Annotated in this window: 33 protein-coding genes, 1 tRNA gene, 13 pseudogenes and 1 CRISPR repeat array; of the genes and pseudogenes, 19 read left to right on the plus strand and 28 right to left on the minus strand. The window is 41.6% G+C overall.

Annotated elements, in window-relative coordinates:
* Nucleotide 1: 1 nt before the first annotated feature.
* A CRISPR array of direct repeats spans nucleotides 2-427; the repeat unit is 31 nt; unit sequence TCTACTAATCGCACCATTGTGGAATTGAAGC.
* A 383-nt stretch (nucleotides 428-810) separates the two neighbouring features.
* The 11 genes and pseudogenes from JCM15907_RS00005 to JCM15907_RS00050 form a co-directional block, all read right to left on the minus strand.
* Entirely contained in the window at nucleotides 811-2838 is a 2028-nt protein-coding gene (locus JCM15907_RS00005; protein ID WP_025842210.1) for a leucine-rich repeat domain-containing protein, read from the minus strand.
* Nucleotides 2839-3239: 401 nt separating this feature from the next.
* Nucleotides 3240-5293 (minus strand): annotated as a pseudogene (locus tag JCM15907_RS09760) (M13 family metallopeptidase).
* Nucleotides 5294-5323: 30 nt separating this feature from the next.
* Nucleotides 5324-6231 (minus strand): annotated as a pseudogene (locus JCM15907_RS09765) (nucleotidyltransferase family protein).
* A gap of 172 nt (nucleotides 6232-6403) precedes the next feature.
* Entirely contained in the window at nucleotides 6404-7144 is a 741-nt protein-coding gene (gene lptB / locus JCM15907_RS00020; RefSeq protein WP_025842211.1) for an LPS export ABC transporter ATP-binding protein, read from the minus strand.
* A 206-nt stretch (nucleotides 7145-7350) separates the two neighbouring features.
* On the minus strand, nucleotides 7351-7653 hold the full coding sequence (locus JCM15907_RS00025; RefSeq protein ID WP_025842212.1) for a Dabb family protein: 303 nt from the start codon (nucleotides 7651-7653) through the stop codon (nucleotides 7351-7353).
* Complete coding sequence (gene serB, locus JCM15907_RS00030; RefSeq protein WP_025842213.1) at nucleotides 7650-8912, minus strand: phosphoserine phosphatase SerB; 1263 nt, start codon at nucleotides 8910-8912, stop codon at nucleotides 7650-7652. The genes JCM15907_RS00025 and serB overlap by 4 nt, the downstream gene beginning before the upstream one ends.
* A gap of 178 nt (nucleotides 8913-9090) precedes the next feature.
* Nucleotides 9091-9906, minus strand: coding sequence for an ABC transporter ATP-binding protein (locus tag JCM15907_RS09770; RefSeq protein WP_148297405.1), 816 nt, complete (start codon nucleotides 9904-9906; stop codon nucleotides 9091-9093).
* Between the two features lie 5 nt (nucleotides 9907-9911).
* Nucleotides 9912-9980: pseudogene (locus JCM15907_RS13895) on the minus strand (hypothetical protein); the annotation flags it as partial.
* Nucleotides 9977-10102 carry a hypothetical protein gene (locus JCM15907_RS13535; RefSeq protein ID WP_277906727.1) on the minus strand — a complete coding sequence of 42 codons (126 nt, stop codon included), beginning with the start codon at nucleotides 10100-10102 and terminating at the stop codon, nucleotides 9977-9979. The pseudogene JCM15907_RS13895 and the gene JCM15907_RS13535, both read right to left, overlap by 4 nt.
* Nucleotides 10099-11118 carry a FecCD family ABC transporter permease gene (locus tag JCM15907_RS00045; protein ID WP_025842215.1) on the minus strand — a complete coding sequence of 340 codons (1020 nt, stop codon included), beginning with the start codon at nucleotides 11116-11118 and terminating at the stop codon, nucleotides 10099-10101. Before JCM15907_RS00045 ends, JCM15907_RS13535 begins: the two co-directional genes overlap by 4 nt.
* Before the next feature lie 59 nt (nucleotides 11119-11177).
* Entirely contained in the window at nucleotides 11178-12347 is a 1170-nt protein-coding gene (locus JCM15907_RS00050; protein WP_025842216.1) for an ABC transporter substrate-binding protein, read from the minus strand.
* Nucleotides 12348-12793: 446 nt separating this feature from the next.
* On the opposite strand from JCM15907_RS00050, the gene JCM15907_RS00055 reads away from it, so the two are divergent.
* From JCM15907_RS00055 to JCM15907_RS11875, 6 genes and pseudogenes are all read left to right on the plus strand, one after another.
* A tRNA-Asn gene (locus JCM15907_RS00055) sits at nucleotides 12794-12867 on the plus strand.
* A gap of 233 nt (nucleotides 12868-13100) precedes the next feature.
* Entirely contained in the window at nucleotides 13101-14783 is a 1683-nt protein-coding gene (locus JCM15907_RS09775) for an LptF/LptG family permease (protein WP_159099876.1), read from the plus strand.
* A 274-nt stretch (nucleotides 14784-15057) separates the two neighbouring features.
* A pseudogene (locus JCM15907_RS09780) lies at nucleotides 15058-16274 on the plus strand (bifunctional 3,4-dihydroxy-2-butanone-4-phosphate synthase/GTP cyclohydrolase II).
* Between the two features lie 33 nt (nucleotides 16275-16307).
* Nucleotides 16308-17096, plus strand: a complete 789-nt coding sequence (locus JCM15907_RS00070; RefSeq protein ID WP_025842217.1) for a hypothetical protein — start codon at nucleotides 16308-16310, stop codon at nucleotides 17094-17096.
* Nucleotides 17097-17289: 193 nt separating this feature from the next.
* A pseudogene (locus JCM15907_RS09785) lies at nucleotides 17290-18964 on the plus strand (AMP-binding protein).
* A 2031-nt stretch (nucleotides 18965-20995) separates the two neighbouring features.
* Nucleotides 20996-21651, plus strand: a pseudogene (locus tag JCM15907_RS11875) (alpha/beta hydrolase family protein).
* Between the two features lie 120 nt (nucleotides 21652-21771).
* On the opposite strand, the gene ppdK reads toward JCM15907_RS11875, so the two are convergent.
* From ppdK to JCM15907_RS00155, 13 genes and pseudogenes are all read right to left on the minus strand, one after another.
* A complete protein-coding gene (ppdK, locus tag JCM15907_RS00090) occupies nucleotides 21772-24498 on the minus strand; it encodes a pyruvate, phosphate dikinase (protein WP_025842218.1) in 2727 nt (908 codons plus the stop codon).
* Nucleotides 24499-24555: 57 nt separating this feature from the next.
* Nucleotides 24556-26938 (minus strand): annotated as a pseudogene (locus JCM15907_RS09795) (transglycosylase domain-containing protein).
* A gap of 34 nt (nucleotides 26939-26972) precedes the next feature.
* Nucleotides 26973-28997, minus strand: a complete 2025-nt coding sequence (locus JCM15907_RS00100) for a fructose-1,6-bisphosphatase (protein WP_025842219.1) — start codon at nucleotides 28995-28997, stop codon at nucleotides 26973-26975.
* A 469-nt stretch (nucleotides 28998-29466) separates the two neighbouring features.
* A pseudogene (locus JCM15907_RS09800) lies at nucleotides 29467-30038 on the minus strand (chromate transporter).
* A pseudogene (locus JCM15907_RS09805) lies at nucleotides 30035-30588 on the minus strand (chromate transporter). Before JCM15907_RS09805 ends, JCM15907_RS09800 begins: the two co-directional pseudogenes overlap by 4 nt.
* A gap of 301 nt (nucleotides 30589-30889) precedes the next feature.
* Nucleotides 30890-32011 (minus strand): type IX secretion system ring subunit PorN/GldN, encoded by a 1122-nt coding sequence (gene porN / locus JCM15907_RS00115; protein ID WP_051522294.1) that lies wholly within the window; start codon nucleotides 32009-32011, stop codon nucleotides 30890-30892.
* A 16-nt stretch (nucleotides 32012-32027) separates the two neighbouring features.
* Nucleotides 32028-33575 carry a type IX secretion system motor protein PorM/GldM gene (porM, locus tag JCM15907_RS00120; protein ID WP_036885279.1) on the minus strand — a complete coding sequence of 516 codons (1548 nt, stop codon included), beginning with the start codon at nucleotides 33573-33575 and terminating at the stop codon, nucleotides 32028-32030.
* A 5-nt stretch (nucleotides 33576-33580) separates the two neighbouring features.
* Complete coding sequence (gene porL / locus JCM15907_RS00125; RefSeq protein WP_025842222.1) at nucleotides 33581-34555, minus strand: type IX secretion system motor protein PorL/GldL; 975 nt, start codon at nucleotides 34553-34555, stop codon at nucleotides 33581-33583.
* Nucleotides 34556-34587: 32 nt separating this feature from the next.
* Nucleotides 34588-36054: a T9SS ring complex lipoprotein PorK/GldK gene (porK, locus tag JCM15907_RS00130; RefSeq protein WP_025842223.1), complete on the minus strand. Its 1467-nt coding sequence runs from the start codon at nucleotides 36052-36054 to the stop codon at nucleotides 34588-34590.
* 135 nt (nucleotides 36055-36189) lie between these two features.
* Entirely contained in the window at nucleotides 36190-37158 is a 969-nt protein-coding gene (locus JCM15907_RS00135) for a PorP/SprF family type IX secretion system membrane protein (protein WP_081773755.1), read from the minus strand.
* Between the two features lie 106 nt (nucleotides 37159-37264).
* Entirely contained in the window at nucleotides 37265-37777 is a 513-nt protein-coding gene (locus JCM15907_RS00140) for an RNA methyltransferase (RefSeq protein WP_025842225.1), read from the minus strand.
* A 177-nt stretch (nucleotides 37778-37954) separates the two neighbouring features.
* Nucleotides 37955-39145, minus strand: coding sequence for a glycine C-acetyltransferase (gene kbl / locus JCM15907_RS00150; RefSeq protein ID WP_025842226.1), 1191 nt, complete (start codon nucleotides 39143-39145; stop codon nucleotides 37955-37957).
* Nucleotides 39146-39178: 33 nt separating this feature from the next.
* Nucleotides 39179-39619: a DUF5606 family protein gene (locus tag JCM15907_RS00155; protein ID WP_025842227.1), complete on the minus strand. Its 441-nt coding sequence runs from the start codon at nucleotides 39617-39619 to the stop codon at nucleotides 39179-39181.
* A gap of 114 nt (nucleotides 39620-39733) precedes the next feature.
* On the opposite strand from JCM15907_RS00155, the gene JCM15907_RS00160 reads away from it, so the two are divergent.
* Nucleotides 39734-39958 carry a hypothetical protein gene (locus JCM15907_RS00160; RefSeq protein WP_025842228.1) on the plus strand — a complete coding sequence of 75 codons (225 nt, stop codon included), beginning with the start codon at nucleotides 39734-39736 and terminating at the stop codon, nucleotides 39956-39958.
* Nucleotides 39959-40294: 336 nt separating this feature from the next.
* On the plus strand, nucleotides 40295-40903 hold the full coding sequence (locus tag JCM15907_RS00165) for an HU family DNA-binding protein (protein ID WP_025842229.1): 609 nt from the start codon (nucleotides 40295-40297) through the stop codon (nucleotides 40901-40903).
* Nucleotides 40904-41103: 200 nt separating this feature from the next.
* On the opposite strand, the gene JCM15907_RS00170 is transcribed toward JCM15907_RS00165, so the two are convergent.
* The 3 genes and pseudogenes from JCM15907_RS00170 to pflB all read right to left on the minus strand — a co-directional run bounded on the left by JCM15907_RS00170 (nucleotide 41104) and on the right by pflB (nucleotide 44824).
* A complete protein-coding gene (locus JCM15907_RS00170; protein WP_025842230.1) occupies nucleotides 41104-41688 on the minus strand; it encodes a hypothetical protein in 585 nt (194 codons plus the stop codon).
* A 164-nt stretch (nucleotides 41689-41852) separates the two neighbouring features.
* Nucleotides 41853-42595, minus strand: a pseudogene (gene pflA, locus JCM15907_RS09810) (pyruvate formate-lyase-activating protein).
* 2 nt (nucleotides 42596-42597) lie between these two features.
* Nucleotides 42598-44824, minus strand: a pseudogene (pflB, locus tag JCM15907_RS09815) (formate C-acetyltransferase).
* A gap of 599 nt (nucleotides 44825-45423) precedes the next feature.
* Here pflB and JCM15907_RS09820 point away from each other — a divergent pair.
* The 11 genes and pseudogenes from JCM15907_RS09820 to JCM15907_RS00240 all read left to right on the plus strand — a co-directional run.
* A pseudogene (locus JCM15907_RS09820) lies at nucleotides 45424-46671 on the plus strand (nucleotide sugar dehydrogenase); the annotation flags it as partial.
* Nucleotides 46672-48292: 1621 nt separating this feature from the next.
* Nucleotides 48293-49234: a glycosyltransferase family 2 protein gene (locus tag JCM15907_RS09830; protein WP_025842231.1), complete on the plus strand. Its 942-nt coding sequence runs from the start codon at nucleotides 48293-48295 to the stop codon at nucleotides 49232-49234.
* Between the two features lie 174 nt (nucleotides 49235-49408).
* A pseudogene (locus tag JCM15907_RS00200) lies at nucleotides 49409-50355 on the plus strand (EpsG family protein).
* Nucleotides 50356-50371: 16 nt separating this feature from the next.
* Nucleotides 50372-51247 (plus strand): glycosyltransferase family 2 protein, encoded by an 876-nt coding sequence (locus JCM15907_RS00205; RefSeq protein ID WP_025842233.1) that lies wholly within the window; start codon nucleotides 50372-50374, stop codon nucleotides 51245-51247.
* Nucleotides 51244-52269, plus strand: coding sequence for a glycosyltransferase (locus tag JCM15907_RS09835; RefSeq protein ID WP_051522295.1), 1026 nt, complete (start codon nucleotides 51244-51246; stop codon nucleotides 52267-52269). The genes JCM15907_RS00205 and JCM15907_RS09835 overlap by 4 nt, the downstream gene beginning before the upstream one ends.
* Nucleotides 52270-52362: 93 nt before the next feature.
* Entirely contained in the window at nucleotides 52363-53511 is a 1149-nt protein-coding gene (locus JCM15907_RS00215) for a glycosyltransferase family 4 protein (RefSeq protein ID WP_025842234.1), read from the plus strand.
* 7 nt (nucleotides 53512-53518) lie between these two features.
* A complete protein-coding gene (locus JCM15907_RS00220) occupies nucleotides 53519-54133 on the plus strand; it encodes a sugar transferase (RefSeq protein WP_025842235.1) in 615 nt (204 codons plus the stop codon).
* Nucleotides 54130-54327, plus strand: a complete 198-nt coding sequence (locus JCM15907_RS00225; protein WP_025842236.1) for a GNAT family N-acetyltransferase — start codon at nucleotides 54130-54132, stop codon at nucleotides 54325-54327. The genes JCM15907_RS00220 and JCM15907_RS00225 overlap by 4 nt, the downstream gene beginning before the upstream one ends.
* Complete coding sequence (locus tag JCM15907_RS00230) at nucleotides 54324-54683, plus strand: GNAT family N-acetyltransferase (RefSeq protein ID WP_025842237.1); 360 nt, start codon at nucleotides 54324-54326, stop codon at nucleotides 54681-54683. The genes JCM15907_RS00225 and JCM15907_RS00230 overlap by 4 nt, the downstream gene beginning before the upstream one ends.
* Nucleotides 54683-55699 (plus strand): ATP-grasp domain-containing protein, encoded by a 1017-nt coding sequence (locus tag JCM15907_RS00235; RefSeq protein WP_025842238.1) that lies wholly within the window; start codon nucleotides 54683-54685, stop codon nucleotides 55697-55699. The genes JCM15907_RS00230 and JCM15907_RS00235 overlap by 1 nt, the downstream gene beginning before the upstream one ends.
* 11 nt (nucleotides 55700-55710) lie before the next feature.
* A complete protein-coding gene (locus JCM15907_RS00240) occupies nucleotides 55711-56856 on the plus strand; it encodes a DegT/DnrJ/EryC1/StrS family aminotransferase (RefSeq protein ID WP_025842239.1) in 1146 nt (381 codons plus the stop codon).
* Nucleotides 56857-56970: 114 nt separating this feature from the next.
* On the opposite strand, the gene JCM15907_RS11880 is transcribed toward JCM15907_RS00240, so the two are convergent.
* Nucleotides 56971-57540 carry a hypothetical protein gene (locus JCM15907_RS11880; RefSeq protein WP_025842240.1) on the minus strand — a complete coding sequence of 190 codons (570 nt, stop codon included), beginning with the start codon at nucleotides 57538-57540 and terminating at the stop codon, nucleotides 56971-56973.
* Between the last annotated feature and the right edge of the window lie 131 nt (nucleotides 57541-57671).

Genomic DNA, 57671 nt, shown 5'->3' on the forward strand with positions numbered 1-57671 from the left:
AACTACTAATCGCACCATTGTGGAATTGAAGCAACAGATTGATTGCCACAAAGCCCTTGAAAGGTATGTCTACTAATCGCACCATTGTGGAATTGAAGCCTGTAAAGAAAGACGATTACAGTAGCCCCGACCAGTCTACTAATCGCACCATTGTGGAATTGAAGCCTCTTCTGGTTTTTCATCTCCCGAAGATGTTAAACTCTACTAATCGCACCATTGTGGAATTGAAGCGCGCTAACGCATACTGTTCCGTGCGCCTTGCAACTTCTACTAATCGCACCATTGTGGAATTGAAGCACCGTTCCTGTGATCGCAGAAAGGTCAGCCATCGATCTACTAATCGCACCATTGTGGAATTGAAGCCTTTTACGGGCGTTTGGTATAAGTACAACTGAAACTACTAATCGCACCATTGTGGAATTGAAGCTTTTCATCTCGAAATCTTTGCAAAACTTCTCCTACTATTAATCGTACCATTATGGATAGAAATCGTGTAATGTGCTTGCTAAAACAGATGGAAAGGCTGTGTGTTTTAAAGCATAAAAAAAGGCGTTACCATTTGGCAACGCCCTTTTTCATAATATCACAAGAAAGAAACTAAACAATCTCTTCCTTTTTAAAAGTCAATGTGAAAGAAAGATGTCATAATTGATAAATTATCATGTTATTACTAACACTCGGCTTCAACTATGCGTTTTAGGACACTTTTTCTACTTCAATTTTAGTATTTTGTTTTTAACGCATCTTGAAACAGATCAATGTGCTCAAAGTAATCTTTAATACTCTTTCCGTACAATCAGTCTTTTCGATTTAACGAGAAATAGTAAGTCTTAATGCTTTACCATCTATCAAGATCACGTAGATACCTTCACTTAACGAACGAGTATCAATTCTCAATGTTCCAGCTTCGCTCACCACTTCTTCAAATAGAAGAAGTCCCTCTATACTGTAAATAGAAATTGTAGCGAAAGGCTTGGCTTTTAGCTCTACATAATCCACTGCGGGGTTGGGATAGAGTATAATATCTGACTCTTGCACCTCTTCAATAGATGTGATTTCTCCGAACTTAGCAACTACCTCTGTATTGGATTGTACTCGGAATGTCATCGTCTTAGTAATGTCTTCTCCTCCAGCTAAAAGTTGCTTTAATTCATGCTTATCATCTTTTGGGGTGGCGAGTACTGTCAATAAACTTCCTTCTTCTACCGTAGAAAGCTCTACCCAATCATCTTCGATAGCTATTGTTCCCAGATTATCGCTCTTTAAGGTCACGGTATAGGTAGGTAGAGGTTCTGCTCCATCGTATTGAAGCGCTTCATCTTTAATTTCCTTGATACTATTCCAATCGAATACTTGCCAATTCTTTTCTGTAAGAGTCGCTACATGCGCCTTTAAGCAGCGATTTGCCTCTTTTGAGTCCTTACCATTAATAATGTATAGAGCCCCTTTTTGTCCAAACTCTGTAGGATAGTTGCGTATCCCCTCTACCATCTTAGCCACAGCCGTATGTTTCATACGGTTAGAATAACAAATTAGCTCAGATAGAGCTTGCTGAGATGTCAAATCGAGCGAAGAGAGTAAATTACGACTACAATTAAGGTTGGCAAGTCGTTTATTCCCAGAAAGATCTAATCGTTTTATGTTATTGCCTGCACAAGAAAGCCCTCTTAAAGACTTATTTTTTTGAACATCCAACGATGTAAGTTCATTGTCGGAACAAACTAAATCTTCCAATTTGGTGTTGGCACTTACGTCCAATACTTTGAGTCTATTTTTTGAACAATCAAGAAACTGAAGTTCAATAATCGAAGAAATGTCCAAATCTTCCAAGAGATTTTGTCGACATTCAAGTAGCGTTGCACCTGTTATTGTTTTAAGGTCAAGTGCCTTTATCTTATTATTGTTACATCTAATTTCGTTAATGGCAGTAACGTTGTTCAAAATTAAATCCTCGATTTGATTGTCAGAACAATTCAATGAGGAGAGTACAATATTATTAGAGAGATCTAACTTTTGAAAGTTATTCTTGGAACAACTGAATGTAGCTAAGACCTTATTTTTACTCAAATCAATTGTTTCCATCTGATTGTCAGAACAACTAAGATCTTTTAGTTGGGGACAAGAAGTCAAAACTAACTCGGTAATTTTATTATTTGAACAGCGGAGTTCCTTTATTCCTTTGTTGCTCGTCAAGTCTAAACGAGAAAGTTGGTTGTTGGTACATATTAACTCCCTCAAAGCTGTTGCTTGAGAAAGATCTAAAGTCTCTAATTTATTGTCAGAACAGGTTAATACTTCAAGAGCAGAACATCCCTGCAAGTCAAGTTTCTTTAAGGCATTTTGGGGAGCATAGATACGAACCAATTCACTACAGCCAGACACGTTTATCTCTTCCAATACCTTTGTCTCAAGGCTTCCTCCACAGTAAATTTCTTCCAAGTTGGGGCAATTGCGAAAGTCTAATGTTTTGAAAAAATTGTCTCCACAATCAAACTCCTGCAGATTGGTACAATTATCAAACGTTACAGCAGAGAAGGCCTGCGCCAAACACTTTATCTTTTTTATAGTTCCTTTGATGACAATGGTAGGCTCTGCTACTGTATACCAAATGAAGCGAGAGTTTTCCCACTGCACATCAGCTCCAACGCCCGATATAGTAACATCTTCTTTGAGAGCTGTTATCTGCAACATTATCTTCTCTCCCACAGACTTAGTGGTTGTTAGTGTTACAGTAGCTTGCTGATTATCGGCATAGGAGGGGAGGGTGGATCCACCCAATAATACTACTAAACTCAGTAGCCAAGTGCTCCAAACACTCTTACATAATCTACTTTTCATAACTATTCAATATTACAACATTACTATTCTTATTACATCTCTTACTGCTTATCGCAGAAAAGTATAGAACAAAACTGTACAAATGAAGATGGGTAAGAGCTTTTTGCTACAGAGTCAAAAGCAACGACCTACACCTAAGACAAAGATATAAACTAATATTATAGGAGACAAGTTAATTCGCTAAAAAAGAGAATATATACCTAATTATTAGGAGTGGTATCTTGCTACGAAAAGAAAAATATTAGAATTAATCTTAGCCTGTTTTTATAGTCCAAAAAAGTACTAATCATGCTTGACTGGGGATTCCAATTTACTTATTTTCAATTATTCTCCATAAAAAAAGAGCTGGAGACCATAAGCAAGTCTCCAGCCCTTTTATCTGTTATAACCCAGGTTATATATTACCAAACAAGAACTCTCTCCTCTGGAGCTAACCACATCTTGTTAGATTCTGTAATGTTAAATGCCTTGAAGAATGCATCAAGGTTACGTAACGTTTGGTTTACACGATACTCGCCAAGACTATGAGGGTCTATATTGGTAAGTCGAATCATCTCTTGTTCTGTGATATTTTGTCCCCAAACACGAGCATAAGCAATAAAGAAACGTTGCTCTGGAGTAAAGCCATCAATCAAATCAACCTTCTTTCCTTCGAGAGCTTTTTGCATAGCAAGGAATGATACAAGAAGACCTCCTTGGTCTGCAATATTTTCTCCAAGAGTCAACTTACCATTGCCCTTAACATTACCAACAATCGTAAGAGCATCAAATTGCTGCACTAATTTCTGAGCAGCAGCCTCGAACTTTTTACTGTCTTCTGCTGTCCACCAGTCAATCATGTTACCATTTTTGTCATAGTTACGACCTTGGTCATCAAAACCATGGGTCATTTCATGACCGATAACAACTCCGATAGCTCCATAGTTTACAGCATCATCTGCATTTACGTTGAAGAAAGGAGGTTGCAAGATACCTGCGGGGAAACAGATCTCATTGGTTGTTGGCAAGTAATAAGCATTAACATCTTGAGGATTCATAAGCCAACGAGTACGATCAACAGGCTTGTTTAAATCACTCATATTATACTCATGCTCGAAAAGTGTTACAGCTTTGAGGTTTTCGTAGTAAGACTTCTCCTCACTAATTTCCAGCTTTGAGTAATCTCTCCATTTGTCGGGATAACCAATCTTTACGGTAAATCCATTCAATTTCTCATGAGCTCTTTTCTTAGTCTCATCAGACATCCACTCCAAAGTAGATATACGTTCGCCCAAAGCAACTTGGAGGTTTTTTACCAAAGTTTGCATCTTTTCTTTTGCTTCTGGGGTAAAGTATTTCTTTACATATACTTCGCCCAAAGCCTCGCCTAATACACTATTTACCAAGTTTACAGAACGACGCCAACGAGGGTGTTGCTCCTGACGGCCGCTAAGCGTTTTGCCGTAGAACTCGAAGGAGGCTTCACTAAAGTCGTCGCTCAAATAGTTAGCAGCTCCGTCTATAAGGCTAACTACCAAGTAGTCCTTAAGTTCTTGTAAATCTACAGCAGGGAACCACTTGTCGAACTTCTCAAAAAATCGGAGTTGTTTAACATCCCATTGCTTAAGATCGTTAAGTTTGCGACCTGCGAGGTAAGTATTCCAGTCGAAGCCACTGTGATCTTTGGCAAACTGATCTACTGTAAGCATATGATAGTTAGCACGGCTATCACGCAATTCTACTTGGGAGAAAGACATTTCAGCAAACTCTTTTGAAATTTTCATGTTGTTTGCTGTCATACGAGTAGCCTCTTCTTCGCTATATCCCGTAAGCAAAAGAACTTTATGGATATAGGCATTGTAAGCTTCCAAAAGTTTCTTTCCTTCTTCGTCTGTAGCTAAGTAGTAATCTCGATTGCCCAAAGCAAGACTTTTCTGAGCGACGTGCATGATGTTCATATCACTGTTCATCTCATCTGCCCATACATAAGAACCGAACAGCGTGCTATTACCTTCACTATCCCATTCAGCCACTTTCTGTACTAACTCGGTCTTATCTTGATAGCTTCGATTTCTTTAATATCTTCCAATATAGGTTTTGCTCCTAATTCATTACGAGTGATGCTATCCATAGCTTGTTTGTACAAAACAGCCACACGATACTCATTGGTGCCTTTTTGTTGAGACTTTTCAGAAAGGTCTACAACAATCTCATGAATTTGTTCAAGAGAACGGTCGCGTAACAAGTCGAAAGCTCCGTAACGGCTATAAGCTGGTTTCAAAGGATTGGCCTTAATCCAGCCCCCATTAGAATAACGATAGAAGTCGTCTCCTGGGGTTACAGTAGTGTCAAGAGCGGCAAGATCAATACCTGGTTCTACAGGCATACTCTCTGAAGTTGTACCATTTTGGTTATTACAACTCGTAAAAAAGACTCCTAAGAGAGATGGAATCATGAGTAATGTTTTTACTTTCATTGTATTTTATATTAGCTAAAAATCAGACCATTAGGCTTGGGTAAAAAGAGGCGATGGATATTTACCCTCTTCTACAAAGTTTTTAAGACGAGCTACCACAGCAGCTTTATCTGCTGGATAGGTAACACCAAACCATTGAGCATCGCTTGCTAAGAGATGTATCTTGGCTTTCTGCTCCCGTATTAAAGTATCCACATAAAGGGGATATAGAACTCTTTCTTAGGTTCATTTATATTTTCCTTTAGAAATTCCTTGAAAGCCTCTTCTGAATAGATAAAATAATCGGGAGTAAAGCCCCAAAAATTCATTGATACAGGAGTTTGTAAGGGAAAAGTCTTTCCGCTCTTTTCATCACGGCAAAGTGTGTCATCGTGTCGAGACAAGGCTGTTTGTTCCTCTATTTTCTTTAGGCAACCCTCTTCGTCTACTGAACAAACACCTCTGGAAACCGTACCGCTTTCGCTCAAAGTGTTACCCAAAGCATAGGCTACCATGAAGTAATCTCCCTTAGTTGCAGGAGTTATCTTTCGCAGTGCCTCACTCATCGCAATAAAGGCTTCACGTCCATAAAAGTCATCGGCATTGATAACACAGAAAGGTTCATGTACCACTTCTTTTGCCATCAAAACGGCATGATTGGTACCCCAAGGTTTTTCACGTTCGGGAGGACAAGTATAAGGAGCTGGCAACTTCGTCAGCTCTTGAAACACTACCTCTGTTTCTATGATACCCTTGTATTTATTCAAAATCTGGTTTCGAAATTGCTCTTCGAAACATTGACGTATCACGAAAACTACTTTCCCAAAGCCTGCATTAGCGGCATCGTATATGGAGTAGTCCATTATGGTTTCACCCGAAGGACCGACCCCATCTAACTGCTTGAGACCTCCATATCGAGTCCCCATTCCAGCAGCCATAACTATAAGAGTTGGCTTAATCATTTCTCTTCTCCAATCGCTACCTTAAAGTGTATTTCAAGTGGCAAAGGTAATGTTTTTATAGGCTGCAAGTGCAAAGAATAGTATAAAGTATTCTAAAATCTACCTTTATAACAAATAGTTACCTAAAATCTTTACGATATATCTCTTTCTAAGAGGGAAGCAAAAAGAATTAGTTGAAGCGCTTTCTTCGTAGGAGGAAATCACGTCCCAAGTACTTCTCTCGGACTATTTCATTCTCTGCTAACTCTTCGGGTACCCCTTGAAAAAGCACCTTCCCCTCAAAAAGAAGATAGGCTCTGTCGGTAATCGAGAGTGTTTCGTTTACGTTATGGTCAGTTATGAGGATGCCTATATTGCGCTCTTTCAAATGAGCTACTATGTACTGAATATCTTGCACAGCAATAGGGTCTACCCCCGCAAAAGGCTCATCCAACATGATAAAGCGAGGATTAATGGCTAAGCAACGAGCAATCTCTACCCGTCTTCTCTCTCCCCCTGAGAGCCTGTTCCCATGATTTTTGCGCACCTTTTCCAAGCGAAATTCTTTGATAAGACGCTCTAAATTATGCTGCTGTTCCTCTTTGGTTTGCTCTGTCATCTCCAAAACGGTGCGGATATTATCTTCGACAGACATCTTTCGAAAGACACTATCTTCCTGAGCCAGGTATCCAATGCCCAAACGGGCTCTTTTGTAGACTGGGTAATCGGTTATATCTACATCGTCCAAAAATATCTTTCCTTCGTTAGGTACAACCAACCCCACTGTCATATAGAAAGTGGTAGTCTTACCTGCTCCATTAGGCCCTAAAAGCCCTACAATTTCTCCCTGTTCTATATTTACAGAGACATGATTGACTACTGTACGGGTACGGTAGCGTTTGACCAAATTTTCGGTACGTAAGACACTCATGAATTTTTTCTATGTCCTTGTAACAAATCAGAATAAAGAACGGCATGTCATTAATCTACAAACTACCGTTTTGCTTGCAGTGCCAATTTCGGTTTCGTGCGTTTGTATGTCCTTTTTACCTGTTGGGTCAGCATTTTGTTTCGACACACTCTAATGCTCCTTGGCGAGGATATTTTTAACGTGAACCTTGATGCCTCCTTAACCCATTAACACTCAAAGTCTATACAAGCTCTATTCTTCTTGTAAGGGGCGATGAGGCTTTGAACCACTTTTTCGTGGTCTGGATGATGAGCATAGAGTCCTATACTCTCCCAGTTGGGCAAATGAGCTTCGAGCATAAAACCGTATCCCTCTTGGGGGTTGGTATTAAGCTCTACTTTCATCGCATCTAATGCCTCTATAGTTTTGGGCAAACCCTCTAAGGCTTCTTTTATTTTTAGAAGATGTTGTTCAGCCTCTTGTGCAGAGGAAAAACCTTCCAAGCTAAATATTACAATGTGTCGTATCATACAATCTGTGTTTCCATTAAACCATCGTCGAAGATAGAATCTTTGTACCCTAAAAAATAGAGGATACCATCTAACCCCACATAAGAAATACTTTGCCGAGCATCTGCCTTCACTTTAGGTTTGGCATGGAAAGCAATGCCTAAACCAGCTTCACGAAGCATAAGAAGGTCATTTGCTCCATCTCCCACTGCTACAGTTTGCTGTAGATGGACTTTCTCTACTTGAGCAATGAGTTTTAGAAGTTCTGCTTTACGCTTACCATCGACAATCTCTCCGATGTGCTTACCCGTCAATTTCCCGTCAGGTCCGACCTCTAACTGATTGGCATAAACATAATCTACACCAAACTTTTTCTGCAAATAGTTACCAAAGTACATAAACCCACCCGAAAGAATAGCAATCTTGTAGCCCATAAATTTCAAGGCTCTCATTAAGCGTTCAATACCTTCAGTCATAGGTAAACTCTCTGCAATCTCTTCCATTACAGAGACATCTAAGCCTTTGAGAAGAGCTACCCGTTCGATAAAACTTTCATGGAAGTCAATCTCTCCTCGCATCGCTCTCTCGGTTATCTCTTTGACTTTATCTCCCACACCAGCTCGTACAGCCAACTCATCAATCACCTCTGTTTGGATAAGAGTAGAGTCCATATCGAAGCATATCACGCGACGCATCCTGCGGAACATAGATTCTCTTTGGATAGAGATGTCAAAGCCTAACTCCGAAGATACTGCCATCATGTCGGCTTTCAATTGATCTAAATCTTTTGGTGTACCTCGCATAGAAAACTCTATACTTGCCATCGGTATACGTTCCTCTTTATCAAGAGGAATACGCCCCGTTAGACGACGGATGTTATCAATATTTAGCCCTTGTATAGCTGTTTTATCGGTTAGTGCGGCAAGCATAGCAGCTGTAATCTTCCGAGCCACTACGGTAATAATGTATCTATTTTTCCCTTGAGCATTTACCCAATCTGTGTAGTCCTCTGCGGTAATGGGAGTAAAACGTACTGAAACATTCAGTTCATAGCTTCTAAAAAGAAGGTCTTTCAAAATAGGACCCGAAGCCTCCTCTGTAGTCTCAAAAAGTATTCCGAGATTGAGATTGCTGTGAATATCGGACTGACCAATATCTAAGATAAAAGCATCTCGCTCTGCTAATATCTGCATCAAAGAAGCTGTAACTCCGGGGCGATCTGCACCTTGTATGGTCGCCAAAATCAATTTTTTCTTTCTGTTTCTGTTCTCTTTTTCCATAAAATCATCATCTTTTTTACTGCTTCTTTTCATCTGAAATAGGGCTTACCCCACTAAACGCAAAGATACGATAAAGAGATGGAGATAGGAAAGAGAAAGAAAAAATTAATCAAATCCTATTCGTTTAGTAATAAAAAGGATGATTTCTCCTCTTCCCAAGAAGGTGTTCTAAAAATAGCTATGTCCTTAAATGTTTTGCCAAAAGCTCCATCGAAACAAACGACATACTACGGCCATCTGCTATCAGTTGCCACTCTATTGCCTCATCTATTCCTTTAGTGATGTGTAACTGCATACCGCACTCTTCTTGTGTGGCATTGTATCCTATACGTTGTAGCATTTGGATAGTCCAGTATAGAGCTTCTTGTTCGCTGGCAATCAGCTGTATAGGTCGAAGTTTTTGTTCACAGGCAGTTTGTATTCTTCGGGTCTTAGAGTCCAAAAATTCGCTTTCGCTATGAAAAACTTCTTGTAAAATCCCCTTATAAGCCAACTCCTCAGGCATTCCCGACAATAAAGTTCCCTTTTCATTGATAAGCCAAATCCTATCGGCATACTCCATTGCCAAGTCCAGTTCATGTGTAGAGAGGAGTATTAATCGTCCAGAAGTGTGTGCCAAGCGTTTTAGTAGTGCAAAAAGACGTGTTCGATAGAGCAAATCGAGATGAGCAGTAGGCTCATCAAGTAGTATAATAGGGGTTTCCTGTGCCAAAGCACGAGCTATAAGTACGCGTTGTCTCTCTCCATCGCTCAAAGTGCTATAAAAACGCTCCTCATACCCCAAAAGAGAGCAGATACGAATAGTCTCTGCCACCACTCTTTTATCATTGGGCGACAAAATACCTCTGTTTCCTAAATAGGGATAGCGACCGATAGCTACAAAGTCTTTCACTCGCATATAGCCCTCTATCACGGGGGGAGGGGTAACCATTGCGATGAGCCTGCGCGCTGTGCCGCGGAGAGTTGCCGAACCGAACGACCATCTATTCTGCACTCTCCTTTTAGGATAGCATCGCCAAAGGTTATTGCTTTGAGCAGAGTAGATTTGCCTGAGCCATTTACCCCTATAAGGCTACAACCATTCCTTTAGAGAGAGAGGCGCTACAATCGCTGAGAACTACTTTTTTGCCATATCCTACAGAGAGTTGTTCTAACTGTAAAAGAGCAGTTGAGGTATTGGAAGAGGTCATAGTCTATCGGAAGAAAGAGAGGAGCGTTTACTTAGTACTACAATCACAATGGGTGCTCCCATCAAAGCGGTTATGGCATTAATAGGTAGAAGAATACCTCCACTCACTACTCGGGTAAGAAGGTGGCAGAGGAGAAGCAATAAAGCTCCTAAAAGAAGTGTTATGGGTATTAATTGGCGGTGTTCTGAGGTTTTGAGCCAACGACGCACAAGGTGGGGTGTGGCAATGCCGATAAAGGCAATTGGTCCTATAAAGGTGGTTATAGTGCCTACTATAAGTCCCACAAGAAGAACAAAAAGCAAACGCAATGCACGCACATTAATACCAATGGAACGAGCATAGAGCTCTCCAAAAAGCAAAGCATTCATCTTTTTGGGTAGGAGAGAGAGCAGCAAAAGAGAGGGTAGTAAAATAGTCGAAGCATAGTAAACCTCTTGCCAAACAACACCCTCAAGAGAGCCCATGCTCCAAAGTTGAAAACCTTTGACTGCTTCCGGAGGAGCAAAATACTGTAGTATACCAATGAGCGAAGAGGTAATGAAGCTAATCATCAGCCCCACGATAAGCAAATCGGATGTACTACTATGTCTAAGGGCAAAGGAACCTATTAAGAGCAAAACTGCAATAGAACCGATAAAGGAAGAGAGTAACATACCACTCATGAAAGTATAAGAAAGCCAAGCCATCTTTGTCCCTAATAGCGTAAAGAGAGCTACTCCTAAGGCCGAGCCTCCTGTTACTCCTAAAATACCTGCATCTGCGAGAGGGTTACGAAAGAGTGTTTGCATAACCAAACCACAGAGAGCCAGAGAGCCTCCCCCTATAAGAGCCATTATGGAAGAGGGTAGGCGCATAGTCCAGACTATTTGAGACAGAGTGCTATCGGCAGAGGGTCGCCTCAAAAGAATATCAGGCAGGCTCTCCCAGGGGATAGTAACACTTCCCAAAAGAATGTCAGTTATAAAGACAAGTAGCAGTAGAATAAAAAGAATTAGTACAGAAGAAGCGTAACGCATAAGTTATTGGTAAAAAGAAAAAGCTCTTACATAGGAGGTGCACAATAGTCATAGAACATTTACTCCAACCTCCGCCAAAAACGAATAGAATCTTGCACCACAAGCGTTGGGTGAAATAGTAGCATCAAATCTTGCAATAGTATTTCGGGGAAGTAGGGGCCCTGCTCCCAATAATCATTACCTCCCTGACGAGAGCTTCTTTTATCGTTAAGAAAAACCTGCCCTCTCTTATAGGCGTTGAAAAGTGTGTAGTGCTCTTGAAGTTGTCCGAATTCCCTTAAAGAAGAGACATAGGCTGAAGACCATGCCAACCAAATATCATCTGCTCCATGCTCGGCAAAAACTTGCTCTGTACTAAGGGCTCCTCCTCCGCTATTTCGAGGAGCTTGGTAGAGTCCTCCTGCATCCCTTATGAGGGTAGCCACATAGCTATTAGAATCTGGTAAGTACCAAGTTCCTTGATAGGCTTGCCCAAAAAGAACAGACGGTTTTTTCTTTATCTCTTGTATCTTGGTAGTGAGCTTCTTATAAGCCTGTTCCTTTTGGGTGAAAATAGCCTCTGCTGTCCCCCCTTTACCAGTCAAAAGTCCCAGTACTTTAATCCACTCGGCACGACCTAAAGGAGTCGTCTCTTTCCAATCCATATTATAAAAGCATTGAATGTCTTGCATATCGGATAGTTTTAAACGAAGATAATCCGTATAATCGAGCATTAAAACATCGGGTGCAATGGACAGAAGTTGCTCTCTATCTAAAACATTGTGACGAGCTATTGAAGCGATTTTTCCCTTTTGTGCCTCACTCCGAAGTAAAGGGTCGTAGATAAGGGCTGTATCGGAGACTGCTACTACTCGATCTCCAACCCCCAAAAGTTCCAGACCTCCCACAAAGGTGAGGCTCATACAAGCCACTCTCTGCAAGGGAATGCGAATGAGTTGTTCTCTTGCTGAAAGTTCTAATGGCTCTTGACCGTTGGGTACAAGGCGGAAACAAGCTAAAGTATCTTGCGTCTTCACATCTTTAACCCAGATACGATGAGTGTTGTCTTCCAAATGCTCTATACCTACCCCTTCGGCATATATTATTCGTGGTTGAGCAGACTCTATGGTAAATGGTGCTGTGGATATAGTACTCTCATTTTGCTCGGTTTGACAAGAGGCAAAAAACAACCCAATACAGCAAAGGAGTAAACCTACAGATTGACGATAAGAGTATCGAAAGTGAACCATAAAACTATTTATAAAAGGAGGGTAACATTTGGTGTTAAATGTGTGAACAAAGGTACTGCTTAGTGTAGAAATAGCATTCTTGCTCCAATCGATATGCTACCTCTATTAATAGTTCAGTAATAGCCTATTTAGCATAGTCGCCATTCGTCTATCCAAAAGGGTTAAGGGTTAGTACAAAAAGGATTATTCCTTTTGTCAGTAACCATTAACCCTTTTGATAGTTTGCACAGAGGGTTTAGGCTATTATCCATATACTTATTGAGAGTAGTAAGCGCAACCTTGCTTTTCTTTTTTACATCTCAATGGGGCGTATTGTTGCTCATAACCTCTTGGATGCCACCTTTAGATAGAATTCTTGTTAGCAATCTCAACGAGATTTTTAATAGAAATAATACGGAGAAAGGATTTGACAAATCAAAATAAAGTAATACCTTTGCAGTCGAAATGCTTCCTTAGCTCAGTCGGTTAGAGCATCTGACTGTTAATCAGGGGGTCCAAGGTTCAAGTCCTTGAGGGAGCGCGTTTTCATATCGTCTATATAAAGAGTTACTATCTGCTTTTCGATAGTAGCTCTTTGTTTTTATTTGCCTTTTTCCCATTCCCTTTTTGGAAATCCATACAAATAGTCTCTTGCAAAAAAAGATAATTCTCCCTTTCTCCCTCTAATTGAGGCTCTATATAGGTTGGAGGCTTTTGTGTACCTTTGTTTCAATTATTAGGATACTTACGATGTTGTCGTTGCGCCCGAAAAGAATGTACACCTACATCATTCAGCAGTATTTTCCTCTGCTGTCGATGACTCTTTTTATCTGTTGGTTCATTGTCCTAATGCAGATGATGTGGCTCTACACGGATGAGATTGTGGGCAAAGGGCTTGACTTCGTTATTCTATTACAGTTGGTATTCCACGCTGCCATTATGGTGCTTCCCACGGCAGCTCCGCTCGGCATCCTCTTAGCTTCGTTGATGACTTTCGGCTCTATGGGAGAGCGTTTAGAGTTACTTGCAATGAAATCTGCCGGGGTACCGCTACATCGTATTATGGCTCCGCTCTTCTTCATCGTACTGAGTATGTCGTTTGGGTTGTTTATCTATCTAAACACCGCCGTTATGGATGCCCAAGTGCGCTTTTATCAGATTATATTTTCGGCTCGAGAGTCTCGCCCCGATTTAGATATACCCGAAGGGACTTTCTACAATGGTATCAGAGGGTACAGCATTTTTGTAGGGAAGAAAAATACGGAGAAAAAGAGCCTTGAGGAGATTATGATCTATGATTATAGTCAGTTTCAAAGCCCACGAGTTATCACCGCAGATTCGGGGGCTCTTCGCTTGGACAACTCGAAGCGCTTCCTAACCTTAAACCTTTACCGGGGAGAGAGTTTTGAACCACTCGAAGGGCAAACCTTTACTCCAACAGCAATAACGAATTCAGATGAAGTGCCTGCGTCCTATCTTAAAGAAAAGTTTTCGTTCAAACAGATTGTCATCAACCTCAATCTGAATTTTGAGATGATTGACGATGGTGGTTTGCGTAGTCAGTTCGTAGGGAAAAATCTAATCCAACTCAATCACTATATAAAAGATACCGCCCAGTACGAATTGGATAGTGTCTCCTTTATGAATGCCCATGGGGCTGTAGAGGCTTCGCAAATAGACCGCTTTGTATTGATGAAAACTTCTCCTATGGATAAAACAGAGGAGGGGATTGCCGCATGGCAAAAAGTGGAACAAGTAGCGCAAAGCAAAAGCATAACCTTAGATTCGCTCTACGCACAAATATCCAATGAAAAGATGGAGAGTGTACTCGAAGAGACGGCCTCTCGCTTGGAGCAAGTGAGTGATGCCGCTATTTTTCGTAATGATACCTATCAGCAACAAGCATATTTCTATAGAACCCACGCACAGGAGTGGCATAGAAAGTTCACCTTTCCCGTTGCTTGCCTTGTCTTTTTCTTCATCGGAGCTCCTTTGGGGGCTATTATCCGCAAAGGAGGTATAGGTATGCCTATGGTGGTGAGTGTGCTTTTCTTTGTTGTCTATTATATGCTCGACACTTTTGGTTACAATCTCTCATACAATGGTACGTGGGTGCCATGGTTTGGAATGTGGTTTTCAACTCTTGTGCTCACTCCCTTTGGCATTTTTCTCACTTATAAAGCCACGAGAGATTCTTCTACCCTCAATGTCGATGCTATTGCCATACGCTTAAAGCAATTATTTAGTAGAGAAAAAGTACGAGAGGTACAGTTCCGAGAGTTAATCTTAAATCCCATTTCTCCCGAAGAGGCTTTAACAGCGGTCAATACTTGTCTGCACTCTCTAACAGCGGTAGAGCAGAATACCTTCATTCGGAAAGGGCGTTTCAGCTACCCAGCTCTTCACTCCCTAAACAAAGATTACACCCTTTTCTCCAGGGAGTTGAATGGATGGTAGAGCAGTTACAGAACTCTGAGAATAAACTTGTCGTAGCCAAATTGATGGATATCCCTATTCTATCCAAAACTTTTGCTCCCTTTATACCGGCTCGAAAGGCTTTGTATGGGCTATTTTTGCCCATTATTCCCTTATCCTTGCCTTGTACTATTTATACCTTTTGGCATAGAAAACAGCAGAAAAATATATTCCAACAGTGTCGAAAAACATTGGAAGAACTGACAAAAATCATTGAAACAACAATTTAATAGACAGATTGAATTACAAGATAATAATGGATACATTTATATTAAACAGCATAGAGGAGGCCCTCAACGATTTCAAAGAGGGCAAGTTTGTAATTGTAGTAGACGATGAAGACCGTGAAAATGAAGGCGACTTTGTCATCGCTGCCGAGAAGATAACACCCGAGAAAGTCAATTTTATGATGCGTTATGGTCGTGGTGTACTCTGTACTCCTATATCTGAAGAGGTAGCTCAAAGGCTTGAACTCAATATGCAGGTATCGGACAATACTTCTCTGCATGAAACTCCCTTTACTGTAACTGTAGACCTAATAGGAAAAGGATGTACAACAGGCGTTTCTATGTACGATAGAGCACAGACCATACTTGCTTGGCAGATCCTAATACACAGCCTTCTGACCTGGCTCGCCCAGGACATATCAATCCCTTGCGAGCTCGCTCTCGAGGAGTATTACGTAGGGCTGGACATACAGAGGCAGCAGTAGACTTAGCTCGCATGTGTGGTATGCAGCCCGTAGCAGCGTTGATAGAGATTATCAACGATGATGGTACTATGGCTCGTTTACCTCAACTCGTGGAGATTGCACAGAAATTCGATATGAAAATCATCTCCATAAAAGATTTAATTGCCTATCGCCTTAGAAGCGAGAGCTTGGTAGAGAAAGGTGTTTGTGTTTCTATGCCTACGAAAGAGGGACTTTTTCACCTTATTCCATTCCGCCAGAAAAGTAATGGTTTGGAGCACTTTGCCATCTTCAAGGGCGATATCTCCAGCGGAGACCCCGTATTGGTACGTGTGCACTCCAGCTGTGCTACAGGTGATATTTTGGGTTCTTGTCGATGTGAGTGTGGAGAGCAATTGCGCAAAGCCATGCAGATGATTGAGCAAGAGGGACGCGGTGTCATTGTTTACCTCAACCAAGAAGGGCGGGGTATCGGGCTTATGGCTAAGATGGAGGCTTACAAGCTCCAAGAACAAGGATACGACACTGTAGATGCCAACCTCCATTTAGGTTATGCTGCCGACGAAAGAGACTATGGTGTAGGGGCACAGATACTCCGTTCTTTGGGTGTTCAGAAGATGCGCCTTATGAGTAACAATCCTGTAAAACGTATTGGTTTAGAGGCGTATGATTTGGAAGTGGTAGAAAATGTACCCATAGAGATAGAACCTAACCCCTATAACATGAAATACCTACAAACCAAGAAAGAGCGTATGGGACACAAGCTCCACAATGTGAAATAACTTAGTTGAAATATAATTTAAACGTATAAGTGTATGAAAAAGATTATTTTAGGGTTATCGTTACTCATTTCTGTATTTTCTGTTCTTTCTGCTCAGAAGCACGACATTCGCCTCAATTTACAACCAGGATTAAAGGTACCTGTACGTTACCAGCAAACAACTGATCAGGAAATTTCTTTTCAAGGACAAACGATGAAAAATAAGATTATCCAAAAGAACGAAGTAGTGTTTTCTGTTGTTTCTAAGAACCAAGATAATTTTATCATCGAGGCTGTTATCAATTTGATAGAAACGACTGCCGAAACTCCCCAAGGGAATATGAAGTTTAGTTCAGCCGACGAAAAGGAAACTGCCGAAAATAAACCTCTTAAGAAGATGGCTAAGAAGGTGGTTCGTGCCGAAATTACTCCTTACTTCCAGTTAGTCGGCGAGGTTACTCCCGTAACAGAGGGGCTTACTAAAGAGGAGGCTATAGCCGTTTACGAAGCTTTCTCTTCTATCTTCAAGGGGTTGTATCCTACTACTTCTGTAGCTCAAGGAGAAACTTGGAAAGCTGACATGACTCAAGGTGTAAAGGCAGAGTCCACATTGACCTCTGCTTCTCCTCAAAGTTTCATTATCGACTCTAAAATCCTATTGGATATGGATATGCAAGGAGTAAAACTTTCAGGTAAAGGTTCTATGAATTACGAAATACATGCCCCTACGGGAGTGCCTGTATATGGGCTTACCACACTTCCTGCCACAGGCTCTTCTATGGCCAATGGTGTACCTGTAAATATAAAACTTAATATGACCAGTTCTTTTGAGTTTATGCAGTAAGACTAAGCCCATCTTTTACGAAGACTATACTTTGTAGTAATAGTACCCTCTTCTTCCAATTTGGTAGAAGAGGGTTTCTTTTTGTTCCTAAAAAAGAGAGTATTGTATAATACACATAGCATTTTTAGAGATTTCGATGTATCTTTGCACAAAGACTGTGCTTTTGTGCATTAGGAATGATGAAATAAAAGAGATGGAGACCAAAACTAAATTTGATATAAATGACAATCTTATAAAGGCTTTTGAAACCACTTTCAAAGAGTGTTTTTCTATGCCTGCTTTTACAGATTACGATACAGGAGAGACTTTCTCTTTTGGAGATGTCTCTAAAGAGATAAATCGCTTACACAGACAGTTCGAAATAATTGGCCTCAAAAAAGGCGATAAAGTAGCCTTATGGGTAGTGATTCGACTCGATGGTGTATACTTTTCTTGGCAACTATAACCTATGGTGGTGTTATTGTGCCTATATTGCAAGATTTTAATCTTCAAGATGCAGAGCGTATTATAGACCACAGTGATGCTCGAGTATTGGCATTAGACAAACGTTTAAGAGAAGAGATAGACCTTAAAAAGTGTCCGCAGGTTGAAATGGTTTTGAGTCTTGAAACTTTGACCCCTATTACGGTATTCCAGCCCGATGTAGAGGCTCAATTAGAGACTCTCCCGAGAAGAGAAGAAATCTCTTTAAGAGCAGAAGATATCCGCTTTGCCGAACGAGACAACGAAGAGGTTATGGTGATAAACTATACGAGCGGGACTACAGGTAATAGCAAGGGAGTAATCATCACAGGGCAGAACTTGGCAGGTAATGCTTTGTATGCTCATCGCTTAGATTTGATGTTTAGGGGAGATAAACTATTATGTTTTCTTCCTTTGGCGCACACATATAGTTGTGCATTTAACTTCCTTACTCCTATGACCATAGGAGCTCATGTAACTATATTGGGCAAAATACCTTCTCCTCGTATCATACTATCGGCATTTGCTAAGGTAAAGCCTAACTTGGTTATTACCGTTCCTCTGATTTTGGAGAAGATATACAAGCAGGCTATTGTCCCTAAGCTGGCCAAGCCTTCAATGAAACTACTGACTCGCATCCCCGGTTTGCGCACGATTGTCTACAATAGTATCAATAAGCGACTACAAAATGTATTGGGTGGAGAGTTCCGTGAGGTTATTGTTGGGGGAGCGGCACTCTCGAACGAAGTGGGACACTTCTTAAAGAAGATTGGCTTCCCCCTCACTGTAGGTTATGGTATGACCGAGTGTGCCCCCCTTATCTGTTATGAAAACAATAAAAGATGGATACCCGAAAGCTGTGGAAAAGTGCTTCAGAATATGCAAATCCGTATAGCGAGAGATTCAGAAACTTCCAATGATGTGCCAGGAGAAATACAGGTAAAAGGGATGAATGTCTGTAAGGGGTATTATAAAAATCCTGAAGCTAATGCCCTACTCTTTACCGATGATGGATGGATGCATACGGGAGATCTTGCCACGATAGATGCTGAGGGAAATGTCTTTATCAAGGGACGTTCCAAAACGATGATATTGGGCAGTAATGGGCAAAATATCTATCCCGAGGAGATTGAATCTAAGCTCAACACCTTCCACTTGGTAGCAGAAAGCCTTGTCTTACAGAGAGGTAAACGATTAATTGCTCTTATTTATCCCGATGAAGAGGCTATAAAGAAGGGGGGATGACTCTCGAAGAAGGATGGAAAGTCATTGAAAACTTCCGTAGTGAGCTCAATAATCAAGTCGCTCAATACGAGAAGATAACTCTTTTTGAACAGCAAAAAATGCCTTTTGAAAAGACACCTAAGCGAAGTATTAAACGCTTCTTGTACGAAGAAAAGCAGTAAGAACTGATATAGGAGGTAGCACTACTCTGCTCAGAGGTCGTGCTACTTCTGTTATATATCCCCTTATAGAAGTATTTGTAGGGCCTACTTCGAACTATAAAGAGAGAGGTTTTACGTTTAGCGACAAATAATTATCGACAACTTAGTATAAGTATGAAACAAAAACTGTTTATCCTACTCATGACTTGCCTCTCGCTCACAGCTTGGGGACAGTCTGCCCAAGAGGCTGTCTCTTTAAAAGAGATAAAAGCCTTAGGCAAAACAACTCTACCCCATACACTCGTTTACAGCAAGAAAAATGTAAAGGGCGAAACTTTTTCCGTAGCCAATCTGCTTACCGAAGCTCCCCCAAAGATGAGAAGCGGTATAGAAGAGCCTATTCAAGCTATAAATGATGGTTGGTTTTCGATAAAGGAGAAGACTCCAATGGGAGCAGGTTTACTTTCGACTTACCTTTTTGCGATCGAGAATGAGGGCTATGCCACTGGAAAACTTGAAGTGTATGGGAAGTCGAGAATGGCACTCTTTATAGATGGTCGATGTGTAGCCTCGCAAAAGGAAACTGCTTCTCAAGACACTGTACCTCATCTAACCGCAACTTTGAAACTTAGACCTGGCGCACATACTGTATATCTTAAAACGCTTTATCTAACAGAAGACTCTGTGGATCAAAAATTCAAGGTAGTACTCATTAGAGATAGCACGACTCACTCTTCGGGGCTATCTTTCAATGAAAAATCGCTTAAACCACTTTCTTTGGATTACATGATGTCAGGTGCATCGCTTCACAATGTACGCCTTTCCCCTTCGGGTAATTATGCCCTTGTACTTTATTCTATCCAAAGAGGGCTTAAAACCGAGTATACTGCGCGCCTTTACACTAAGGAAGGCAAGATTGTACGTGAGAGCAAAGAACTTACGTCTGCTCGCTGGATGCCCAAGAGCGATAGGCTTTATATGGTGCGGACTCATGCCAAAGAACGCATTCTTTTTACACAAAAACCAGATGGAAGTGACGAACAAATTCTCGTAGATCCTTTACCTGAAGGCTCTATTCAGTTTAGTCCCGATGAGCAAGTTATCTATTTACAAGAGGAAGCCAAAGCAAATCCTAAAGACGATAAAGTACAACGTATGCAAGACCCTGACGATCGGATGCCAGGGTGGCGAAATCGCCCTTACTGGAAACGTTTAGACCTTAAGTCAGGTACTACCGTACCTTTGACCTTTGGAGCGGGGCATATTTCTCTTATGGATATTCACCCCACTTCGGGCAAACTGCTACTACAAGGCACTACAAGAGAATGGACCGAACAGCCCTATTCTTTTTCTTCTCTCTACGAGTTCGATCCCGTCACAGGCAAAACTGACACTCTGTTTCGTAAGGAGATAGACATAGCCTCTGTCTACTATATTCCTAATGACAATCAACATTTGTTGGTTTTAGGCTCCCCAAATACTTTTGATGGCGTTGGAAGAAATATCCCCAATAATGCTTGGGGTAATTCATTTGAACGAGAGGTGTTCCTTTTTAACAGGAATAGTAAAAAAGCCACCTGCCTAACCATACAGTTTGACCCAACGGTAGACCAAATACAATTTGATTATAAAGGTGATGTAGTATTACAGGCCACCGATGGGGCTCGACAAAAATTATATTTCTTAAACCTAAAGAAAAAAGAGATTATACCTATTCCTCTTACAGAAGACCAAGCAAGTTACTATTCATTATCGAAAGAAAGGGGAGATTTTTGGTATTTAGGGCAAAGTGCAGCCAATGCCGACAGGCTGTATAGCGTGCGCAATGGCAAGGAAACTATTATATGGGACTTGGATGCAGAGAAGATGAAAGGTTATCTCCGCCCCGAAGTGAGAGACTTTATCTATACTACTTCCGAGGGGACACCTATTGATGGTTGGTATTATCTGCCTCCTCATTTCGATGCTTCTAAGAAGTATCCGATGTTAGTGTATTACTACGGAGGTACCTTACCCTCCAAGAAACGTATGGAGGGTACTTACTCTCCTGCGATGTATGCAGCACAAGGATATGTAGTTTATATTCTCAACCCCAGCGGTTGTACAGGGTATGGGCAAGAGTTTTCGGCTCGACATCTGAACGCATGGGGAGAACCTACCGCTACTGAAATTATTGAAGCAGTACGCTCTTTCTGTACTCAAAATAGCTTTGTTAATGCTGATAAGATCGGTTGTTTCGGTGCCAGCTACGGAGGTTTATGACCCAATATCTGCAGACGCGCACGGACCTCTTTGCCGCAGCTGTAAGCCATGCAGGTATCAGTAGTATCACCAATTACTGGGGGAGTGGTTATTGGGGAATGGGGTATAGTACTGTAGCTTCGGCTCATAGTTACCCATGGTCACACCGTTCGACCTTTGTAGATAGAAGCCCTCTTTTCAATGCCGAAAAGATTCATACCCCACTACTACTTCTACATGGCGATAGCGATACGAATGTGCCTACGGCGGAGAGTATTAATATGTACAATGCTCTGAAAGTATTAGGTCGAGAGGTCGAACTCATTACTTTTACGGGAGAAGATCACTTCATACTTGAACCCGAGCGACGTATTCGATGGACAGAAAGCATCTTTGCATGGTTTGCTCGTTGGCTAAAAGATGAGCCTACATGGTGGAAGGATCTTTACGAATCTAAGGAGGAATGATCTGAAGAAAGATTTTGGTATCAATGTGTTTGAATAGAACAAAAAAAGAGGGACCATGCTTTATAGTATGGTCCCTCTCTTTATGAGCAATCTTCTTGAAAGATGCTACGATGATTTCTATTACTTCTTTTCTTCTACCGCTGCTTGAGCTGCTGCTACACGAGCTAAAGGTACACGGAAAGGAGAACAAGAAACATAATTGAGTCCAATGCGGTGGCAGAACTTAACTGAAGAAGGCTCTCCTCCGTGTTCTCCACAGATACCTACCTTCAGGTCAGGACGTACGGCACGCCCACGTTCGGTAGCCATACTAATTAATTGTCCTACCCCTTTTTGGTCAAGTACTTGGTAAGGATCGACTTTCAAAATCTTCTTTTCGAGATACTCGGGCAAGAAACTCGAAATGTCGTCACGAGAGTAACCGAAGGTCATTTGGGTAAGGTCGTTTGTTCCGAATGAGAAGAATTCTGCCGAGGAAGCGATGCGATCTGCTGTAAGTGCAGCACGAGGAACTTCAATCATAGTTCCCACCTTAAAGTCTACACGGATATTCTCTTCTGCAAAAACTTCTTCGGCAGTCTCACGGATTACACGCTCTTGCTCCTTGAACTCATACAAGATACCTACCAAGGGTACCATAATTTCGGGATGGCACTCTATACCCTCTTTTACTAACTGACAGCAAGCTCCAAGAATAGCCTTAGTTTGCATACGAGTAATTTCTGGGTAGGTGTTTCCTAAACGGCATCCACGGTGTCCTAACATAGGGTTATGCTCTTCGAGTTTTTTGATGCGCTCCTGTAAAACAGACAACTCGATACCCATAGTCTCTGCCATCTCACGTTGGTTCTTGTCATCATGGGGAACAAACTCGTGCAAAGGAGGATCTAAAAGACGAACTGTAACGGGCAAGCCTTGCATCGTTTTGAAGATTTCGTAGAAGTCTTTACGTTGGTAAGGAAGGATTTTATCCAAAGCCTTAACACGGTCTTCTACGGTATTAGACAAAATCATCTCACGCATGGCTTTAATCTTATCTGCCTCGAAGAACATATGCTCTGTACGGCAAAGACCGATACCTACTGCGCCGAACTCACGAGCTTTTGCTGCATCACGAGGAGTATCTGCATTGGTACGAACTTTGAGCTGAGCATACTTGTCTGCTAAAGCAAGAATCATCTTGAAGTCTTCATCCATTTCGGCAGCTACTGTTGCAACTTCTCCCAAGAATACTTCGCCTGTAGAACCGTTGATAGATATGCACTCTCCTTCATGAAGTACAGTACCTCCTACTGTCAATGTACGTTCTTTGTAATCGACAATCATTTCTCCAGCCCCTGTAATACAGCACTTACCCATACCACGAGCTACTACTGCAGCATGAGAGGTCATACCTCCACGGGTGGTAAGGATACCTTCTGAGGCTTCCATACCTTGCAAATCTTCTGGAGATGTTTCTTGACGAACGATAATAACCTTCTTGCCTTCGGCTTTCCAAGCAGCTGCATCGTCAGCAAAGAATACAATTTGTCCTGTTGCAGCTCCGGGAGAAGCTGGTAATCCTTTTGTGAGAAGTTTAGCACTCTTGAGAGCATTTTTGTCAAATACAGGGTGGAGCAATTCGTCTAATTTGTTGGTTTCGATACGAAGGAGTGCTTGCTCTTCGGTAATTTTGCTTTCCTTCAACAAGTCGCAAGCAATCTTAACCATGGCACTACCTGTACGCTTACCGTTGCGAGTTTGAAGAATCCACAATTTGCCCTCTTGTACAGTGAACTCCATATCTTGCATGTCGAGATAATGCTCCTCTAAGCGACGTTGGATAGCATCAAGTTCTGCATAAATCTCAGGCATACACTCTTCCATAGAAGGATACTTAGAAGCTCTATCTGCCTCTGAAATAGCACCACGTTCTGCCCAACGTACAGATCCAACTTTAGTAATCTGTTGAGGGGTACGGATACCAGCTACCACGTCTTCGCCTTGTGCATTGATGAGATACTCTCCGTTGAAGAGGTTCTCTCCAGTAGCAGCATCACGAGAGAAGCAAACCCCCGTAGCAGAAGTGTCTCCCATGTTACCGAATACCATAGCTTGAACTGTAACAGCTGTTCCCCACTCAGCAGGGATGCCCTCCATCTTACGATACAAAATGGCACGTTCGTTCATCCAAGAGTTGAATACGGCCATAATCGCTCCCCAAAGCTGTTCGTAAGGATCTACAGGGAAATTCTTTCCTGTTTGCTCAAATACGGCTTTTTTGAAACGGGCTACGAGGTCTTTTAAATTCTCTACGCTAAGTTCATTGTCGAGCTTAACACCTGCCTCTTCTTTTACCTCTTCTATAATTTTTTCAAATGGGTCGATTTCTGTCTTTTCAACAGGCTTCATACCTAAAACTACATCTCCATACATTTGTACGAAGCGACGGTATGAATCCCAAGCAAAACGTTCATTGCCTGTTTTACGAGCTAACCCTGCTACAACTTCATCATTCAAACCTAAGTTGAGGATCGTATCCATCATACCAGGCATAGAAGCACGAGCTCCAGAGCGTACGGAAAGAAGCAAGGGGTTAGAAACGTCTCCGAAGTTGTTTTTCATAAGAGCTTCCACTCCCTTTATTGCAGCTCTTACCTCTGTATCCAACAACTCGCGAACACGTTCTCCACCTATGGAGTAATACTCGCCACAAACTTCAGTCGTAATTGTAAATCCTGGAGGAACAGGTACACCTATTAGGTTCATTTCTGCAAGGTTAGCCCCTTTGCCCCCTAATAGGTTTTTCATATCAGCACGTCCTTCAGCCTTACCATCACCAAAGGAATAAACTCGTTTTTTTTCCATCTTTCTCTTAAATATATTTCTACTTTATCTGTTTAATTCTAATTTTCTTGTGTCATATTACCAAAAGGACTCTTCTCGAGGGGGGGTAGTCCCTTCTTGTTGTGTGTCGCCCATAACATCCAAATCCCACACTTCTCCTCCAATAGGATATTCTTCCACAAAGGAGTTTTCTTCTGATGTGCAAGGGCTATACCCCATAGGTATATTGAAAGGAGTATCCTTGGAATAACCCAAAGAACGGTCGCCATAAACTTTGGCCATAAACTTTGCAAAGACAGGGAGAGCTGCAGCAGCCCCTTGTCCCAATGCTGTTGAGTTGAAATGTATGGAACGTTCTTCTCCTCCTACCCAACAACCAGCTACGATTTCTGGAGAGAATCCCATAAACCAACTATCACTATTATTTTGGGTAGTACCTGTTTTTCCTCCTAATGGCATAGTCAAATTATACTTGTTTCTTAGGCGACCTCCCGTGCCTCCATTGACCACTGCCTGTAACATATCGAGCATTTTCAAAGCTGCGTCCTCAGAAAGCACTTCATTCATTGAGGGGGCAAACGAGCAATAGTATTGCCAAACTGATCTTCTATGCGTGTTACATAGAGAGGGGTTACACGGATGCCTTGAGTTACAAAAGTAGTATAGGCACTCACCATCTCCGCCAAAGAGATGTCGGGTGTACCCGCCGCAAGAGAAACCACTGGGTCTATAGGTCCAGTAATACCATAAGAGCGAAGCAAGCGTACAAATGTAGCAGGAGAAGTGCGTCCCATTAAATAGGCAGTTACCCAGTTAGACGAGTTTTGCAACCCCCACCGTATTGTTACCATTTCTCCACTCTTTCGAGCGCCTCCACTGCGTGGAGTCCAAGGACGCCCATTGGCATCATAGAGGGTAACAGGGTTGTGAAGCATTACATCACAAGGGGTTATGCCTTCTGTCATAGAAAGAGAGTAGAGAAAAGGTTTGATGGTAGACCCCACCTGACGTCTTCCCTGATTGACCATATCGTATTTGAAAGTGCGGAAGTCTATTCCTCCCACGTATGCCAATACATGTCCATTATGAGGACTCATGGCCATAAAAGAGGAGCGCAGGAAGCTCTTGTAATACAAGATTGAGTCTCGAGGTGTCATCTCTACGTCTATAACTCCATCCCAAGACCAGAGTTGCATACGCACCTTCTTATTGAAAGAAGCGATAATCTCCTTTTCAGACAAACCATCTTTTTGGGCGTGATACCAGCGGTCTGACTGTTTCATCGAACGCAAAATCATCTCTTCCCGTTCCTTTATAGACACTCGTGAAGAGTAGGGAGCTGTTTTAGAACCTTTCTTTTCTTTGGCAAATTGGGGTTGCATGGTGCCTCCTATGTGCTCCCTTACAGCCTGTTCTGCATAGCGTTGCATACGACTATTGACAGTCGCATAGATACGTAATCCATCTGCATACAAATCATATTTAGAGCCATCGGGCTTTCTATTCTTCTCGCACCACCCATAAAGAGGGTTCGTTTCCCATGCTAGAGAGTCCAAACTATACTGTTGCAATGCCCAAGCACCATAATCACTGCGGTTGGGTTTTTTTGCTGTTAGCAAAAGACGTATATACTCACGAAAATAAGGAGCTACTCCCTCAGTATGTGTCATGCGGTGAAATTTAGTCCCTAAAGGAAGGGTTGCTACAGAGTCCGCTGTGGTAGAGGTGATATACCCTGCTTTTTGCATCTGTTGGAGTACTACTTTTCTACGTCCGAGAGCTCTGCTTTTATCTTTGTGGAGTATAGGATTGTAGAGGGAGGGGTTTTTACACATTCCCACTAACATAGCTGCTTCCTGAAGATTAAGTTCGGATGGTTTTTTAGAAAAATAGGTCTGGGCGGCAGAACGTATGCCTACGGCGTTGTACAAGAAGTCGAATTGGTTGAGGTACATCGAGATGATTTCCTCTTTGGTATAGTAGCGTTCCAAGCGAACAGCTATGACCCACTCAATAGGTTTCTGTAAAACGCGTTCTAAGTGGCTATCTGCTTTGGGAGAGTAGAGTTGCTTTGCCAACTGTTGAGTAATAGTACTTCCTCCTCCTCCAGATTTCTGACGTAGTATCCCCCTCTTTACAACAGCTCTCAACAGCCCCCGGGCATCAATACCCGAGTGACGTTCAAAGCGAACGTCCTCTGTGGCAATAAGAGCATTAACAAGGTCGGGCGAAAGTTCTGAGTAGGAAGAATAGATACGGTTATTACCGCTCCGAGCATAAGAACCAAGGGTCTCTCCGTCCGATGATATGAGCTGTGAGGCATATTTATCTATCGGATTTTGCAGTTGCTCAATAGGAGCATATATCCTATTACGCCGTTCCATATTAGGACGAACAGCAACACTCCTCCTAACCAAAAAGCTAAGAAAAGTAGCCAAAGTAGTTTGATTAGTTTACGCATCCTATCAAAAACAATAACACTTCTGAGACGCTATTTATTTGCTTGATTCCTTCTCTTTGATAAGACCTAAGTCGTAAGCCAACAATAGCTTTTTTAAGTTATCTACTTGTGAGCGCATTTCTTTACCCACATCGGTATCCTCGACCAATATGCGGTGCGATGTTTGCTCTGTTATTATAGTAACACTTCTAATGTCGTCCAAGTTCTCTATCGCCTCACGTGTGCTACTAAAAGGCTCGTGTTGAACGAGTTGTAACCCACGAGAGTTGAATATTAAGGTGTAACCAGCAATACCAGTACTTGACTGATAAGCGCGACTAAACCCTCCGTCTATGACCAACAACTTTCCTCCTGCCATAAGAGGTTGTTCTCCCTTTTTCGCTTTTACAGGTACGTGTCCATTTATTATGTGGCTATCAGGTCCTCCCAAACCAAAGTCTTTTAGAATAAGCTCTATGGCCTTCTCTTGGTTGCGGAACTTATAGTAATATCCTTTTTCTTCTGTATGGGTTTCTTTGTCCTGTATAAAATAGCGCTCAAAAGTGGTCATCGCCGACTTGTCAAAGAGAGGCGAGTTGGCTCCACACCAGAGATACCACATGTAGTCAACTGATTTTTTCTTGGTGGTAGAACCCGGCAACGCTTGATAAGCATCTCGTACCACAGAGTCGATTTTGTCAAGGAGAGCACGCCCCTTATAGGAAGCACTGCCTACACGTATCTCTTTAAGTTCGCCTTTACTATCCAAAGGCATAGAAGCATGGTAGAGAAGGTTGCCATTGCAGACCAAATACATACTTCCCAAACGGTACAGCGCCTTAATATGCTCGTGCAGTTTGGAACTTCTGTAAAAGGAGGTAATTAATTGATTAACTAAATTTTCTTCGCCAGCCGATAGTTTATAAGGATCTTTAGGGTCTACCGTTGGGAAGTGCATGTCCAGCATAGGGTGATGCCCATATCCTCCATCGGGCTTCGTCCCCGTAAGGTCTAAGGTGCCCTTTTCCCGGTCAATTTTATGGAGTAAGTTCCTATTTTCCATCTCATACTCGGGATGTTCTTTGATTAACTGATACTCCAATTTGAACTGTATGATGGCAATAGCTTTGTGCATCTGGCTGATGAGGTAGGCACTCTTCTCATCGTAGCTTATATCGGAGTCCCCCATCTTGGGTTTGAAGCGTTCGCAAGGGTCGTTGGCATAGGTCTCCATAGCAAAGCGAGCTAAGGGAAGCATATTTATACCATACCCCTCCTCGATTGTGTCGAGGTTGGCATAACGTAGTGCAATACGAATTACGTTGGCAATACAAGCAGGATTGCCAGATGCTGCTCCCATCCACAAAATATCATGGTTGCCCCACTGGATGTCTACATTGTGGTAACGCATTATAGTATCCATAATGTGCTGAGCACCAGGGCCTCTGTCGAATATATCCCCCACTACGTGCAACCGATCTATTACCAAACGCTTGATAGTGTCGCAGAGAGAGATGATAAAATCGTCCGCCTTACCACTTGATATAATTGTAGAGAAGATACTTGCTATATAGGCAGATTTATTGGGATTGACCCCTTCTTCGTGCAGTAACTCCTGAATAATGTAGCTATAATGAGGGGGCAATGCTTTGCGCACCTTAGAGCGAGTGTACTTTTCACTCACCTTACGACAAAGTTTTATTAGACGGTCTAAGGTAACTTTATACCAGTCTTCCAACGATTTACACTCCTCTTTGATGAGTCCTAATTTCTCTTGAGGGTAGTAAACGAGAGTGGCAAACTCTGCCATCTCATGTTCTAACATTTGTCGCCCGAAGAGCTCTTTTATCTTGCGTAAGATGCTTCCAGAAGCATTCTTTAATACATGGTTAAAAGCTTCGTACTCTCCGTGCACATCGGCAAGGAAGTGCTCTGTGCCTTTGGGCAGGTTGAGAATAGCCTCTAGGTTAATCATTTCCGAAGTGGCTTCAGCAGAAGTTGGGAAACGCTCCGAGAGGAGTTGTAGGTAACGTAGATCTTTTTGAAGTTGATCAACTTGTTCTATTGCCTCTTTTTCCATAACTATTGTGCGCTATGTTTATTTTGACCTCCAAAGTTACTCTTTTTTATTCACTTATTGAGAGCGTTATATGTTACTTAAGAGGATGTAGATTTCAGTATCTCAAGAGGATGGGTAGTTTGTTGCAAAACCATTATACCTTTCCCTCCCAACCATTAATCCTTTCAGAAGTTTACACAGAGGGTTTTGAGCATTGGCACAGATGGTATAAAAGTTGGGTATAGGTACTTGGAGAATGTATGATATAGATAGAGGTTTTCAAATCATAAAGTTAGCGTAGTTACTAAACGACTTGCTTCTTTCGTCTAACCTTTTTATTTGTCCAATTCTATTAACTTTTTCTCTCTATTCTTTCTTATAGAGACTATTATATAATCCTCTTTTTGTTATGCTGTTTTCGGCACACAAATTCGGTTATGTCCCTAAAATCGTTGAAAATACTTGGAAAAAGTTTTTGTAATCATCTTTCTTAGGTGTAAATGAAAAGACCTAAAAGTCCTGCGAGTAGCAAGAGAAGTATAGGATGTAGCCAGCGTTTTAGTCCAATGAACAGGACTCCCAAAAAGATAAATATACTACTCCAATCGGGGAAGTTTTCCTTAACCCAGATATTCTCCCATTGGAGAGAGCGGAGGGCATCGGCTGAAAGAGTAGGAATAGTGCTGCGGAGGCTATCAATCCTACCGTGGCAGGTCGCAATCCACTGAAGAGTGCTTTGACCCAATGCTGCTCTTGCGCCCGACGGAAGAGTAAGGAGAGTAGGAATACCAATATAAAGGAGGGGAGCGAAACAGCCGTAGTAGCTACTACAGAGCCCCATACTGACTGCGTCACGGTATAGCCCACATAGGTGGCGGTATTGATGCCAATGGGACCCGGAGTCATCTGACTAATAGCAACAATATCGGTGAACTCTCCCGTTGTGAGCCAAAGGTTTTGCGTTACTACCTCCTCTTGAATGAGCGAGAGCATAGCATATCCACCCCCGAACCCGAAGAGCCCTATCTCGAAAAACACCCAAAAGAGTTTCCAGTAGATCATAGTTTCTCTTTTTTATTGAGCAAGGGTTTGATGCCCATCCCGTAGAGGAGTCCCACAAGAGAGGAAGCAAGGATAATGATAATGGGGGAGACGCCCCAAAACCAAACCAAGAGAGCGACCACGATGGGGATAACGAGCATATAGAGCGGAAGAGCCATTTTGCGCCAAGTCGTATAGACGGGTAGGGCAATTAGCGCCACTACAGCGGGACGTATCCCCTGCATTATGGCGATGACATATCTATTTTCTTGGATGTTTTCGAAGAAGAGGCGATGCCCAAAAGTACCAAAAAAGAGGGGAGTATGGTGGCTATCGCTGCTACAAACCCTCCACGAAATCGGTCTAAACGATAGCCCACAAAGATGGAGATATTGACCGCAAAGACTCCCGGCAACGATTGGGCTACGGCAAAGAGATCCAAAAACTCATTTTGAGAGAACCATTTATGCCGTTCGACTACTTCGTGCTCGATAAGGGGAAGCATCGCATAGCCCCCTCCAAAGGTGAAAAGTCCTATTTGAAAAAAAGTGCGGAATAGATGGAATAGCATTGTGCAATGGTTCGTTTTAGCAGCTGAAAAGAGTTGATAGAATATGAAAAAGAGTTGTCTCTGAAGGAGTTCCTTAGAAACAACTCTACGTAGCTCTATTGCATAATAGTGTTCTTATTATCTTGCTGTCGGTGTTTGTACACAGTTACCTTCTGTACGATGGGCATTATTCTCTGCTTTTGTACCTCGTTATAACCTCACTTTGCAAACTCTTTCAAAAGGCTTTTTTATTGCTCATTTGTGGGTTTGTATATAAACAATATGAGTTTATAGAAAGCCTTTCAAGGGTAAAGTAGTGTTTTTAGAAGCGGTTGCGAGCCGAACGTTTAGAGCTGGAGGTCGATTTTGCCTTTTTCGCTTTGGGTTGTTTCTTAGCTTTAGGTTGTTTAGCTACTTTGCCCTCTTTCTGTTGCTGGCGACGGGCACGAGCTGTTTCGCCTCTTTTTGCCTCTTTCTTCTCCTTTTCAGAGGGTTGCTCGGTCTCTTCCTGAGCACTTTCTTTACGCTGCCAAAGTGCTTTTTCAAAGGAGGTGAGTTCTGCTTCTATCCTCATACGCTCTTTTTGTAAGGAGTCGGGAGTGGGGCAATACTGTACCAATGCTCGACCTAAACGATTGCGTGTTTTGTAAATCTCTCCCTTGTACAAGCGCATCCGGAAATAGTTGTCCATAGTCGATTGCATAGCATTGTTCACATCACTGAGCATGACAGGTAGGGTAGAGAGGTAGGGGCGGAGGCTTTCGTAAGTAATCCAAAAGAGGGGCAGACGGAGGGTTTCCTCCAACTCGCCCGTATCGTAAAGAATAGGGCAGAGTGCCAAAACACGAGTATCAATAGTACCTCGGATAGGGTCGAAGTAATACTCCTCTTTGATGAAGTAGGACTTAACCAAGTCCGAAGGGATGTCGGCAGGAGCAATGGTGTAGCGTTCGCTCTCTTGTGCCCCACTATTCTCGGTATAGATGATGCCGAAGCGATCCAAAAACTCACCAAACTTTAGCTCATGTTGGGCATCAAAAATCTCGTAACCATCTACGTAGTCATAGGCTTTTACAGCTCCTTTGGCGAGTAATTTAAATATAGTAGAGAATAAATTTTGCTCCTCTTGCGTAGGACGAGGTGGGTAGTAAAGAGCCGTGTTGGCTGCGCTATCCAAATTAAGCTCTCTATAGATAATGCGTTTCCATGGAGCATTATCACTATTGTTTTTAAGACGTTTGTTGAATTCTTGCGCTCTTACGGAGAGTCCCTCACTCTCTTTTTGTTCTTTACCTGCCATTTTGCGTAGAGGAGTGGTACGTCGTACCACAGTAGAATTGCTGTTGCTCCTTTCTGCCGACAGGCTGTCTGTCTGAGCAAAAAGCGAAAAGGTGGAGAGGAGGGCAACTATAAAAGACAATGTTTTTATGCTAATATTCTTCATCTGTGTGTGAGAATCTCTATTTTACAATTACTTCGATTGGGGGGATTTTGCGCTCAATCCCGTCAGGTCCTCGAGCTATAACTTCGCTGATGTAGAAGCGTTTACCTCTTGATAAGGATCGTATGCTATTGAGCTGTCTGTCCGAGAAACGATCTCCATTGGAAACCTCGGGCATTGCATTACCCATTTGGTCAAAAAAGGTGAGTTGGAAACGTACTACGGAGTAGGAAACTTCCAAGATATCGTCATCAATAGCCGCTTGAATACCCTTGGCAGAGAGCAAATCTCTCTTGGAGAGAGAGCCTCCTTTGAAGCGTTTTGTTGCTCCATTGGCATCTTGATATTCAATAAAAGGTAGTGGGTCAGGTAGGGCACGGACACGCAATTTTTGCTCCGTGATACGAGATACTACTCCATTATTCCCTTTGGCAGAGACAATGATAACGGCTTCTGTACCCACTTTTTCTGGGCGAGCTATCCATAGATTACCTCGACGAGAAAGTGTGCCGTTACTCATAGTAACCTGTAACTGCTCAGAGGCTACCCCGGGAACAGCTATGTTAATCGGGTTGTCGATGCCTGCATAAAGTACGTTCATCAATGTAGGAGCGATAGATGCCATAGGTTCTGTAACTACGTATTGCGAGGTAAATTCTCGACGGATAGCGGCTCCGTCTCCTCCCATAGTCTCAATGTATCCTTTTATAGGATAAGTACCTGGTGTTCCAGCCGATGCTACAAAGAGCCCTTTACTCTCGGCAGACAACTCTTTGCCATTAACTACAACCTTGGGTTGTGCGGTAGAGTCGACGCTACTGAGTACAATTTGAGCCTTGTAAGTGCCCCCACGCATCACGATTTGACTTTCAGGGATAACCTGTGCTTCTACCTTGTTGACACGTATGTCTGATACATCGATGCTTCGGATAAGCTCTTGCAAAACTTCTCCCTCCACACTGCGTACATCTGTTTGCAACTTGGTGAGAAGGGTAATAGCTGCAATAGTAGGCATACCCTCGAATAGAGTTTCTTCCCAAGACTTCATCCCCTTACCCTCGGTAGAAAGCGTTTTTTCAATGGTCGCTTTTTGATTGGGAGTTTCTACATAGGAGGTTGAGAGCGTGCGGAACTGAGCTACTCGCTTGCGAAGCTGTGCACCCAAGGGCGATAGGGAGTTGAGCATCACTTCGGAAGGAGCGTTCATATCGTCCTTACGGTTGATATTGCGAACATCTCCTTGGGCACCATCTGTCTTTTTTACAATCTTAATTTTGAGGTCTTCTATAAGATTATAGAGAGAGTCCGCCTCTTGTTTAAGTACTTTACTTTTGCTGTACGCCTCTTTTGCTTTGGAGGGGTTGTTGGCATAGGCGGTATTGAGAGCCTGTTCTGTATATTTGTTGCGAGTTTCTGTACCATGAAGCATGGTATGTAGACTCTCTTCTACTTTATCGAATCCATCCAGTACTTCGGATGATACGTTCAATGCTACCATCGCAATGAATACGAGGTACATCAAACTAATCATCTTCTGACGATTTTTATTTCCTCCTGAAATAGCCATAGCTATTAGTTTTGTTGGTGGTTAGGGGTCGAATAGTCTTCACGAGGAGGGTATGACTCTCTGCGTGTAGGGGAGTAGTTATCTCTTGCTCCGTAGGAGGGGGTATAAGGGTCGTACGAGCGTGGAACTGTCATATTTACAGTCATAGCATCTAAAAGTCGGGCATATACGGCGTTAAGATCCTGTAACTGACGTGCCATACGTGAGTGCTCACTGCGGAAAAGGTTACCTTCCATAATGCAACCATCATACATTTGCCCTAAGCGATCCAGACCTCGATTGATATTCTCAATAGCATTAACTTGCCCTGTAACATCTCTGAGCTGTGCCTCATAGGCACTACTCAGCCCTGCGAGACTACGATTGAGCGTTTCTACTTGCTCTTGGTAGACTTTCGTTTGCTGTTCGAGAGCATCGCTATCAATGTGAAGAGTTTCCCACTGGTGCGTCAGATCTGCTGTAAGAGTAGCCAAGCGAGATAATTGGTCTACCGCTTTGCTCAAACGCCCGATACTTGATGCCAATTCTGCAATCTGTTCTTCGGAGAGTACTTCTGCAAGAGGAGGGGTTTGTGGGCTTGTCGTGGTAGAAGTTGCATAGTCCATAGCCCCTCTATGTGAGGGTGTAGAAGCCCAAACCTCTGCCCTTTGGTGCGCTGCTGTGGCTCTTTCTGCGATGTAGGCTCTGTGTTCTTCGAGTTCCTCAAGGCTCATTTCGTCATCTCTTCGTAACTCTGGATAGACCCGCTCCCATTTATAGGGTTCTTCGGTGCTTTCAAAACCAGAGATGAAGAATACAAAAAATTCGGTCATCATACCCACAAAAAGCATTTCGTCTCCGAAAGGCCAATGTAGGAGCTTAAAGAGGGCTCCGAGGATGACTACTGCTGCCCCCCAGCTATAGGCTATATTTAGTGCTCGCTTGCCTCGTGGGGTGGCGAGAAATCGTGTAATCTTACTATTTGAAAAAGACTTCTTCATTGTCGTATAGGTCGTGCTAAGAATCTATTTTTTTACTTGCGTTTTTTTGTTTTGCGAGGAGCTTCGAAAGAGATAGCTCTGCGTACGCAACGAAATCCAATATAGGAACGAGGTTTATTTTGCTGTTCAAAACTACGAGTAGAGGATTGTACGAAACGGGCGACATCTTTCCAAGAACCTCCACGTACTACTTTTCTTTGCAGTAGAGCTGGGTCATTGCGGTCTGCCTTATAGTCTAACTCTGGGTTTATATCATCCACTTCTTTGTAACTTGATGAAGAGTAGGAAGAAGTGGTCCATTCTGCCACGTTACCTGCCATATCGTATAACCCGAAGTCGTTAGGCGAATAGGAGGAAACTTGACTTGTGATGAGATGTCCATCGGCGGTGTAATTTCCCTCTCCAGGCTTAAAGTTACCTAAGTAGCATCCGCTTTCAGAAGACATATCTTGACTGCTCCAAGGGTAACGGCGGTTAGAGTCGCCCTGACGGGCTGCATACTCCCACTCTGCTTCGGTGGGCAATCGAAACTCCTCTACAACGAGTCCCTCTGGAATGTTCATCCCTTTGCGGAAAGAATCCGAGCGCCAAGCGCAGAAAGCGTTGGCTTGCTCCCAAGTAATGCCTACCACAGGATAATTGTCATATCCCGGATGATTGAAGTAGAGACGACTATATTCATCGTTAGTAGAGTTGGGAAAGTCGCGTACCCAACAAGACTCATCGGGATAAATGGGTACGATGTAAGTGTTTAGGAAGTCATACTCTCCGCTCAGAGGTCTATTGATGGTAGTACGTACTATCTTGTTATTATCGTCAAGATAGGCTGTGTCTTTGGCTATCATTGGACGCTCTCTGTCACCAAATACCTCTTCGGGAGTGAAACGCTGTAGCAATAGTATCTCATCTCTGTATAGAGAAGCCATGCGATAGTCATACCTCTCATATTTGTAGAGCATTTGGTTGGGGTCTAAACGACGTTCTTTAGTAACGGGATTGGTATAGTAAACGCTATTCATAGCTGAGAGTTCCTCATCAAAAGCCTTTTTGGGGTTGGGTAGAGGACGAGACCAATCAAGGTAGGGTGTTACAGGGTCTCCAAATTTGTCGGTCGTTATCTTGTAGTCGGGATTGCCTCCAAAGGCTGGATCTGCCAACCGTTCGCGGATGATAGAGTCACGCACGTAATATACAAACTGTCTATATTGAGCGTTGGTAATTTCGGTACGATCCATCCAAAAGGCATCTACCGATATTGCTTTAGACTCGGCGGGAAAGCCCCATAGACTATCGGCTTCGGTATGTCCTAATACGATAGTACCCCTTGGTATCAATACCATCCCAAAAGGCGATGGCTCTTGCCAAGAGGTAAGGTGCGCTCCTACCAGTTCGCCCCCAATGCTGTTTCGAGAGCGAGACGAGGCACAAGACCACATAAGAGTTGCCATCCCCAGTAGTAGGGTAATAGGTAAGAGTTTCGAACTACTCATTTTTATCATACATCTGTATTATATCTCTGTCATTAACGCATTCCCTCTCTCTATTATTGTAAAATAGTGGGAGGAATTTTGTCTTATATTCATCTTTCTGTCCACAAAGATAAGTATGCTTCTGTGGAATGATACACAAAGCAACTATAAAAGTCGCACACTTTTAGAACGAGCCGACTTATTTTTCTGTTTGTTCATAGGGATTAAGTAGGTAAATAGAAGCTCATGACTGCCCCAATTACCCCTTATGAGTTCTGAAGTAGGCATCTCGAAAGCGTAGCCTATATAGAAATTGCTCCACCGCATACCCAAATTGAATCCTGCAGCACTGAGTACGCGGTACATTACTCCAGCAAAAAACTTGTCATTGTACGCCACATTGAGGAGGGCATCTACCCTGTATGATTGGAGGTCGCTAATGGCAAGAAGAGATGGATGCCATGATACGTGGGAGTTAAGAGGACGTATTGAGTATTCTGCTTGTACAATATAGTTACGACGGAGGAGGAAATAATGTGATTCGCCGAGCCTTAGTTGCGGTTGCAATAGGTGTTTGGAAGCGATGCCTACGGAAAAGTGCTTATTGCGATAAGAGAGACCGACAGCCGTGTCGAAGGTTTTACCCCCGACCCGTGTCATAGGAATGGCAGGGTCATTGGGCGATAACCCCTCTCCATCGGGGATAACAACCCCCGTTCCATCGAACGTAGAGGAAAGAAATGTCCCCTGTAAACCGATAGATAGCGAGCCTTTCCAAAGGGGGATTAGAAAGGCGTAAGCTCCACTTAGTTGTGTGTGCAGAAAAAGTCCCTTTTTTTGCCCCGATATAGTTATGCCTACCCCATGGTTGCGCTCTAAGAATTTCAGTGCGGTATGCCCCGAAAGGAGAAAATTGGCAGGTGCTCCGGGCATCCCAATCCATTGTTGATGGTACGATGCCGTGAGGTTGAGCCAATCTTTATCTCCGCCTACGGTAGCAGGGTTGTAGAACGAAGAGAGGCGTGTGTGTTGTGAAAAGACAGCATCGTACTGACCCTTAGCTTGCCAAGGGAGTATTACAAAAAGAAATAACAATCCTATGCTATAGGATGCAATATTTGTCTGGACTTTCACCTCTGTAAAACGTTATCAGGAGATGCTTTAGTATCTGGTTCAATATAAATATGTCTCAAAACAGTTTCCACTCCTTACCCTTTAAGTTGTGGTAGTAGAGGGGCTATTATTGTGTAGAGGCAATGCCCGTAGAGACACTTACGTTGAGCGAGTGTTTCGTACCATATTGGGGGATTTCTATACAGCGGCTCGCCAAGGCGATTATTTCATCACTTACTCCATGTACTTCGTTACCAATTACAAGTGCTACCTTTTGATTGGGGCATAGGGTACACTTTTCGGGAGGAAGGCTTTCGGTTGCCAGCTCTAATGCCCATATTTCGTATCCCTCCTCTTTTAGAGTTTGTACTTTTTCGCTGATGGAGGAGACATACTCCCATGCTACACTCTCTTCTGCTCCGAGGGCTGTTTTGTGAATCATAGGGTGGGGGGGAACAGCCGTAATGCCACAGAGGAGGATTTTTTCAATACGAAAAGCATCTGCCGTGCGGAAGATAGAACCCACATTGTTCATACTCCGTACATTATCTAATACGAGGACAAGGGGTATTTTCTTACGCTCCTTATAAGTCTCAGTATCGAGACGATTCATTTCTGTGATATGCAGTTTTCGAGACATTGTAGCTACATTTTATTTTCGAGAGATTGCTGTATAACCTCTAAAAGAAACGTATTGGGAAAAGCCAAAAAAGCTCCGAAAGTACTCTCCGTCAAGGAAGAGCCGTTCGGAGCTTTTACTATACCTATTTATCGTTGAAAGCCTTCGACAGGGCGATAACGTAGAGTAGGGATTGTATTATTTAATAACTCCCAACTCTTTACCTACCTTAATGAAGGCTTCGATACAGCGGTCCAAATGCTCACGCTTGTGTCCTGCCGAGAGTTGAACACGGATGCGAGCCTCGCCCTTGGGTACTACAGGATAGTAGAAACCTGTTACATAGATACCCTCTTCGAGCATACGCTTAGCATATACTTGAGATAACTTGGCGTCGTAGAGCATCACGGCACAGATAGCACTCTGGGTAGGTTTGATGTCGAAGCCAGCCGCTACCATTTTGTCACGGAAGTAAGCTACATTTTCCATCAATTTGTCATGGAGTTCGTTGCTCTCTTTGAACATCTTGAAGGCTTCCAAACCAGCTCCTACTACTGCAGGAGGGATAGAGTTACTGAAGAGATAAGGACGAGAACGTTGGCGGAGCATATCAATTACTTCTTGAGGACCAGCTGTGAAGCCACCTACAGCACCTCCGAAGGCTTTACCTAATGTGCCAGTGTGGATGTCGATACGTCCCCAGCAGTCATATTGCTCGGCTACACCACGCCCTGTTTTACCTACTACTCCCGCAGAGTGACACTCGTCTACCATTACAAGGGCATCGTATTTTTCTGCCAATGCGCAGATCTTATCCATAGGAGCTACGTTACCGTCCATAGAGAATACTCCATCGGTTACGATAATGCGGTGGCGTTGCTCTTGTGCTTCTTTTAAGCAAGCCTCAAGCTCTTCCATATTGCCGTTGGCATAGCGATAACGCTTAGCTTTACAGAGGCGTACCCCATCTATGATGGATGCATGGTTAAGGGCATCACTGATGATAGCATCTTCTGCACCGAATAGAGGTTCAAAAAGCCCCCCATTAGCATCGAAGCAAGCAGCGTAGAGGATAGCATCGTCTGTGTGAAAGTACTCGGCGATAGCGCGCTCCAATTCTTTGTGTAGGTCTTGAGTTCCGCAGATGAAGCGCACGCTACTCATACCATATCCATGGCTGTCCATAGCTTCCTTGGCAGCCTTAACGAGGCGAGGATGATCACTAAGACCTAAGTAGTTGTTGGCGCAGAAGTTGAGTACTTCTTGTCCTGCATTTACTTTGATGTCGGCACGCTGAGGTGTCGTGATAATGCGTTCTTCTTTGTAAAGACCGTCTTCCTTAATCTTCTTAAGCTCTTCGCCCAAGAAGTTTTTCATGCCCTTGAACATAGTGATTATAATTTAATGGGTTGTTTAAATATATTACTCGTTATTGCTTTTAGCCTCTTCGTTGTTTTTCTTCTCTTCTTCGGTCGCTACGAAGTGATCGAACCCGTTTTTTACGAGGAGGTTGTACCAAGTAACAACCTTTTTTACATCGGTAGGATAAACGCGGTCTCTGTCGTAAGAGGGTAATACCTCTCCAAAAAATGTGTATAGCGACTCTTTGTTAGCACCTACGGCTTTGAGGTCTACTTCTTTGCCTTCGGTGTGTTTATATATAAGGTCCAAAACCTCGCCCAAGGGCTTTTCCTGCTCGGTGGTGTAGATGGCTACTTCGGCGAGCGAAACCACACGGTCGCTTGCATATACGGGTGTACGACGTCCATCGGTGAGGGCCTCCACGATGATAGAACCCTTGGAGTGAGAAAGAAGTTTGAAAAGTCCGGGACGACCTGAAATGGATAAGATTTCTCTAAGCATAGTTTATATACCAATAACTAATTCTAATTGATTTAGAGTACTCTATGGGGGAGTAGCTCATAATTCTCTTTTTGAGAACTTCTCTGTGGAGTTTCAAAAAGAGGAGTAGAAAAGATGCTCGTTGTCATACTTTTTCTTTGTTCCAAGACGCATCTATTCCGAGGGGCAAAAGTAACCATTTTTCTGCACAATAGTCGCTTTTTGCTTTTGCGGATTATTGATGGCTTTAGAACACCACGAGAGTTGCTCGACCTCTCCGCCGAGAGTCTTGTGAAGTCTTCTGTCAAGATGTTAGCAATCTTCCGAGCAACCTCCTCGCTTATTAGCCTTAAAAGTTGAAATAGAATAGTAATAGTGCCCAAACTTTACCATTTTTGATTCTATTTGCAGATGAAAAATTCATTAGAAGATACTGATGAAAAATAAAAATCATTAGTTGTAAAAAATCAGAAGGTATAATGTATTTTTATATATTCAATCTAAATATAGATATACTTAGGCTTAGTATATTAATATGTAATCTTGATGTAAATATATTTAGATTGAATATAGAGAAAAGTGTATTAGGTTTGCATATTATAATCCTAACTAAATTACTTTTGTATTTGTATTGAATGATGTTTTATAGTATGAGATTATCTCCCTAAATAGGCACATTCGAAGAAATAAAGCATTATGGCAAAGTATATTATGCAAGAAATGCCCGATATGCAGGGCAAAGGAAAGCAAATCAAATATCCTCGAATGCTCATTGAAGGTACCGTTGATTTGCACTCCATAGCTGAAAGAATAGCCAGAAATACAACTTTTGCAGTAGGAGAGGTTGAGGCGGTTGTCGGCATGGTGGCACAAGAAGTCGGACGTGTTATTGCCGAAGGGTATTGCTTGAAAATAGAGGGTATAGGCGCCTTCTCGGCAAAACTTGGACTTAAAAAAGGAGCAGAAAGAGAGGCAGAGGAAGGAGGTAAACGCAATGCGCAGAGCATAGAGATTAGCAACGTACACTTCCAACCTGATAAAAGGTTGCTTAGTATTGCCAATAGTTACTGTGAATTGCAACGTAGCAAGGGGAAAACCTATAGCAGACCTAATGTTGATTTGGAGAAAAGGCTTGCCCTCGTACACGATTTCCTAAAAAACAAACCTTTCTTAAGATTGAGAGATTATGTTTTGCTGACAGGGGTTAGTTTAACTACAGCCTCTGTCGAATTGCGCAAGTTTGCAGCTCAGGGATTGCTCGCTGTCGAAGGAAAAGGAACACACAGCGTCTATGTATTGCCCTGAGTGCTCCAACTATTGCCCTACGTATTGCCCTAAAAAGAAAGAGGAGCCGACGGTTGTGAAATTGCCGACTCCTCTCTTTAATCTATCCTTTGTTAGAACATCCTACTTGATACCCGTAAAATTCGTTTTTAATAGACTTCAAAGGCATTGTCTTAGATATATCCCATTATAGCTTTCTAGGGGAAGTAGATTATACTATTTCATTTAGAGTATAGTAAATCAAAAAAGCCATTCTCAATCTTCAGTGTTTTCGTCTTATCATGGATGGAGGTTACCTCTCCCGAAAATGTACCTGCTACTTGTCGTTTTACACTATCAATATGATCTATTGTCCAAGAGAATTGCCCTTCTTCTGACTCATAACCACCAAATGTAGCTCCTCCCTCAACAATAGAGATGACTCCACTATCCCATTTGAAAAGACCTGAGAAAGAAAATCTTGTAGGGTTAAATTGTTCTGATTTTCTATTCACCATAAAGTTTAAATAGTACAATCCTGCCTTTTCTCCAAAAACTTCTTGTCTTATAGAGGCTCTCCAAGTGGGAGGAACAAAAAAATGATTCTTGTTGGCACCTTTGGCTGGAAAAACGTAAGGCTTTCCATCAATTTCAAAGGCAATAATATCTGCTCCAGACTGTGTACGAGGAGGCATCTCAGTAAAGAATAACGAATCATCATTGATCCGATAGGTATGTTTGGGGCCTTTAATCCACCAACAAGAACTTAATGTAGAGAGGATAACTAAAAAGCCCCCTACCAGCTTAATTAAGAGTTTTGTGTTCATAGTGTTGTTTTGATAAGTGTTTGTGGTGCGAATATATAAAAAAGAATCAAAGCAAATATCTTTTTTACCATTCCTTAAACTTGGATATAAAAAGAGGAGCCGACGGTTGTGAATTTGTCGACTCCTCTCTCTTTATTAAATGCTTTCGAACTGTTGAAGGCTTCTTATTGCGACCAAACGTTCTTGAAGTATTTCGATAGAATAGCTTTGGCAGCTTCTACCTCTTCGTGCGAAGGCTCTCTCACTGCCTCCAATTGTAGGTAGCCCCCATGGATTCATACTTATGTTTGCCATACGTGTGGTAGGGTAACACCTCTACTCGGTCTATGTTTTCATACTGCGAGAAGTGAGTGCCCAACGCCTCCAAGTCTTCGGCAAAGTCTGTATAGCCTGGTACCAATACATATCTCAAGCGAACGGGCTTGTGGATAGAGGCGAGGTACTCGGCGGTCTTCAGGACTTGCGCATTGTCTCTCTGTGTGATGGTCTTGTGACGGGTAGGATTAAATTCCTTACAGTCCAATAGTACCATATCGACAAGCGAAAAGAGCTCTCGGACGTGGTCATTGGCGATGCTCCCGTTCGTGTCGATGCAGATGTGGATGCCATTCTCCCTGAGCATACGGCACAGAGGGATAAGCTCCTTGGCTTGTACCGTGGGTTCGCCTCCACTGAAAGTAATACCACCACGTTTGCCGAAGAAGGGCTTTTCGCTGACAGCTCGGCGTAGTATCTCTTCAGAAGGTACCATCTTCCCTCCCGAACCAATGGGAATCGTGTCGGGGTTGGCACAGTAAAGGCACTCGAAGTTACACCCCTGCAAGAAGACGACGAGCCGGAGACCCGGCCCGTCGAATGTACCCATAGATTCAAAAGAATGTACCCTAATAGGAAACGTTTCTTCCATGCTTAACGCAAACGTTGATGGAACGAACGAGAGATAACCTCCAACTGGTGCTCACGGCTTAGCTTGATGAAGTTCACGGCATAGCCCGATACTCGGATGGTTAGCTGTGGATAGTTTTCTGGGTGTTCCATAGCATCTTCGAGCATCTCTCTGTTTAATACATTGACATTGAGGTGGTGCGCTCCTTTGCTAAAGTAGCCATCCATCATGCTGGTCAAGTTCTCGATTTGCTCTTCTCTGTTAGACCCTAAAGAGTGAGGAATGATAGAGAAGGTGTTACTGATACCATCTTCGGCATCGGTATAATTCAACTTTGCAACTGAAGTAAGTGAGGCAATTGCTCCGTGGTTATCACGTCCGTGCATTGGGTTAGCACCGGGTGCAAAAGCAACTCCCTTTTCACGACCATCAGGTGTAGCTCCCGTCTTCTTACCATACATTACGTTACTTGTAATGGTAAGTACCGAGAGGGTAGGTTGTGCATTCTTGTAGATAGGCAACGCCTTAAGCATTTGGCTGAAAGTGTGGGTTACTTCCTTAGCAATCATATCTACACGGTCATCGTCGTTACCATAGCATGGATATTCTCCACTGTGTCGAAGCCTTCTGTAAGCCTTGTTCGTTACGCTTAGCAGTAACCTTGGCAAACTTGATAGCTGAGAGTGAGTCGGCAACGATAGAGAGTCCTGCTACTCCGTAAGCAAGGTTGATAGCTGGGTCTGTATCGATGAAAGCCATCTGAGCACGTTCGTAGTAATACTTATCGTGCATGTAGTGGATGATGTTCATTGACTCATTGTACACGCGAGCTACTTGCTTGAGTACGAGGAGGTAGTTAGCCCACACTTCGTCGAAGTTTAATACATCGCTCTTAAGTTCAGGGATACCTTCGATGAGTTTAGTGCCTGTAAATTCGCAACGTCCTCCGTTGATAGCCAAAAGTAAGGCTTTTGCCAAGTTGGTACGAGCACCGAAGAACTGAATTTGCTTACCAATCTCTTGGAAAGATACACAGCAAGCGATCCCGTAGTCGTCGCTACAACGAGTAGCACGCATAAGGTCGTCGTTTTCGTACTGTATAGAAGAGGTTTCTATAGATACTTGTGCACAGAAATCCTTGAACCCTTGTGGCAAGTCTTGACTCCAAAGAATCGTGAGGTTAGGCTCGGGGCTGGGACCAAGATTGTATAGTGTTTGGAGGAAGCGGAATGAAGTCTTAGTCACTTTATGACGACCATCTACGAGGCAGCCACCGACAGACTCGGTTACCCATGTGGGGTCTCCTGCAAAAATTTCGTTGTAAGAGTTCATACGCAAGTGACGTACCATACGTAACTTGATAACGAACTGGTCGATGAGTTCCTGTGCTAAAGTTTCGCTCAAACCTCTATGATCCATATCGTATTGGATGTAAATGTCGAGGAATGAAGATACGTTACCGAGAGACATCGCAGCTCCGTCTTGGTCTTTAATGGCAGCGAGGTAAGCGAAGTAAACCCATTGTACTGCTTCTGTGGCATTGAGAGCTGGGCGACGTACATCGAAGCCATAGGCAGCAGCCATTTGAGTAATCTCTTTAAGGGCTTTGATTTGTTCGCTGACTTCTTCGCGGAGGCGGATAGTATGCTCGGTCATAGGACCTACCAACTTGTGCAAGTCTTCCTCCTTGGCTTGGATCAAACGGTCACTTCCGTAGAGTGCCAAACGGCGGTAGTCTCCAATCACACGTCCACGTGCATAGTTGTCGGGAAGTCCTGTGAGGAAGCCTAATGAGCGGAATTGACGGATTTCTTCGGTATAAGCGTCGAAAACTCCATCGTTGTGTGTTTTACGATAATGTGTGAAGATGTCTTTTACACGTTCGTCTACGTGGAGCCCATTCTCCTCGACAGCTTTCTCTACTACTTTGTAGCCACCGAAAGGTTTCATTGCTCTACGCAATACTTCGTCTGTTTGTAGTCCGAAAACAACTTCGTTTTCTTTATCAATGTATCCAGGGGCAAAAGAGGTTATCGTTGAGATTGTCTTGGTGTCGATGGAGCGCACTCCATTGTTTTCACGCTCTTCTTTTAGAGCTGTAAGACACTTCTGCCATACCGCTTTTGTCTTTTCTGTAGCGGGTGCAAGGAAAGAGGCATCTCCATCGTAGGGAGATACGTTCTTAGAAACAAAATCGCGGACATTTATCTCTTCTTGCCAAAGTCCGCCAACAAAATCCATTACATCCATAAAATCAATAAATATATAACTGTATCTATAATCGTTGCAGTTGTAGAATTTGCAAAACACGCATTGCAAATTCGACTGCAAAGAAAATACTTTATTGGTAAATAACAACTATGTTTTTTGCTTTTCCTGCGAAATGTTGCTTTGAGGGTTACAATATTTCTCCAACCCTTATTATTACTATCCTCATAAGGGGTTAGTATGTTTCGGGAAAAAGTGTTTTTCGGTACCCTGTTTTGGGTATTTTTTTGTGTTTTGGAAAAAATCTGAGGAAAATGAGTGGAAGCGTTGAGTGAGCTCTTGCTAAAGGAGAGAAAAGTTTTTTGTCGAGAAAAATGGCTCTTTGTAAAACAATGATTACTACCTATTTGATAAATACTTACCTTTGCACTCGTGTTGAACAGGGTAGAGAGCCCTCTTCACTGTAAGACTGCCAAATCTTATCAAAACGAAATAAACCGTGCGGAAAATTCCTTGAAAGGATTTTTCTTGAGGAGCAAAAGGATACATGGAACGCACCTAGTGTCATTTCAATAGATTGGGTAATTTTTAATATTCTGGATAAATTCACAGAGAAAGGCAATTGAAAGATTAATCGGGCTATGAACTTACAATTAGAGCAGGTGAAAATCGCTGTTATAGGTCTTGGCTATGTTGGTCTACCTTTGGCTCGTCTTTTTGCAACGAAATTCCCCACAATCGGTTTTGATATTAGTAAGAAACGCTGTGAAGAGTTGATGCAAGGACATGATACTACTCTTGAAGTTTCTGATGAGCTCTTGCAGAAAGCTGTAGAAGAGCATGGATTATTGTTTACCTCGGACATAGAGAAGATTCGCTCTTGTAACTTCTATGTTGTAGCAGTACCGACCCCTGTAGATTACAATCATACCCCCGACTTGCAACCTCTTTTGGATGCCAGCGAATATGTTGGAAAGGTCATTCAGCGAGGAGATATAGTTGTTTATGAGAGTACGGTTTATCCAGGAGTAACAGAGGATGAGTGTATTCCTGTGGTTGCCAAGGTCTCGGGGCTTTCTTACAACAAGGATTTTTTCGTAGGCTATAGTCCAGAGCGAGTAAACCCTGGAGATAGAGAACACACAATAGAGAAAATAAAAAAGGTGGTCTCGGGCTCTACTCCAGAAGTTGCAGATTATATAGATGCTGTTTATAATTCAGTTTTGCTAAATGGAACCCATAGAGCATCGTCTATAAAAGTTGCAGAGGCTTCCAAAATAATCGAAAATGCACAGAGAGATGTTAATATCGCCTTTATGAACGAGGTGATGAAAATCTTCGATGCTATGGAGATTAATACCTACGAAGTTCTCGAAGCTGCAAAGACAAAATGGAACTTTTTACCCTTCAAACCGGGGCTTGTTGGCGGTCACTGTATAGGGGTCGATCCCTATTATCTTATCCAAAGAGCTCAAGTATATGGAGTGCTCCCGAGAGTAATGATTTCTGCAAGAAGACTTAATGATAGTATGGGCACTTATGTTGCCATGCAGACCATTAAGAAGATGAATAAAGCGGGAGTTTTGGTAAAGGATGCTCGAGTACTGATTTTAGGATTTACGTTTAAAGAGAACTGCCCCGACATAAGAAATACCAAAGTTGTTGATATATACACCACTTTCAGAGAGTACACCGACAACATTACTATTTGTGACCCGTGGGTAGATGCCTCTGTAGTAAGGAAAACATATGGAATAGAGATACGTAAGGCAATACCCACAACTCGTTTTGATGCTATTATTGTAGCAGTGGCTCATAAAGACTTTGTGAGTGTAGACTTAAGAGAGAGAATTGTCCCGAATGGTGTGATTTACGATATCAGAGGCTTAAACTTACAAATTACACCTCAAATAGACGGTAATTTCGCCCCATTATATACAGACAGCTTTATGATAACTCAGAAGAAAAGTCGTACCGACAATAGCCTGCAGAATACAAAGATTTCTTTGCTATTTTATATTTTGACATTGGCAACGACATTCTTCTCTCGAAAAATCTTTATTGATTGTTTAGGGACCGAGGTGTTGGGGTTGAACACCACCATTATTAATCTTTTAGGTCTCCTAAATTTGACGGAACTGGGAATTGGTTCGGCTGTTTCTTTTGCTCTTTACAAACCCTTGTTTGAGAATGATTCTAAAAGCATACGTGAGATTATCTCTATACAGGGTTGGTTGTATAAGAATATTGCGATTTTTATAATCTGTGGGGCTGTGCTTTTGATGCTTTTCTTCCCCCTGATATTCCAGAAAACAAGTTTACCTCTATGGTATGCTTATAGTACATTTTTGGTACTATTATTTTCCTCTCTCCTAGGCTATTTCGTTAACTATAAGCAGATAATTCTTTCTGCCGATCAAAAGCAGTACAAAATAACTCTGGTAACTAAAGGACTCACCCTTATAAAGATAATTGCTCAGATTGTTGTAATCTACTTTTCTTTGTGGGGATATCAAGGTTGGCTTTTGTTTGAATTTCTATTTTCTCTTGTTATAGCATGGGGATTAGACTATCTAGTAAAGAAAAACTATCCGTGGTTAAAAACCTCTTGTTCTGAGGGCAAAGCTGTCTATAAGGAGCATAATCTAATTTTGACTAAAACGAAGCAGATCTTTTTTCATAGAATTGCAGGGTACGTGCTTAATCAAACCTCTCCTTTGATAATCTATGCTTACACTACCTTAACCCTTGTTGCAGTGTATGGAAACTACATGTTGATTGTTTCGGGCGTTATCTCTCTCTTGGTATCTGTTTTTAGTGGAATAGTACCAACATTGGGAAATCTTGTAGCAGAGGGAAAACAAGAGTCCATTGTTAGAGTATTTAGGGAATATTTTGCTTGTAGAATGCTCATAGGAGGCGTTGTCACCTATTGTTTGTGGGTAGCTGGTGGTGCCTTTGTTGCTTTATGGGTTGGGGCAGAGTATGTTTTAGAAGACATTTCTTTTCTGCTCATTGTTATAATCTGCTTTATTAATATCACTCGTATTAGCGATGATTTCTTGGTTGCATATGGTCTTTTTAGGGATATATGGGCCCCCATTGCAGAAGCCTGTATTAATTTGGGATTGTCAATCTTGTTAGGATATTATCTTTCTCTTCCAGGAGTTTTAATTGGGGCCTTAGTGAGCCTTGTTCTTATAGTGCTCATCTGGAAACCCTATTTCTTGTGTAAAAAGGCTTTGATGATTTCTGTACGCAAGTACTATTTGATGTATATGGCTTACTGTTTTATCCTGTTAGTAACAGCTTTTGTTACTAGTCGATTGTTAGGTGCGATAAGTGTACAGACTGGTTTTTCTTGGGGAGAGTGGATCTTTTTTGTATTTAAACATATGGTAGTATTCTTCCTTATGTCTTATTTGCTCATTCTCTCTTTCGACAGAGGAATGAGAGACTTTTCTATGCGTTTATTCCATATTGTAAGAGTTAAGTTTAGTTTTTAAGAATATGAATCCAGAACCCATTCTTTCGATAATAGTACCTGTTTATAAGGTAGAGCCTTTTTTGAGAAAATGTATACAGAGTATTTTGGATCAATCTTTCTCAGACTTTGAATTGATATTAGTGGATGATGGTTCTCCAGATAGTTGTGGGACTATTTGCGATGAATATGCTCAAAAGGATACTCGTGTCCAAGTAATACATAAGGAAAATGGAGGGCTGAGTTCGGCGCGTAACGCAGGTTTGGAAGTTGCTCGGGGAAATTTTATTTCTTTTATAGACAGTGATGATTATATTTCTTCCGATTTTTATCAATCCAATATTGCTTACCTACAAAAACATACAGACGTTGATATGATTGTAATACCTGTTGTTTTAGAGGAAGAAAAAACAGGTATACAAAAGCCTTTCTTCGGCAATTCTATGCCTTGTACAATTGAGGGGAAAGAAGATATTATCAACTTTTTATGGTCTGGTCACTTCTTACTATTACAGTCTGGGATTTATAGAGCATCTATATGGGGAGATATTCGATTCCCGTTGGGAATGCTTCACGAAGATTCATTTATTCTCCCTGATTTGGCAGAGAGAGTGAAGAAGATAAAAGTTTCTGCAGAGGGAGTGCACTATTACTTGAAGAGGGAGGGGGCAATAACTTCTTCTCGTAGTGCGAAGAAATCAAGAGATATGATGAATGTGGCTTGGCGAGGTCTTGATTATTTGAAGCAATATCCCAATTCTTATATTTACAACCATAGGCTTTTAGGCTTTGTTCTTTCCTTGTGGAAAAGCAAATCTGTTTTCCCGAGAGAGGAGTATAGGAGTAATATAGCTCGTTTATTTTCCTATCCTTTTTGTATAAAGCCTATATTTACTACCTCCAAAGTAACTTTGAAGGAGAAAGCTTTTGGACTTTTCTATCTTTGTTTACGACAGTTTAAATCGTAACTTCGAAAATCCTCATCTTACACTTTCAAGAAGAAGATGTTTGAATATATTCTAGTTCTGTCTTTGGGCATTTTTTTAGCATCTACTTGCCTTTTTAATTGTCCTCCAAAAGTACATCGTAACCTCCTGTTTGGGTTAGTACTATGTTGCGGATTTATTGTAGGAGGGAGGGATATGCTTGGAGGATATGATGTTTATAACTATGTGAACTATTTTGATACATGCCCAACAATAATAGAACTCTTAAGTGGAAATAGCTCTAATAGACCTATTTTTGAATATGAGCCATTGTATTTCTTCTTGAATGTACTATTGAAATCAATATCATCAAATAAGTATTTCTTTTTATTCTCTACTGCAATGATATCTTATCTCTTTTTATTCCTTGCTGTAAAGAATAAAAGTATGGAGGGATTATATTGCTGTTGCTTCTTGCAAAATTCTTTATAGTGAGTTTTATTTATATCCGACAGTTTCTTTCCATAACTATTTTGTGGTTTGCTTTTACTCATTATTTAGAACGAGAAAAGTCTTATCGTTATATCTTATGGGTTGTTGTAGCTAGCTTATTTCACTATTCCGCTATAATAGCTTTGTGTATAGTGCCTTTCCGAAAAGTGCATTTAAAGAAAATGCATTTTGTTATATTTCTGTCTATAGGTTTAGCGATAGGTATGCTTGGCTTTTTAAAGCCTGTGGGCTTATTTTTAGGGGAGCTTTCGAATAGTGAAAAAGTTTTATCCTATTCTTCTTCTGATATTGTAGATGCGCATTGGCTTTATTTGATTGAGGTCTTGGGTGTTAGTCTACTTTTTTTGATTCAATATAACTCCCTAAGGAAAAAAATCTCTCCATTACATTTCAATACTTTCATCTTTTATTTGTTCTGGACCGCTTTGACATTAAAAGATCCTGGTTTTTTACGTTTACAATGGTTTTTTTATTGGGGCTTTGCCAGTACAATTCCCTTAATGATTCTGAATTTCCCAATTAAGCAAGTTCGACATCTTTTGTTTTCCCTGCTATGTCTTTATGCCATAGTTTTTTATTTTAGAAATGTAACATTAAGGGATGATGGAGCTTTTATCCCTTATAAAGCATTTTATCAAGATTCATATTGAAAACTATTAAGAGCAGATGATTACAGTATTTACCCCAACCTTTAATCGGGCTTATATCATTGGAAAGCTTTATTCCTCTCTTTACAATCAAACTTCAAATAATTTTGAATGGATAATTGTTGATGACGGCTCTTCAGACAACACACGAGAAAAGATAACGGACTGGGAAGCAAATTCTCCCTTTCCGATACGATATTTTTGGCAACCTAATGGTGGAAAACATAGAGCTATTAATAGAGGAGTAAGAGAGGCTAAAGGCGAAGTCTTTTTTATAGTTGATAGTGACGACTATCTTGTGCCTAATGCTATAGAGGAGATTGAAACTCATTATAAAGCTATTGGAGATGATGGTTCGATTGCAGGTGTAATTTTAACTAGGCTTTTTCCTGATGGAAAGAGAATAGGAGGAGATGTTAATTTTGAATCATTGCTCTCTACTGTAACAAATTTTCGTTGTAATCTTGGCGTAAAGGGAGATCTTGCAGAAACGGTTCGAACCTCTGTAATGAAACAATTCCCTTTTCCTGATATCCCTCAAGAAAAATTTTTCCCAGAAGCATTTTTGTGGTACTCTATAGACAAGGATCATAAGTTTTTATTTGTAAACAAGGGAATATACGTAACAGAATATCTTCCAGATGGCTTAACTAATAGAATTAAGAAGATATTGAGAGAAAGCCCGATTGCTTCAACAATGGCTTATGCGGTGATGGTCAAAGGAGATAAACCTTTTTTTTTCAAGCTTAAAAATAGTATTTCCTATTGGAGATATTTTATGCATTCGTGGGGAAAAGTACATCCTCAAAGACTTTCTAACTCCTTACTATCTATATCTACGTTCCCTTTAGGTTTCCTTTTGTTTCTTAAGGATGTTATTCTGAATAAAAAATGAGAATATTGCATATTATAACATCTCTTCATACAGGAGGTGCAGAGAAGTTACTTGTGGATTTATTACCCTTGTTAAACACAAGAGAGGTAACAGTAGACTTGCTTTTACTGAATGGAGAGGAAACTCCTTTCTGGGGACAACTGAAAAAGAGTGGTGTCAAGATTTTTACTTCTCAACAAGGGCTTTCTGTTTATAATCTTAGGCATATATTTTTAATTAGAAGAATGATTAGGAAGTATGATATAGTACATACTCATAATTATTCTCCCCAATTATTTGCAGCTATTGCAAGTATAGGTATTCCTGTAAAACTTATTACCACGGAGCATAGCACTTCTAATCGTCGAAGAGGAAATATCTTATTTCGTTTATTAGACATTTGGATGTATAGTCGCTATGATAGAATTATTTGTATTTCAGAGCAAGTTGATAAACATCTTCGGCACCACCTAAAATGGGATGACGAAAGGATAATAGTAATACACAACGGCATTAATTTGGAAAGGTATGCCTCTGCTTTGGAGCTGGAAGAAATGGTGAGAGAATATGCTGCCTACAAGAGAGTTTGTATGGTAGCTGGATTTCGTCCAGCAAAGGATCACGAGACTTTAATCAAAGCTTTTGCTTGTTTACCCAACGACTACATATTATTCTTAGTTGGTGTGGGAGAGACAATGGGTCGTTGTAAAAAAATGGTGGAGGACTTAGGACTTTCTAAACGAATCCATTTTTGGGGAGTGCGTACAGATATTCCTGAGATTATGAAATCAATCTCTTGTTTAGTATTATCTTCTCATTGGGAAGGCTTTGGGTTGGTAGCGATTGAAGGAATGTCAGCTGGTGTTCCAGTTATTGTAAGTAACGTTTCTGGACTCTCTGAGGTTGTCGGAGATGGAGCAGTACTATTTCCCAAGGGTGAACATAAATGTTTGGCAGAGACCATACGTAATCTATGTGAGAATGAATCTTTTAGACAAAACAAAATAGAGAAAGGAAGCTTAAAGCCCAAAAATATGACATAAAGGAGATGGTAAGAGCGTATAATCTTACATATAATATTGTTATGAACTAAGAAGAGATTGGCTCATATAGAAGAATATAAAATTTGGAGTAAAGTGAAAAAGTTATTTAGAGTTGCAACCATTGCTGGCTCTTTAGGTTTGCTAAAAGGACAGCTGCATTTTTTGTCTTCTTATTATGATGTAATAGCCGTTGCCAGTGGACCAGAGCGATTAAAACAAGTAGAAATAGAAGAAGGAGTACGAACAGTGGACATTCCTATGGAGAGAAAAATCTCTTTGTGGAGAGATTGCAAATCTTTATTTCGTCTTATTCGTCTATTTAGAAAAGAAAAACCTTTCATAGTACACTCCATAACACCGAAAGCAGGTTTACTATCTATGATAGCAGCAAAAATAGCGAGAGTACCTGTTCGTATACATACATTTACAGGCCTTCTCTTTCCTACATCTGTGGGAATAAAAAGAACTATCCTTATCATAACAGATAAAATCACTTGTTGGTGTGCCACAGAAATAATTCCAGAGGGGGAAGGGGTAAAAAGAGATCTTATTACTCATAGGATTACGAAAAAGCCTCTTTCTGTAATAGCCAATGGTAACGTGAATGGTATTGATTTATCTTACTTTGCCCCCTTCTCTTTTTCTCTTGAGAACAGAGAATCCAAACGAACAGAATTAGAAATCAAAGAAGAAGACTTTGTTTTTGTTTTTGTAGGTCGTTTAGTAAGAGATAAGGGTATCAATGAGTTAATTGTTGCTTTTAGAGATTTAAATCTCCCAAAGACAAAGTTATTGTTGGTGGGGCGTTATGAAACAGAATTAGATCCTCTCAAATCAGAAACCATGGAGGAAATAAAAGACAATCCAAATATAATAGAGGTAGGATGGCAGAATGATGTGCGCCCCTATCTAATGATATCAGATGCTATGGTGTTCCCAAGTTATCGAGAGGGTTTCCCTAATGTTGTAATGCAAGCAGGGGCTATGGGCTTACCCTCTATTGTAACGGATATCAATGGATGTAATGAAATTGTTGTAGAGGGTAAGAATGGTTTGATAATCCCTCCAAGAGATGAAGGGGCTTTACGAGAGGCAATGCTAACGATGATACAGAATGCAACGCTTAGGGAGACTATGACTTTTCAAGCACGCCCAATGATAACTTCACGTTATGAACAAAACATTGTATGGGATGCCCTCCTCGAAGAATATAGATTGTTAGAGGCTAAATTGAGAAAATAAGAAGTATATGTACAACCATTTTTTGAAACGAGTATTGGACTTCTTCGGGGCATTGCTGGGCATAGTTTTTCTTTCTCCTCTTTTGCTCATAGTAACTGTGTGGTTGCATTTTGCCAATAAGGGGGCAGGGGCTTTTTTCTGTCAAGAGAGACCTGGTAAAGGAGAGAAAATATTCAAACTCTATAAGTTTAAGAGTATGACCGATGAACGAGATGCAGAGGGAAATTTATTACCCGATGCAAAGCGTTTGACTAAAGTCGGTCGATTTGTTCGCAAAACTTCGATTGACGAATTGCCACAGCTTTGGAATGTTTTGAGAGGAGATATGTCTTTAATAGGTCCAAGACCTCTTTTTGCACGTTATCTTCCTTTTTATACAGAAAGAGAACAATTACGCCATACGGTTCGGCCTGGAATTACAGGATGGGCTCAGGTAAATGGACGTAATTATGTAAAGTGGAATACTCGCTTGGAATTAGATGTACAGTATGTTGAAAATGTATCTTTCTTTTTAGATTTAAAGATTTTGTTTATAACAATACTGAAAGTTTTTAGAAGGGATAATATAAGTGTTGTTCCTTCTTCTATACCATTGGATATTGAAAGGAAAAAGCATATATGATAGTATTTCGTTTTTTAGAAGAAAAGGATTTACCTCAACGAGTTGAGTGGATGAATGATGAGCGCATTTGGCGAACTATGAGATATGAACGCCCTATAACTCTTGAGAAAACAATAGCATGGTTTGAAAAGAATCAAACTAATCTGAATCGTTTAGATACAGTTGTTGAAGTTGATGGAGACTTGCCGTTATGAATGGTTTAACAGATCGTAATGAGCATGGTATGGCTCGCTCATACACGTTTGTAAATCCCGACTTAAAAGGTAAGGGATTAGGTTCATTGTCCTTATCTCTAAAGTGTGGAACAGGTTTTTATCTTTGGGGACTTAGAAAGATATGGACTTATTTAGATTTTGATAATGAAATATCTCAAAAACTATGTGAGCGAGTAGGATTTATCCGAGAGGGATTATTGAGAAAAGAGGGTTTCCGAGATAATGAATATTTTGATCTACTTTATTATGGGATGTTAGAACCTGATTTTGATAGAGATAGATTCGAAAAATATATGTCTGAGTGTGATAATAGAGTTTGGAAAGCGTTGAAGTAATGAATATACTATTCACTTGCGTTGGTCGACGAAATTATTTGTTGAGTTATTTCCGTGAGGTTATCTCTACAGATGATTTGCTATATGCTACCGATATGCAACTCTCTGCACCTGGTATGCAAGAAGCTGATAGGACATTTGTAGTGCCTCCTATATACAGCTCGGATTATATTTCTACTCTTTTGCATATTATTAGAGAGGAGCACATAGACGCTGTAATATCTTTGAATGATTTGGAGCTCCCTATATTGTCTAAACACAGAGCTCAAATAGAAGCTTGTGGGGCAAAACTATTGGTCTCAAATGAAAGAGTTATTGATATCACTTTTGATAAACTCAAAACAGCAGAGTTTCTTTCATCAATAGGACTCAATACACCCGCTACTTATGTGTCGAAAGACGATTTTATACAAGGAGTGCACCATGGTGCAATAGATTATCCAATTGTCGTAAAACCTCGGTGGGGTAGTGCCTCTATAGGGATAGAGTTTCCTGAGAATGAAGAGGAGTTCCTGCTGGTAGAACGTTTGTCTCGGATGAAATTAGAGCGAACGATTTTGAAAACAGCTAGTTCTGAGCATATGGATAGAGCAATACTGTTTCAAGAGAAAATAGTTGGTAAAGAGTATGGCATGGATATCCTCAATGATTTTGAGGGAAACTATGTAGGAACTTTTGTCAGAGAAAAGTTGTCTATGCGAGTAGGAGAGACAGACAAGGCAACTTCTGTAAAAGATGAACGTTTTGAACGTGTCGGGGAGACTATCTCGAAGCATCTGAGACATATTGGCAATTTGGATTGCGATGTTTTGGAAAAAGATGGGGAGCTCTACGTTTTAGAGCTTAACCCTCGCTTTGGAGGGGGGTATCCTTTTTCTCACGAAGCTGGAGCTAAGAGTGTAGCTTGTTATTATGAGTGGTTAAAAGGAGGGACGAACATAGATCAATACCTTAACTACAAGGCTGGGCTTTCTTTTGCTAAATGTGACCGTCTTTTACAGATAAAAGAAAAATAGCAGATGAACTCATGGAAAAGAAAAGGATATGGCTATCACTTGCCGAGATGGGCGGTGAGGAGCAGCGATTTATAAAGGAGGCTTTCGATACCAATTGGGTTGTTCCTTTGGGGCCCAATGTGAATGGGTTTGAAGCGGATCTTAGAGCTTATCTTTGCGACTCTCAAAAGTATGTGGTGGCTTTAAGTGCTGGTACAGCTGCTTTGCATTTAGCTTTGATTATGCTGGGGGTGGGTGCTGGAGATGAGGTTATCTGCCAAAGTTTTACTTTCTCTGCCTCTGCAAACCCGATTGTTTATCAAGGGGCAAAGCCCGTTTTTGTGGATAGCGAATCCGAAACTTGGAATATGTGTCCTAAAGCTTTGCGGCAAGCTATCGAGAGTCGCATTGCTCAAACAGGTAAAAAACCTAAAGCGATTATTCCCGTTCACCTCTATGGCATGCCTGCTCAGATGGACGAAATACTCCAAATAGCTCAGGAATATCAAATCCCCGTGCTTGAAGATGCTGCCGAAGCAATAGGTTCTACATATAAGGGTAAGTATTGCGGTACATTGGGAGAATACGCAGCACTCTCTTTCAATGGCAATAAGATGATTACTACTTCCGGAGGGGGAGCTTTGGTGTGCCCCAGAGAGTCATCGGCTCAGAGAGTAATGTTTTATGCTACTCAGGCAAGAGACAACGCACCCCACTATCAGCATAGCCATATTGGTTACAATTATAGGATGAGCAATATCTGTGCCGGTATAGGGCGTGGGCAAATGTTGGTATTGGAAGATCACATTGCTAAACGTAGAGAGAATCATCGGTTGTATCAAGAGTTCTTGTCTGGTGTAAAAGGAGTTCGGATTATGGACAACCCATCCGAAGATTTTAAGTCTAATTTTTGGTTGACTTGTATTGTGATAGATCCCAAAGAGGCTAGTTTTGACAGAGAGCAGGTGCGCCTTGCTTTAGAGGCAGACAATATAGAGAGTAGACCTCTATGGAAGCCGATGCATTTACAGCCTGTTTTTGCCGATTACCCTTTCTACGGAGATGGTACCAGTGAGGCTCTTTTTAATGATGGATTATGTTTACCCAGTGGCTCTCTTCTGCAAAGAGAAGATATAGAGCGAGTTTGCAATGTTATCCGAGGGCTGATGAAAAGATGAAAAATAATACAGCCAATAAAGAGAGGTCGTATCTGTCTGAGAAGATGCGACCTCTTTTTTATTAGTAATGGTAGAAAAGAACTTATACAGAGGGTGTGTAAAAGTCTTGACCTATTATTTCGTGTGGAGGACTTTGCGAGTGGCTCCGTTGCTCAGTCGGATGATGTTTACTCCCTGTTGTAACTCCGCAAGGCGACGCCCTTCTACACTATAAATAGCTACTATAGAGGCCTCCTCTTCTGCAAGTACATCCTCTACGGGCACTTCTGCTCCTCCTACATAATCAGACCATCCGAAGCCTTTCCACTCCTTAGCTATCCATCCTTTGGCTCTAGCGTTGGCTACTTGTCTTTTAGAGCAGGCATTTGTTTCGTTACCTCTACTGTTGTTGATAATGCCCAATGTACCTAAGGAAGAGGAACTGCGATGGGGAAGAGAGGCAATAAGTCTATCCATAGCACCACCTCGAAGATTATTGTTCGAGCAGTTGATTACATTTAAGTTGGGATTTTTGGAGAGATTAAGGCTCGAAAGTTTGTTGTTGGCACAAGTAATCCCCGTTAGCTTTGCATTGTTCGAGAGGTCTATTTGAGAGAGTTCGTTCATCGAAGCCCAAAGCTCTTTAAGCCCAGTAGCTCCCGAGATATTCAAGGAGCGGAGGCGATTGTAGGAGCAGTTGAGCATGATCATTCCTTTATTAGACCCTGCATGGAGTTGTGTAAGCTGATTGTCTGTACATTGCAGTATAACGAGAGTTGTGATTCGTGATAAATCCAGTACTGTAATGTTTTGGTTGTTACAGTGTAATTCGGTGA

The sequence above is a fragment of the Porphyromonas gingivicanis JCM 15907 genome (assembly GCF_000614585.1).
In the GTDB taxonomy this organism is placed as follows: Bacteria; Bacteroidota; Bacteroidia; order Bacteroidales; family Porphyromonadaceae; genus Porphyromonas; species Porphyromonas gingivicanis.

Excerpts from the sequence above, each read along its gene's own strand:
- ppdK (WP_025842218.1), bottom strand. The coding sequence starts at position 24,498 with ATGGAAAAAAAACGAGTTTATTCCTTTGGTGATGGTAAGGCTGAAGGA.
- kbl (WP_025842226.1), bottom strand. The coding sequence starts at position 39,145 with ATGTTCAAGGGCATGAAAAACTTCTTGGGCGAAGAGCTTAAGAAGATT.
- JCM15907_RS00165 (WP_025842229.1), top strand. The coding sequence starts at position 40,295 with ATGGCAAAGTATATTATGCAAGAAATGCCCGATATGCAGGGCAAAGGA.
- JCM15907_RS00230 (WP_025842237.1), top strand. The coding sequence starts at position 54,324 with ATGAATGGTTTAACAGATCGTAATGAGCATGGTATGGCTCGCTCATAC.
- JCM15907_RS00155 (WP_025842227.1), bottom strand. The coding sequence starts at position 39,619 with ATGCTTAGAGAAATCTTATCCATTTCAGGTCGTCCCGGACTTTTCAAA.
- JCM15907_RS00160 (WP_025842228.1), top strand. The coding sequence starts at position 39,734 with ATGCTCGTTGTCATACTTTTTCTTTGTTCCAAGACGCATCTATTCCGA.
- porN (WP_051522294.1), bottom strand. The coding sequence starts at position 32,011 with ATGAAGAATATTAGCATAAAAACATTGTCTTTTATAGTTGCCCTCCTC.
- JCM15907_RS00005 (WP_025842210.1), bottom strand. The coding sequence starts at position 2,838 with ATGAAAAGTAGATTATGTAAGAGTGTTTGGAGCACTTGGCTACTGAGT.
- JCM15907_RS00045 (WP_025842215.1), bottom strand. The coding sequence starts at position 11,118 with ATGCGTTACGCTTCTTCTGTACTAATTCTTTTTATTCTACTGCTACTT.
- porM (WP_036885279.1), bottom strand. The coding sequence starts at position 33,575 with ATGGCTATTTCAGGAGGAAATAAAAATCGTCAGAAGATGATTAGTTTG.
- JCM15907_RS00240 (WP_025842239.1), top strand. The coding sequence starts at position 55,711 with ATGGAAAAGAAAAGGATATGGCTATCACTTGCCGAGATGGGCGGTGAG.
- JCM15907_RS00220 (WP_025842235.1), top strand. The coding sequence starts at position 53,519 with ATGTACAACCATTTTTTGAAACGAGTATTGGACTTCTTCGGGGCATTG.
- JCM15907_RS09830 (WP_025842231.1), top strand. The coding sequence starts at position 48,293 with ATGAATCCAGAACCCATTCTTTCGATAATAGTACCTGTTTATAAGGTA.
- JCM15907_RS00100 (WP_025842219.1), bottom strand. The coding sequence starts at position 28,997 with ATGGAAAAAGAGGCAATAGAACAAGTTGATCAACTTCAAAAAGATCTA.
- JCM15907_RS00140 (WP_025842225.1), bottom strand. The coding sequence starts at position 37,777 with ATGTCTCGAAAACTGCATATCACAGAAATGAATCGTCTCGATACTGAG.
- JCM15907_RS00170 (WP_025842230.1), bottom strand. The coding sequence starts at position 41,688 with ATGAACACAAAACTCTTAATTAAGCTGGTAGGGGGCTTTTTAGTTATC.
- JCM15907_RS00050 (WP_025842216.1), bottom strand. The coding sequence starts at position 12,347 with ATGGTTCACTTTCGATACTCTTATCGTCAATCTGTAGGTTTACTCCTT.
- lptB (WP_025842211.1), bottom strand. The coding sequence starts at position 7,144 with ATGAGTGTCTTACGTACCGAAAATTTGGTCAAACGCTACCGTACCCGT.
- JCM15907_RS09775 (WP_159099876.1), top strand. The coding sequence starts at position 13,101 with ATGTACACCTACATCATTCAGCAGTATTTTCCTCTGCTGTCGATGACT.
- JCM15907_RS00205 (WP_025842233.1), top strand. The coding sequence starts at position 50,372 with ATGATTACAGTATTTACCCCAACCTTTAATCGGGCTTATATCATTGGA.
- JCM15907_RS00025 (WP_025842212.1), bottom strand. The coding sequence starts at position 7,653 with ATGATACGACACATTGTAATATTTAGCTTGGAAGGTTTTTCCTCTGCA.
- JCM15907_RS09835 (WP_051522295.1), top strand. The coding sequence starts at position 51,244 with ATGAGAATATTGCATATTATAACATCTCTTCATACAGGAGGTGCAGAG.
- JCM15907_RS00225 (WP_025842236.1), top strand. The coding sequence starts at position 54,130 with ATGATAGTATTTCGTTTTTTAGAAGAAAAGGATTTACCTCAACGAGTT.
- JCM15907_RS00235 (WP_025842238.1), top strand. The coding sequence starts at position 54,683 with ATGAATATACTATTCACTTGCGTTGGTCGACGAAATTATTTGTTGAGT.
- serB (WP_025842213.1), bottom strand. The coding sequence starts at position 8,912 with ATGGAAAAAGAGAACAGAAACAGAAAGAAAAAATTGATTTTGGCGACC.
- porL (WP_025842222.1), bottom strand. The coding sequence starts at position 34,555 with ATGAAGAAGTCTTTTTCAAATAGTAAGATTACACGATTTCTCGCCACC.
- JCM15907_RS11880 (WP_025842240.1), bottom strand. The coding sequence starts at position 57,540 with ATGCTCAACTGCTCCTACAATCGCCTCCGCTCCTTGAATATCTCGGGA.
- JCM15907_RS00070 (WP_025842217.1), top strand. The coding sequence starts at position 16,308 with ATGAAAAAGATTATTTTAGGGTTATCGTTACTCATTTCTGTATTTTCT.
- JCM15907_RS13535 (WP_277906727.1), bottom strand. The coding sequence starts at position 10,102 with ATGACCTCTTCCAATACCTCAACTGCTCTTTTACAGTTAGAACAACTC.
- porK (WP_025842223.1), bottom strand. The coding sequence starts at position 36,054 with ATGATAAAAATGAGTAGTTCGAAACTCTTACCTATTACCCTACTACTG.